General features: G+C 44.9%; 40 protein-coding genes. 18 read left to right on the top strand and 22 right to left on the bottom strand.

The features are described 5' to 3' along the window. A partial coding sequence (locus A37S_RS26775) for a helix-turn-helix domain-containing protein (RefSeq protein WP_084163963.1) occupies positions 1 to 159 on the bottom strand: 159 nt, incomplete at its 3' end. Positions 160 to 385: 226 nt separating this feature from the next. Between A37S_RS26775 and A37S_RS0118620 the strand changes: the two genes are divergently transcribed. Next, positions 386 to 1723, top strand: coding sequence for a pseudouridine synthase (locus A37S_RS0118620; protein WP_028298301.1), 1338 nt, complete (start codon positions 386 to 388; stop codon positions 1721 to 1723). A gap of 61 nt (positions 1724 to 1784) precedes the next feature. On the opposite strand, the gene A37S_RS0118615 is transcribed toward A37S_RS0118620, so the two are convergent. From A37S_RS0118615 to lacZ, 13 genes are all read right to left on the bottom strand, one after another. After that, a complete protein-coding gene (locus tag A37S_RS0118615; protein ID WP_028298300.1) occupies positions 1785 to 3695 on the bottom strand; it encodes an amidophosphoribosyltransferase in 1911 nt (636 codons plus the stop codon). Between the two features lie 401 nt (positions 3696 to 4096). Beyond that, positions 4097 to 5413, bottom strand: coding sequence for an ammonium transporter (locus A37S_RS0118610; RefSeq protein ID WP_028298299.1), 1317 nt, complete (start codon positions 5411 to 5413; stop codon positions 4097 to 4099). Positions 5414 to 5710: 297 nt separating this feature from the next. Beyond that, positions 5711 to 7261: a RagB/SusD family nutrient uptake outer membrane protein gene (locus tag A37S_RS0118605; protein WP_036603166.1), complete on the bottom strand. Its 1551-nt coding sequence runs from the start codon at positions 7259 to 7261 to the stop codon at positions 5711 to 5713. Positions 7262 to 7276: 15 nt separating this feature from the next. After that, entirely contained in the window at positions 7277 to 10294 is a 3018-nt protein-coding gene (locus tag A37S_RS0118600; RefSeq protein ID WP_028298297.1) for a SusC/RagA family TonB-linked outer membrane protein, read from the bottom strand. A gap of 821 nt (positions 10295 to 11115) precedes the next feature. Then, on the bottom strand, positions 11116 to 12594 hold the full coding sequence (locus A37S_RS0118595) for an NADH-quinone oxidoreductase subunit N (protein WP_036603163.1): 1479 nt from the start codon (positions 12592 to 12594) through the stop codon (positions 11116 to 11118). A gap of 15 nt (positions 12595 to 12609) precedes the next feature. Beyond that, positions 12610 to 14205 carry a complex I subunit 4 family protein gene (locus A37S_RS0118590; RefSeq protein ID WP_342663612.1) on the bottom strand — a complete coding sequence of 532 codons (1596 nt, stop codon included), beginning with the start codon at positions 14203 to 14205 and terminating at the stop codon, positions 12610 to 12612. Positions 14206 to 14214: 9 nt separating this feature from the next. Then, the gene (gene nuoL, locus A37S_RS0118585; protein WP_028298294.1) at positions 14215 to 16227 is read right to left on the bottom strand and encodes an NADH-quinone oxidoreductase subunit L; all 2013 of its coding nucleotides are present in this window, start codon (positions 16225 to 16227) and stop codon (positions 14215 to 14217) included. After that, positions 16227 to 16532 carry an NADH-quinone oxidoreductase subunit NuoK gene (gene nuoK, locus A37S_RS0118580; RefSeq protein WP_028298293.1) on the bottom strand — a complete coding sequence of 102 codons (306 nt, stop codon included), beginning with the start codon at positions 16530 to 16532 and terminating at the stop codon, positions 16227 to 16229. The genes nuoL and nuoK overlap by 1 nt, the downstream gene beginning before the upstream one ends. Continuing rightward, positions 16529 to 17068 (bottom strand): NADH-quinone oxidoreductase subunit J family protein, encoded by a 540-nt coding sequence (locus A37S_RS0118575; RefSeq protein ID WP_028298292.1) that lies wholly within the window; start codon positions 17066 to 17068, stop codon positions 16529 to 16531. Before A37S_RS0118575 ends, nuoK begins: the two co-directional genes overlap by 4 nt. Before the next feature lie 2 nt (positions 17069 to 17070). Next, entirely contained in the window at positions 17071 to 17631 is a 561-nt protein-coding gene (locus tag A37S_RS0118570; RefSeq protein WP_028298291.1) for a 4Fe-4S binding protein, read from the bottom strand. 46 nt (positions 17632 to 17677) lie between these two features. Next, a complete protein-coding gene (nuoH, locus tag A37S_RS0118565) occupies positions 17678 to 18751 on the bottom strand; it encodes an NADH-quinone oxidoreductase subunit NuoH (RefSeq protein ID WP_028298290.1) in 1074 nt (357 codons plus the stop codon). A 117-nt stretch (positions 18752 to 18868) separates the two neighbouring features. After that, positions 18869 to 21214: a glycoside hydrolase family 95 protein gene (locus tag A37S_RS25265; protein ID WP_051293290.1), complete on the bottom strand. Its 2346-nt coding sequence runs from the start codon at positions 21212 to 21214 to the stop codon at positions 18869 to 18871. Positions 21215 to 21236: 22 nt separating this feature from the next. Next, a complete protein-coding gene (lacZ, locus tag A37S_RS0118555; protein ID WP_211229822.1) occupies positions 21237 to 24434 on the bottom strand; it encodes a beta-galactosidase, LacZ type in 3198 nt (1065 codons plus the stop codon). 217 nt (positions 24435 to 24651) lie between these two features. On the opposite strand from lacZ, the gene A37S_RS0118550 reads away from it, so the two are divergent. Continuing rightward, positions 24652 to 24999 carry a hypothetical protein gene (locus tag A37S_RS0118550; RefSeq protein WP_028298288.1) on the top strand — a complete coding sequence of 116 codons (348 nt, stop codon included), beginning with the start codon at positions 24652 to 24654 and terminating at the stop codon, positions 24997 to 24999. Between the two features lie 62 nt (positions 25000 to 25061). Continuing rightward, positions 25062 to 27128 carry a TonB-dependent receptor gene (locus A37S_RS0118545; protein ID WP_051293289.1) on the top strand — a complete coding sequence of 689 codons (2067 nt, stop codon included), beginning with the start codon at positions 25062 to 25064 and terminating at the stop codon, positions 27126 to 27128. On the opposite strand, the gene A37S_RS0118540 is transcribed toward A37S_RS0118545, so the two are convergent. Further along, complete coding sequence (locus tag A37S_RS0118540; protein ID WP_028298286.1) at positions 27121 to 27543, bottom strand: hypothetical protein; 423 nt, start codon at positions 27541 to 27543, stop codon at positions 27121 to 27123. The two genes, A37S_RS0118545 and A37S_RS0118540, sit on opposite strands and share 8 nt — an antisense overlap. A 255-nt stretch (positions 27544 to 27798) precedes the next feature. Here A37S_RS0118540 and A37S_RS0118535 point away from each other — a divergent pair, with 255 nt between their 5' ends. Next, positions 27799 to 28047, top strand: coding sequence for a hypothetical protein (locus A37S_RS0118535; protein ID WP_028298285.1), 249 nt, complete (start codon positions 27799 to 27801; stop codon positions 28045 to 28047). Further along, complete coding sequence (locus A37S_RS0118530) at positions 28029 to 28430, top strand: type II toxin-antitoxin system VapC family toxin (protein ID WP_036603157.1); 402 nt, start codon at positions 28029 to 28031, stop codon at positions 28428 to 28430. The genes A37S_RS0118535 and A37S_RS0118530 overlap by 19 nt, the downstream gene beginning before the upstream one ends. Positions 28431 to 28717: 287 nt before the next feature. On the opposite strand, the gene A37S_RS0118525 is transcribed toward A37S_RS0118530, so the two are convergent. Beyond that, a complete protein-coding gene (locus A37S_RS0118525; protein WP_245586425.1) occupies positions 28718 to 29893 on the bottom strand; it encodes a galactokinase in 1176 nt (391 codons plus the stop codon). A 112-nt stretch (positions 29894 to 30005) separates the two neighbouring features. Between A37S_RS0118525 and A37S_RS0118520 the strand changes: the two genes are divergently transcribed. Further along, the gene (locus A37S_RS0118520; protein ID WP_028298282.1) at positions 30006 to 30704 is read left to right on the top strand and encodes an NUDIX hydrolase; all 699 of its coding nucleotides are present in this window, start codon (positions 30006 to 30008) and stop codon (positions 30702 to 30704) included. A gap of 10 nt (positions 30705 to 30714) precedes the next feature. Here the strand turns inward: A37S_RS0118520 and A37S_RS0118515 are convergent, their stop codons facing one another. Further along, the gene (locus A37S_RS0118515) at positions 30715 to 32610 is read right to left on the bottom strand and encodes a CocE/NonD family hydrolase (RefSeq protein WP_036603153.1); all 1896 of its coding nucleotides are present in this window, start codon (positions 32608 to 32610) and stop codon (positions 30715 to 30717) included. A gap of 115 nt (positions 32611 to 32725) precedes the next feature. After that, positions 32726 to 35221, bottom strand: a complete 2496-nt coding sequence (locus tag A37S_RS0118510) for a M14 family metallopeptidase (RefSeq protein WP_211229821.1) — start codon at positions 35219 to 35221, stop codon at positions 32726 to 32728. A 223-nt stretch (positions 35222 to 35444) separates the two neighbouring features. Between A37S_RS0118510 and A37S_RS0118505 the strand changes: the two genes are divergently transcribed. From A37S_RS0118505 to A37S_RS0118460, 9 genes are all read left to right on the top strand, one after another. Continuing rightward, the gene (locus A37S_RS0118505) at positions 35445 to 35699 is read left to right on the top strand and encodes a hypothetical protein (RefSeq protein ID WP_028298279.1); all 255 of its coding nucleotides are present in this window, start codon (positions 35445 to 35447) and stop codon (positions 35697 to 35699) included. 90 nt (positions 35700 to 35789) lie between these two features. Then, entirely contained in the window at positions 35790 to 36209 is a 420-nt protein-coding gene (locus tag A37S_RS0118500; protein ID WP_028298278.1) for an HYC_CC_PP family protein, read from the top strand. Positions 36210 to 36485: 276 nt separating this feature from the next. Next, entirely contained in the window at positions 36486 to 36827 is a 342-nt protein-coding gene (locus tag A37S_RS0118490) for a heavy-metal-associated domain-containing protein (protein WP_028298277.1), read from the top strand. 52 nt (positions 36828 to 36879) lie between these two features. Next, entirely contained in the window at positions 36880 to 38178 is a 1299-nt protein-coding gene (locus A37S_RS0118485; RefSeq protein WP_028298276.1) for an efflux RND transporter permease subunit, read from the top strand. Further along, positions 38175 to 40112: an efflux RND transporter permease subunit gene (locus A37S_RS0118480; protein ID WP_028298275.1), complete on the top strand. Its 1938-nt coding sequence runs from the start codon at positions 38175 to 38177 to the stop codon at positions 40110 to 40112. The genes A37S_RS0118485 and A37S_RS0118480 overlap by 4 nt, the downstream gene beginning before the upstream one ends. Next, positions 40075 to 41475, top strand: a complete 1401-nt coding sequence (locus A37S_RS0118475; protein WP_245586424.1) for a TolC family protein — start codon at positions 40075 to 40077, stop codon at positions 41473 to 41475. The genes A37S_RS0118480 and A37S_RS0118475 overlap by 38 nt, the downstream gene beginning before the upstream one ends. After that, positions 41453 to 42670 carry an efflux RND transporter periplasmic adaptor subunit gene (locus tag A37S_RS0118470; protein WP_028298273.1) on the top strand — a complete coding sequence of 406 codons (1218 nt, stop codon included), beginning with the start codon at positions 41453 to 41455 and terminating at the stop codon, positions 42668 to 42670. The genes A37S_RS0118475 and A37S_RS0118470 overlap by 23 nt, the downstream gene beginning before the upstream one ends. A gap of 12 nt (positions 42671 to 42682) precedes the next feature. Next, a complete protein-coding gene (locus tag A37S_RS0118465; RefSeq protein ID WP_028298272.1) occupies positions 42683 to 43864 on the top strand; it encodes an efflux RND transporter periplasmic adaptor subunit in 1182 nt (393 codons plus the stop codon). Positions 43865 to 43875: 11 nt separating this feature from the next. After that, positions 43876 to 44424: a DUF3347 domain-containing protein gene (locus A37S_RS0118460; RefSeq protein WP_028298271.1), complete on the top strand. Its 549-nt coding sequence runs from the start codon at positions 43876 to 43878 to the stop codon at positions 44422 to 44424. 195 nt (positions 44425 to 44619) lie between these two features. Here the strand turns inward: A37S_RS0118460 and A37S_RS0118455 are convergent, their stop codons facing one another. From A37S_RS0118455 to A37S_RS25260, 4 genes are all read right to left on the bottom strand, one after another. Then, positions 44620 to 44976 carry a helix-turn-helix domain-containing protein gene (locus A37S_RS0118455; protein ID WP_028298270.1) on the bottom strand — a complete coding sequence of 119 codons (357 nt, stop codon included), beginning with the start codon at positions 44974 to 44976 and terminating at the stop codon, positions 44620 to 44622. Positions 44977 to 44978: 2 nt separating this feature from the next. Continuing rightward, positions 44979 to 45287: a type II toxin-antitoxin system HigB family toxin gene (locus A37S_RS0118450; protein ID WP_028298269.1), complete on the bottom strand. Its 309-nt coding sequence runs from the start codon at positions 45285 to 45287 to the stop codon at positions 44979 to 44981. A 214-nt stretch (positions 45288 to 45501) separates the two neighbouring features. Further along, positions 45502 to 46779, bottom strand: coding sequence for a citrate synthase (locus A37S_RS0118445; RefSeq protein WP_028298268.1), 1278 nt, complete (start codon positions 46777 to 46779; stop codon positions 45502 to 45504). A gap of 119 nt (positions 46780 to 46898) precedes the next feature. Beyond that, positions 46899 to 47426: a DUF3347 domain-containing protein gene (locus A37S_RS25260; RefSeq protein WP_169719530.1), complete on the bottom strand. Its 528-nt coding sequence runs from the start codon at positions 47424 to 47426 to the stop codon at positions 46899 to 46901. Between the two features lie 170 nt (positions 47427 to 47596). Between A37S_RS25260 and A37S_RS0118435 the strand changes: the two genes are divergently transcribed. The 3 genes from A37S_RS0118435 to A37S_RS25255 all read left to right on the top strand — a co-directional run. Beyond that, positions 47597 to 47962, top strand: coding sequence for a BlaI/MecI/CopY family transcriptional regulator (locus A37S_RS0118435; protein WP_028298267.1), 366 nt, complete (start codon positions 47597 to 47599; stop codon positions 47960 to 47962). 2 nt (positions 47963 to 47964) lie between these two features. Next, complete coding sequence (locus A37S_RS0118430) at positions 47965 to 49665, top strand: M56 family metallopeptidase (RefSeq protein WP_028298266.1); 1701 nt, start codon at positions 47965 to 47967, stop codon at positions 49663 to 49665. Between the two features lie 495 nt (positions 49666 to 50160). After that, the coding region (locus A37S_RS25255) for a transposase (RefSeq protein ID WP_036603146.1) at positions 50161 to 50382 on the top strand (222 nt) is incomplete at its 3' end.

Below are 50382 nucleotides of genomic sequence, written 5' to 3'. Positions count from 1 at the left end.
CTTGTAGACCCCTTTGGGATTACTGTTGCGCTTAACCTCCCGGCTGACTACCGATTTGTCCCTGCCGATGATAACGGCGATCTCCGAGATCTTCTTTCCGCTCGCTCTGTAAGCCTGGATTTCGTACCTTTGTTCCAGGGTTAAATGTGATTTTTCCATTCGCAATTCAAAAGTCGTTTTTTTCCCTTAAACATGCCAATTGGGGGTACCCCCAATTGGCATGTTTATTTCAACCTTTGTTGCATTTCTTAATTGAACTTACGGTAAATACCAAGTTTTATACGTAAAATATATGTCTCAAAAAACGATCGTTTTCTGCTCGTATCCGCTTTAAATCAATATTTTTTTACGTACCTTTGTACTCTTATTTTCATTGAAAAAAATTATGCCATTTAACAACAAAAGGAACAGTCGTGACGACAAATCCGGCAAATCAAGGCCCTCTTCCTACCCCAAAAGGAACAGTGGTGACCGTAATTTCGAAGACCGAAAAGGAAATTATTCCGAAAACAACAGCCCCCGCCCTTACAATAGAGATCGAGATGAACGTCCCTCGCGCGACGACAGATCGTCCAATGTAGACAGACGAGGCGACAGAAATAGAGAAGAAAGATCCGGAAATAGACCTGCCCCATATAACAATAGACCCTATCAAGAAGACAGGCGTCCATTCAATGGTGACAGAAAGAGATATTCGGACGATTCCACCAGAAGCGATAGAACGACAGATAATAGGAAAACATCCTACGGTGACCGTGACCGCTACAATAGAAACGATCGCCCCTTTAACAAAGGTGACAGGCCGTATAATAGCAGGGAGGAGCGCCCATACAAAAATGACCGGCCGTCCGACAGGGATAATTCCAGGCCTCCCTATAGGGAAAAGTCGGAAAATCGCTTTGACGACAGAAAGAGACGCCCTTCTTATAATGACAGAGAAGGCGGTTCCCGTCCGAGAAAGGGCAATGGGGCATCAAGGCGCTATGAAGTGGAGCCAAAAGACGATGGACTCATCCGCCTTAACCGATACATAGCCAATTCTGGTGTATGCTCTCGCCGAAAGGCCGATGAACTGATTGCGGCAGGAGTGATAATGGTCAACAATGAAGTAGTAACCGAACTGGGAGTAAAAGTTGACCCCTCAAAGGACGAAATCCGTTATAATGGCGAACGTCTTAAAAGGGAAAAGATGGTGTACGTATTGCTCAATAAGCCCAAGGATTTTATTACCACTACCGATGATCCCCAAGAGCGTCGTACGGTAATGCAACTTGTAGAAAAAGCTTCCGATGAGCGTATCTACCCTGTTGGACGGCTGGACAGAAATACCACCGGGCTGTTGCTGATGACCAATGACGGCAATCTGGCCGAAAAACTGTCACACCCTAGGAACAACATTACCAAAATCTATCAAGTAGAGCTCAATAAAGGCCTTACTCAAGGAGATTTCAACAAACTGGAATTCGGCATAGAACTAGAAGATGGATTTATCAAGCCAGACGATCTTAGCTACGTTCAAGGAGGTAGCAAAAGGGAGGTCGGTATCCAGATACACAGTGGGAAGAATCGTATCGTACGTCGCATGTTTGAATCCCTGGGCTATGATGTCATTAAACTAGATCGCGTAGTCTACGGTTCTCTTACCAAAAAAGACCTGCCACGTGGTCGTTGGAGATACCTAGAAGAAAGGGAGATAATTCAATTGAAGCATCTTATCAATTAAACAAAAAAAGGATGGGAAAACCCATCCTTTTTTTATTAATCGCATCCCTAGGATGCATTTTTTATGCAGAATAATATGCTCTGATATTCTTGCCTTCTACCCAGTTCATAAAGGCTCTGTTGACCACCTTATTTCCACCAGGAGTAGGATAATCACCGGAAAAATACCAATCGCCTTTGTTCTTTGGACATGCAATATGCAAATCTTCCAATTTTTGATAGACGACCTCTACCTTTGCATTGATGCCTAAGGGCGTCACAATGCGCGCTATTTCTTCTGAAATTTCGTCATCCGTAAAAGGAGCATATATGGCCTTCACGTGGTTTTCTACCAGCTCCTTATCCATATCTTGTGATTCCAAGCATTTTTGGTAAACTTCATCAATGATATACGTCATACCATTCCTCCTCAAGAGAGATACAGCAGCTTCAAAAGCAACAAATTCTCCCATACGGGACATGTCTATGCCATAGCAATCGGGATAGCGTATCTGCGGTGCTGAAGAAACAATGATGATCTTTACCGGATTTAGTCTATCCAATATCTTTAGGATGCTTTGCTTTAAGGTGGTTCCACGCACAATGGAGTCATCCAATGCGACTATCGTATCGCGAAAGGGCTTCACCACACCATATGTCGTATCATACACGTGTGCTACCATATCCTGGCGGTCGGCGTCCTGAGTGATAAAAGTACGAAGTTTAGCATCCTTAATGCTGAGTTTCTCAAACCTAGGAGATATGCTGAGCATCTCATCCAGCTCCTCGTCGGAAATTTTATCTGCACGCTTCAATAGGGTATCCTTTTGGAGTTTCCGCACATAGGCGTTCACGCCTTCTTCCATACCATAAAAGGCAACCTCTGCGGTATTGGGAATAAAGGAAAACACGGTATCCCTAATGTTGTAATTGACAGACTCTAGCACACGAGGCACAAGTAAGCGCCCCAAATGCTTCCGCTCCTGATAGATCTCGGCATCGCTACCCCTTGAAAAATAAATACGTTCGAAAGAACAGGCTTTTAACGGAGCGGGTTCCTTGAAACGCTCTTCCGTAATAGTTCCGTCCTTTTTTATGATAAGTGCATGCCCTGGCTGTATCTCCTTAATGCTTTCAAAGGGCACGTTAAATGCCGTCTGTATAGCCGGCCTTTCAGAGGTTGCTACCAATACTTCATCATCCGCATAATAATATGCAGGCCTTATCCCTGCGGGATCGCGCATCACGAAAGCGTCACCGTGACCAAATATACCGCTAATGGTGTAGCCGCCATCCCAAGTTTTGGCAGAGCGCCTTAAAATCTTAGCTACGTCTAGATTCTTAGCTATCAATGCACTGATTTCCACGTTGGAATAGCCTTGTTGCTTGAAATGATCAAAGAGCACTTGATTCTCGGTATCCAGAAAGTGTCCTATCTTTTCAAGCACTGTCACGGTATCCGCCTGTTCCTTGGGATGTTGCCCCAATTCGAACAGCTGCTCCAGTAATTCGTCAACATTCGTCATGTTGAAGTTCCCGGCAATCACCAAGTTACGGCTCATCCAATTGTTTTGCCTAAGAAACGGATGACAGTTTTCAATGCTATTCTTGCCGTGCGTACCGTAACGCAAATGGCCGAGCAACACTTCGCCGGTAAAACTGAGGTTTTCCTTAAGCCAGTGTGGGTCTTGGAATCGATCTGGGTATTCTTCTTGGGCAGCGGCAAACTTGCGCTGCACATATTCAAAAATCTCCGAGACCGCTTTCGCCCCCATGGCCCTATATCTGCTGATATAGCGGTTACCTGGCTTCACATCAAACTTTATGGTCGCAATACCGGCGCCATCTTGCCCTCTATTGTGCTGCTTTTCCATTAAGAGGTAGAGCTTGTTGATGCCGTAAAGGGATGTGCCATATTTTTCCTGGTAGTAGGATAATGGCTTCAGCAATCGAATGAATGCGATGCCGCACTCGTGTTTAATTGAATCGCTCATAGTAGGATTTGAGCAGGCAAAATTACACAATAAAATCAATAAGTATTATGCATTTATAAAATGAAAAAAATAAGTGCGTAAAAAATGAAGATGAGCTTACAAATGAGGTGTTTATCTATCCCTCAACACGAAAGCTATTTTTTCTTGTGGACAATCCATAAACCGTGTACATCTACCTTGAGCTTTGTTAACATCTGTCAAGATTTTTTTGATCTAAAAATGAGAAGAGGGAACAAATATCATCGCATGCGCAGCGGTAAATGAAACACCAAGGCAATAAAAAAAATGAAGGCCCCAGAACTGGGGCCTTCCATCAGAACAAAAACTAAGCTAACAACGCCTGATGTTTTATTATTCCCTTGAGATCGTCACGACCTTACCGGAATAGCTGTTTGGGTTGATTAAAGACTTTCTCCATGCTGGGACAAATCGAGCCCCATCTCTTCTTCTTCCGGACTTACTCTCAATTTACTGATCGTATCGGTCACCTTACAAATGATAAAGGCCATGACAAGGGTGAATATCACCGCTCCTATTAAGCCCAGTACCTGCGCAAAGAACAATGATGTCTCTCCAAAAATAAGCCCATTCGTATCTATGTCGGGGTTTATCTTGGTAGAGGCAAATACCCCTGTCAATATCATACCTATCATTCCCCCCACACCGTGGCTGGGGAATACGTCAAGCGTGTCATCCACATTGGAGCGAGTAGCTCTCCATTCTACCAACAGGTTACAGATAACCGAAGTGACTACACCTATAATGAGCGAGTGCGGTATGCTGACGAAACCTGCGGCTGGCGTAATGGCCACCAGTCCCACTACTACACCAATAGAAACGCCCATAGCAGTCGGTTTTTTCCCCCTGGCAGCGTCAAAGAATATCCATGCCAATGCCGCAGCAGCAGATGCGGTAGTCGTAGTGGCCAAGGCCGATGCAGCCAATTCATTGGCACCGAATGCCGAACCGGCATTAAAACCAAACCAACCAAACCACAGCAGCCCCATGCCGATCAATACATAGGTTACCCTGGCAGGATTATGATTGCGATCGTTTCCGTTCTTCAAGTAGATAGCAGAAACAAATGCCGTAACGCCCGCAGACATATGCACTACGGTGCCTCCCGCAAAATCAAGAACGCCCATATTTGCCAAAAGCCCGTCCGGATGCCAGGTAGCATGTGCCAAAGGAGCATATATCAAGATAAAGAACAAACAAACAAAAAGAATATAACTCGTAAAACGAATACGCTCTGCAAATGCGCCGGTGAATAGTGCCGGTGTTATAATGGCAAACTTCAATTGGTACATGGCAAAGAGCGCAAAGGGAATAGTAGGGGCTCCGGGCCAATTAGGCCCTCCCAATACGCCATCAAACATAAAGTAGGTAGCGGGATTTCCTATCACGCCTCCAATAGATTCTCCGAAAACCAAGCTAAAACCAAAAACCACCCATATAACGGCTACCAAGCACATGCAAATAAAACTTTGCAGCATGGTAGAGATGACATTTTTCCTCTTCACCATGCCCCCATAGAAAAATGCTAAGCCAGGGGTCATGATTAACACCAAAGCCGTAGAAGTGAGCATCCACGCAACATCAGCAGGATCGTACTCCACCGAGTTTACATCATTTAAAGGGATTGACGGAAAAATAAGCGCCAAAACCACCAATATTAACAGAAAAACAAAAGGAATAGTAGATTTTTTCGACTCCATGTTTAGATTTTACCTATATTTTCGCCAAATATATACAAGAATTGTCAATATTTTAAAAAAAATTGAAATTTACACCCAAAGGATTTAACACAAGTCTGTATTTTAAGCAAAAACACATCAAAAAAACCTGATTTGCAACCCTTAATGTTTACCATGATTTCGGATAGCGACACTGGAAGCACAGAAAGAAGAAACACACTCGAATTTGTAACGCTATTGACATATTCATGAATGGAAATGGAAAGGTTATTTTCCGGAAGCGATATAGCTCCGGAAAATAACTTTTGTCTTTTACTTTTAATAGCCTGGGTTTTGTTCCAAATTTGGATTAACAGCCAATTGCTGGCTCGGTATGGGATATACTAGAAGATGAGGATCTGAACGGGTGGTTCTTACCTGTCCCGGCTCCAAGAACTTACCAAAACGTATCAGGTCCTGCCTTCTCCATCCTTCCCAATATAACTCCCGACCACGCTCATCGATCAAATCGTCTAAAGTAAGCGTGGAGAATGCCGCAGCACCACGATTGGTTCTGATGGCATTTACTAGAGCCAAAGCTTCGGCTGGTGAGCCTGTACCACCACGTAATATGGCTTCGGCCTTCATCAGCAAAACATCGGCATACCGAAAGACCACCCAATCGTTGTTACGCTGTCCGGGAGGCACACCATAGTCGAAAGCATATTTCATTACCCTGATGCCAGCGGTTTCCAGGGTGATGCCCGATGTCCTGATGGAAATCTCGCGGGTAAACACCAAAGGTTGGGTGGGTGGATTTCTGGCCATCAGCGCTTGTCCGGTGTTCATATTGTACTGTTGTCCAGCGAAGAAGCCCACGTTCTTCCTTCTATCGGGATTGCGCATGGTGTCCGCGGGGTACTGGTAGTAAATGCCCAAGCGCTCGTCCCCTTCATCAAACAAATCGTAGTAGTTGGAGAGCGTTGCCCAACCATTCCAACCACCTGGCACCATATGATAATGAGCAACTGTATTCCATGTTCGGTCTATGTTACCTCCCCTCACGCCAGTTTCGTTGTATAAAGTAAAGATGTTTTCTTGGGACGCCGAATGATTGTGCGGTGCGAAATTATCGAAGTATCTGCCGGGAGACGAGATGGTATATCTGTTGCTAGCGGTAATCTGATTGGCCAACTCGATCACTTGGCTCATATCAGCCGCCTCAAAAGTGGGAACCTGCCTGTTGAGAAATACACCCTTGTTCAGATATAGCTTCATCAACAGTGTCCTGGCTGCATTTTGATTAGCCACATAGGCCGCACCACTGCTTGGCAGGTCATTCATGATGGCATTCAGTTCGCTGGCGATAAAATCTATGGCCTCTTGAGCTTGGAGCGTGATGGGGTCCAAGCGAAAATCATCCAAGTCTTCCCGGTAAGGCACTACGCCCCATAAGTTCAACACATCATACATGCTGAGTGCCCTGATAAACCGAGCTTCAGCGGCTTGTTGTGCCGAAGGATTGTTGCGCAATACGTTGGAGGCCTGGAATTGCACGGTAGACAGGTTGTTGAACGTTCCGTTCATGTACCCATTATCAGCATTCCAAGTATGAAGGTGTATGGCCCGGTGCAATCCATTGTCATCCCAGTCGCCTCCACGGGTGGGTGCTATGGCCGCATCGGTGGAAATTTCTTCCAATACCCATCGCTGTTCCTGTTGGTAGGGCGTATTTAGCGCCAGATAAGCGCCGATCAACAAATCTGAAGTATTCACCGTCGAGACTCCTTGTTCCAATTCGCTCCTAAGCTGTTCGTTCAAGTTGGTACAGGAGAATGACAATCCGGCGATAACCAATAATATGGTATTATATAATCTAAGATAGTTCATGATTCCAAATTTTTACTACAGTGAAAAATTAATGCCTAAAAGAAAGGTCCTAGCGGGCGGATAAGGGAGGTACTCAATACCCAGAGAAGGGATACCATTGTTCGCGCCATCTGTGTTGACTTCCGGATCAAAACCGTTGTAGCCCGTAAGGATAAACAAATTCTGGCCCGTAAGGGATACATTCATGTTTTTAATGCCACCACCGATGTTGCCTACGCTATACCTCAATGTCAGGTTTGACATTTTCAGGAAATCCCCCTTTTCAAGGTACCTATTGGAAGGTGCAGCCGAATTGGATGTTGACTCAGTTGCCTGCGGATCAAAGAACACGTGACCAATATTCCGGTTCGACAGGTTATTTACTCCCAATACCGTGGCCATGGTATTGTTGAAAATATAATGCCCAAATGCTCCGTGCATATTGGCTGTGGCACTCAGTCGCTTATAAGCAACATCGGTGGTGATACCCAACAAGTATTTAGGGTTTGGACTGCCTAAGTAAAACTTGTTTTGTGCGGGATCTACGTCCATACCCACCGTACCATCGAGTGCTCTGTACATGCTGGTTCCCGTTGTCGGGTCAATACCTTCAAATTGGGCCAAATACCATACATTAAGCGGTTGGTCGCTTACCATCCGTTGCCCCAAAACTCCCGAAAATCCTTGCCCCCGTAGTTCTGCGGTTTCATAAAACCCGGGCAGACCACTTACACTGTTCTTGAGATAGGTGGCATTTGCCCCTAGGTTCCAACTCCAATCTTCTTTCTGGATGATATTGCCCGAAAGTGCTAATTCCACCCCTTCATTAATGATTTCTCCATCTAGGTTCACCCATATCCGACCACTAGGCGCTGGTTGGGCAATGGTCCGCTCAAACAGGGCATCCGTCGTTGTTTTGCGGAAATAATCGATTGAACCAGACAACCTACTTTGAAACAAGCCGAAATCAATGCCCGCATTGATGGTGGAAGAGCTTTCCCACCTCAAATCTGGGTTGCCGTAGTTAGCCTGTGCGATACTCTGTGCACTGAATACGTAACGGTCTTTGGACGCGCCCGAAGGGAATTCCTGGTTGCCCGTTTGCCCCCACCCCAAGCGTAGCTTAAGATTGCTGATATGCTCACTGCCCTTTAGAAACGATTCATTGGAAACGTTCCATGCAAATGCAAGGGAGGGAAAATTGGCATATCGGTTGTTTTCCCCAAATTTTGTAGAACCGTCTCTTCTTACCGTACCGGTAAACAAATACTTGTCTTGATAGTTAAGGGTTGCCCTGGCGAAGTACGATTGAAGCTCATTGGTTGGTGTTCTAAAGGAATTGATACCTCTGTTGTTGGCAATGGAATACTGCAGATAATTAAAATAGTCTATGTCTCCCATATCGGAAAAGCCACTTCCACTTGCCGAATTCCACCTGGTATCAAAACTAAGGTATTCATAGCCCACAACGGCGTTCAAGTTTAGCGAGGAGGCGATCTCTTTGTCAAACGAGAGCGTATGCGTAAGCTGGTGGTTGGTTTCCGTATCGTTGCCGACAAAAGCGGAACCATTGTTCACGTCATTCGGATTGATCATACCGGCAATAAAGCGGCCCGTCCGTCGCCCTGCTTGATGCGTCAGGCTGTACATGAGCTTATACTCCAGAAAGTCGGTTATCTTGTAGGATGGAGCGATGCTAGCGATGAGCGTATTCACCACCGCATTGTCTCTATACGCTTCCAAGGATGTAAGCGGGTTTCTTAGGTCGGGTGTTTGAAACGTCAACCTGCCTTCGCTATCTCTCAATGGAAGCGTGGGGTTCCATTGCAGCGCCTGGGAAATCACATTGCCCGTAAAGCCCACTCCAACATCTATGGGTGCAATATTTTCATCTGTTTGTGTAGCCAATAGGTTGAAATCCAAGCCTAATTTCTTGCTCTCCAGAAACCTGAAATTGCTGTTGACATTGGCTGTATATTTTTTGAGACGGGAGGTCTCAATAATTCCATTCTGATCTAAGTACCCTGCCGAAATCCGATAGCGACCATCCTGATTGCCGCCAGTAACATCCACAGAGTAGTTCTGCGTAACGGCAGACCGGGTGATGGCATCAAACGCATATACGTCTCCACCGAAATCGGTGGCATCACCCTCCAGCCCATAGGCCTGTAAGGTCTGCCTAAACTCAGCTGCGCTCAACACCTCAGGTCTTTTCAGCAGGTTGGAAAATCCCGTCGAGGCCATCACGTTCAATGTCGGGCTGCCCGCCTGGCCACGCTTAGTGGTAATGAGCACCACACCATTGGCCCCCCGGGAACCGTATATGGCCGTAGCGGAGGCATCTTTCAAGATGTCCATACTAGCGATATCATTGGGGTTGAGGTAATTGAGCGGATTACCGCCATCTGACCCATATCCTCCGGCACCACCGGGGCGTGCGGAAGTCCCCGACAAGGGAACACCATCCACCACAAACAGGGGATTGTTCCCTGCACGGATGGAGGAATTTCCCCTGATCCTCACGGTAGTGGAACCACCAGGCTGACCGGTATTGTTGATGACCATCACGCCTGCTGTTCGGCCCTGGATGAGCTGATCAGGTGCTACAATGACCCCTTGATTGAAATCTTTTGCCTGCAAAGACGCTACAGACCCCGTAACATCCTGCCTTCGGGATACCCCATATCCGATGACTACCACCTCATTGAGGCTTTCGCTATCAGGTTGCAGGGTAAAATCCAACACCTCTTGACTACCCGAAATCGTGACGGTACTTTCGGCAGTCTGATGTCCCACAAAAGAAACCGATACGGTATACCTTCCATTGGGAATATTGGTGAAAGAATAAATTCCCTCTTGGTTGGTTCCCGCTTTCCTATTTAATTCTTTGATATGTACGGATGCACCTACCATTACTTCATTATTGTTGTCTACTATGCGTCCCCGAATTCCTCCGGATTGTGCATAGACATTAGCGGATAAGAGCAACAAAAACACAAATATTCCTCCCTTATCTGGCCGCAGATACTCTCCTAATAGCCTGGTTATTTTCATAATTTTACTGGTTAATCTTGGTTTTACTTAAGTTCTTTTTGGATACCTTATTTATCGTACAAGGTGCATCATGAGCCTCATATTTTTTCGATACTTTGCTAAACTTTGGCAAAGAAAATCTACGATAAGCGACACTTTGTAGGTGCCAGCTTATCACGATAGTGATCCATCATGTTGCCATAACCTATCTGCTGTAGCTTACGCCATTTTAGTAGGTATCGCATAAAGTTGATTTGTATTGCTCTATATCGTTACTAAGCCTCCTTTCTTCAAAAAATGTATTCTTAAATATTTCAAATCATCCATAATCTACCCTTTAAAAACGTACAAATCGGCAAAATCCAGATATACGCTGCCTTGCCACAACATAGAAGATCAATCATTATTAAAATCACTTAAACTATATGCTACAAGTAGCCTATCATTGCTCTGTTGAAGGTTTCACGCAATTGCTTAACACATCATTGACGATTGCGTTTTCAATTCCTCCATAATCTTGCTTCGCTCCCTTTGCTAAATGGGATTCTCTAAATTTTCACTAATTGCCCAGCTAACTTTTGTCAGTCGCGGGCTTACGGATGTTATTTATGGCTTATAATGGTATCAAAAGTACGTCAATGGATACATAATTCCAAATTCTTTTTAGCGTTTTAGTATCCAATCGTATTCTTTCTCTTCATTAGGTAATCATCTCAAACTCACGCAGTATCTTGCACCCTTTAATTGATGCCATCGCTTACAAAATGGTATATGTGTACTCAAAGAAGAATGGTTCCAAACAGTATAAACGAAACAGTTTTATAACCTGTTTATGGGGGGAGTCAATAAAAGAAAGAGGGAAATATCCCAATGAACAACAGCGTTAGCGCCAATATTATACTAAATAAAGACACCAATCGCCAATTGCCCCCTCTGTTAATGGCATTTCCTTCTTTGAGAAACAAATAAAGAGGAATTTTGAAATAGAAAAACAAAGCCACTACAGTGGCCAATGCTCCAGTTATCAATAGCAAGAGTATCGTTAAATCGCCACTGGACTGATAAGCCGTAAATGTCCCCGCAAAGATGAACAGTTTGGCTGCAAAGCCCGCCGTGGGAGGCAACCCAGTCAAGGACACCATCGCTACTGCAAAGCCTACTCCCCACAGCGCGTGCACCTTACCTAGACCTCTCAGTTGCTTGATGTTTATGATACCATGGTCTTCTTCTAAATGCCCTATCAAGGAGAAAACCCCCATATTGGTCAGTAGATAGACCAAGAGATAGAAGAATATGGCGCTATACCCCTGCAAAGGATCCGCAACGACCAGCATCATCACAAAACCCGTATGCCCGATGGACGAATAAGCCATCAGTCTTTTCAAGTTCTGTTGCCTTAACGCAGCAAAATTTCCCACGAGCATAGTTGCAATACTTATCACTATCAAGCCATAGCGCAAGTACTCCCACAACTCCCCCCCCACGGCTATATACACCTGTAATAAGCGCAACAAAAATGTAAAAGCCGCCAATTTGGGAGCCGTAGAAATAAAGCCCACTACGGCTGCGGGAGCACCTTGATAAATATCTGGACTCCAAAAGTGAAACGGAACGAAAGAAAGCTTGAATCCTAGCCCTACAAAAATCATGGATATGGACAAGGCCAACATAGGCCGCTGCATCAGACCTAAAGCAAACCCTTCCATGTTTTGCAAGGACAAACTGCCGGTAAGGCCATAAAGCAAGCTCATGCCATACAGCATGAAAGCCGAGCATACCGTGCCAAACACCACATACTTTACCGCTGCTTCGCTCTGCTTGCGATCCCTCGCCAAATAACCTACCAAGATATAGGACGCCACAGATATCATCTCTATAGCCACATATACCAATAGCCAATTATTGGCCATGATCCAGATATGAAGACCTAATAATAGGACGAGCAGGATACTAATCAAATCGTTTATACCTTTTTCGTGTGCGGTAAAGAACTTGCTAAGGTGGACAAGGACAATAAAAAAGAGAGCCGCAAAAATCAACAGGAGCTTCATCTTTGCCAAACCGCCTTCTAGGTACAACATATCGCCAAATAAATAAAACCCAGGCTCTAATGCCAACTGCTTCCAACTAAAATAGGCTGACACCAGCAAACCCAAAACAGCTATCAAGCTGGTTATCGCGTTTTTCCTGGCAAGGAAAAGGCCGCTAAAAATGCTTAGCAGGAAAGTAATCACCAAAGTCACCTCCGGTTGTAAAAAAGCCAAGCCAGAAACAATACCATCCAACAAATCACCCAACTGAAAAAGACCGTCTTGCACCATCGCTATTCCTCTTTTTTAATTGTAGTTATTTATCAGATTTACCAATGAAAGCACCGAAGCGTTCAACTTATCGAATACCAGTGAAGGACAGATTCCTAACCATAGCGACAGCAACAGCAAAGGCCAAAAGGCCAGCAGTTCGCGCTTACTTGGTTCGGTCAACGCCTGCTCCCAAGCCAGTCCACCACGCAGACGCGTACGGCCAAAAAACATGCGTTGCAATGTCCACAACAAATAGGCCGCTCCCAACAAGATTCCCAACGTGCCTGCTACGGCCATCCAATGTGGTATGAATCCATTAAGATTCTCCGAGTTGAAGGCCCCAATAATGCTGAAGGCCTCGGCGATAAAGGCAGAAAAGCCCGGAAGCCCCAAAGAGGCAAAAAAGGTAATTGCTACCATTACGGTAAATTGGGGCATGATAGAAGCTAGACCACGGAAGCTGTAAATCATGCGATCGTGCACCCGATCATATAGCATACCCACCAAAAAGAACAGCGCCACAGACAACAATCCGTGACTGATCATCTGAAACATGGCCCCGCTGATGCCCTCCGGACTAGCCGATGCAGCGCCTAGCAGTACAAAGCCCATGTGGGATACCGATGAATAGGCCACCAGCTTCTTCAGATCTTCTTGTGCCAAGGCATTCAATGCACCGTAAATAATGGAAACCACGCCTATAAAGCCGAGGTACCAAGCACACTGTGATACCATATCGGGGAAAATACTATAGCAAACGCGAAAGAATCCATAGCCTCCCACCTTGAGCAAAATACCCGCAAGCACGATAGAAATAGGCGTGGGTGCCTCCACGTGTGCGTCGGGCAACCATGTATGGAGCGGCACAATGGGTAGTTTAATGGCAAATGCGATGAACAGCACTACAAACGCGATCAAACGTGCAGATACTCCCCACAAGTCGGAGGACGATGCCATTGAGAACAGACTATCTCTTCCATAATTGTCGGGATTCATCATGTGCAGCATATTGAACGTGTGTGCCCCCGTATCTGGGTCCGTGACCGAGAAATAAAGTCCCACCATGACCAAGAGCATGAATACCGAACCAAATAAAGTATAAAGAAAGAACTTGATGGCGGCATATTCCCTTCGCACACCACCCCATATCCCTATCAAAAAATACAGAGGTAAGAGCATCAACTCATAGAAAACGTAAAACAAGAGGAAGTCAAGTGCTGTAAATACGCCCATGACGGAAGTATTTAGCAAAAGCAACAGGGCAAAAAAGCCTTTCAGCTGCTTTTCTAGTCGCCAAGACGACAACACTGCTACGGCCATTACTAGGGATGTCAATAATAGGAAAGGCATGGAAAAACCATCTATTCCAAGAAAGTAATCTGCCTCTAATTTCCCCAAACTTCCCAAATCCATTCTGATCCACGGCAGTTTTTCCACAAACTGATAGCTGGCTGGATCGGCTACGCCTGCCAGAGCTCCATCAAAGCTTACGTATACATAAATAGCCAGCACCAGTTGTACCAAACTGGCTACTAGCGCAATATATTTGTAAGCATTGCTTAAAGACTGTGGAATAAACAAAACCAAAGCCGCAGCAATCAAGGGAATAAAAACCAATAAGGTCAACATCGTCAAATACTATATAAAATTAGCGTATATTATCATTAACAAGAATACAATCAGCATACCGAGCAAGTAACGCTGTACTTTACCTTTACGTCCATTGCGCAGTAGCATGCCTATTCCTTGTGCCAGGTTACCTACCCCGTTTACCGCACCGTCAAGTACATAACGGTCCACCCACGCAGCCAAGCGACCAGATAGCTCAACTAGGTTGGCTACCAAGAGCACCAAACCGTCTATTATTTTCACATCGAAACGGTAAAGAGCGCCCGAGACAAAAAGCAAGGGCTTAACAACACCCTTTTCATACAACCGGTTTAAGCCATACTGATGGTAGGACCAATCATAGAGCATACCAGATCCTTTCAATGGGTATTTACCTTTGGCATACCATCTCCAAGCCAAAAAAATCAACACGATACTCACGCTATTGATAGCCGCTGGGATCACCGTATGGTATATATTTACTCTTTGCAGCAAGTCGGTACGCTCCAGCCCATTCAACAACCAAGTATCTTCAAAAACCAAGGGGTTATAGGAAAACACGAAAAACAAACAGCATCCAGCCAGAAGGACCATGGGCCACCTCATTAGTACGGGCGCTTCATGATAATGTATCGCCTTACCGATTGACAGCGATAGGCGATTTTGCCCGTAAAAGATCTTAAAGAGCCAACGAGCAATATAAAATGCCGTCATTCCGCTTGCTATCATGAGTAGCAAAGGGATAAAAACCCAAAAACCAGCCTGATAATTGGCCCATTCAAATGCAAATATTAAAAGGGCATCTTTGGATAGATACCCAGCCGTCAAGGGAAGTCCCGCCAATGCCGCTGCTCCAATCAAGCTGAGCACGAAAGTTGAAGGCATCGTCTTACGCAATCCACCCATCAACCCGATATCCTGTGGGTCTATCTGTAGCTTATGTTTCTCCTTCTGATGCTGTATTTCATGAATAACTGCTCCAGCACATAAAAACAGGAGGCACTTGAAGAAGGCATGCGTCACCAAATGAAAAATAGCTGTCCCTATCTGGCCAATGCCTATAGCCACCATCATAAATCCCAGTTGAGAAATAGTTGAAAAAGCCAATACCCTTTTAATATCACGCTGGGTCAGGGCTATACTTGCTGCCACAAAAGCCGTTATGGAACCTACCGTAGCAATCGTCATAAGCACCGTATCATTGAATAAAGGCGATACGCGCGCCAGCAGGAAGACCCCAGCTGCTACCATGGTAGCGGCATGTATCAAGGAAGAAACGGCCGTTGGCCCTTCCATGGCATCTGGCAGCCAGATATGCAAAGGAAATTGAGCAGATTTGGCCATTGCTGCCAGAAAGAAAGCCAATCCAGCCCAAGTGAGGTACGAGGCATCTGCACCACCTTCCTTCGCAATCAGGCCATCATGGCCAAACAACTGTGCCAAATCCCAAGTACCAAATTCGCTGAATAATATTGCCAAGCCTATCAGGAAGCCCAAATCGCCAAGTCTATTGATAAGAAAAGCCTTTTTATTGGCCTTGATGGCGGCATCTCGCTCATACCAAAAACCAATGAGCAAGTACGATGCAAACCCTACCAGTTCCCAGCACATGTAAAGCAAAAAAAGACTATCTGCCACTACCAGTCCCAACATGGCAAAACAGAAAAGACTAAGATACATCCAATAGCGCCTTAGCCCTGTATCGCCTTTCATGTAGGAAAAAGAATAGATATGGACAGGCAAGGCAACAAGGGGCACCAACACCAGCATGACAAGACTCAAGTTGTTGACCAAGATACCAACAGTTACGGTGTTCGTACCTATGGTAAACCAGTCATACCGCACGTGTAGCAATTCCCTATTCCAAGCCGATATGGCCAAAAACAGAGACAACAGCAATGATATAGCAATGGCGACGGTAGATACCACACCGCTCTTTTGCCTTTTGCCACCTAGAGCATAGGTCAAAAAAGCCAAAAATGGTGCAATGACGGCAATCAATGCAAGCACCAACATGACCTTATGTGTGATAAACTGCTCCATTAATCTTTCAAACTATCAAAATCAGTAGGATCTACACTCTTAAAGTGGCGGTATACCTGTAACACGATACCCAAAGCTACTGCAACCGAAGCTGCTGCCAACACGATGACAAAGAGGGCAAAAACTTGCCCTCCAAAGAGCACTTTGTCGTATCGTCCAAACGCTACCAGGTTTAGCACAGATGCATTGATCATCAACTCTACTCCCACCAGCACCATAATGGTATTTTTTTTTGTAAGTGTGGCATAAAGCCCTATAGCAAACAAAAGCGCGCTCACGATAAGAAAGTGGTCGAGAGGAATCATGATTTCCCTCCTTTCCTAGCCATATGGGCTGCCCCCATTAATGCCATCATCAAGAATACCGATACCAGCTCAAAAGGTAGCAGATACCGTGTCATGGTATTTACCCCCAAATAATGAACAGTATTGTCCGTTGTCGTGATTATTCTATTTTCCTGTTCGGCATCTCGTATCCATTGCGGTGGCGCGCTTGCAAACTGTAAAAAAGTATAACCCATGATGGTGCCTAGCAAAATGACAACTAACAATGCAGGCCAGCGAGGCAAACCAAACGTCCCTTCCTTCACATCATTGAGCAAGGTTTTATTAGACAACATAAAGGCAAAGAGCATCAGCACAAGCACACCTCCCACATAAATAATCACTTGAGCAAGAGCCACAAAATCGGCCAGGGCAAAAACATAAAGGCCCGCTAAGGCGAAAAGAGTTAAAAAGAAAAGAAAAAGAGAGCGAACGATGTTGCGCATGGCTACCAAAAGAGCAGCAGAACCTACGGCAATAAAAGCCAAGAAATAAAATACAAAGAGCTCTATAGCCATAGCTATTTCTTCTTAGCCGCCTCCTTTTCGGCCTGAAAACTCGTCCATTCTTTCCTACGCTGCTGTACCTCGGCATCGCTCATGTTCGAAAACTCATAAGTCAGCGCCGTCAAAGACTGAAAACTGCGATCGTAGTTGTCAGTCATGACGATGCATTCAGTAGGACAAACAACCGTACATAAACCACAGTACATGCATTTGCCCATGTCGATATCGAATTTGGCCGGGTAGAGCCGTTTCACGCTGCCATCTGAGGTTTTTCCTATTGGCTCCGGCGACTTGATTGCCTCAATGGTAATACAATCTACGGGACAGGCCTTAGCACACAGGTCGCAAACAATGCAATCGTCTATTTCCACATCCAATTGATAGCGCGCCACTTCTGGTATAGGCATCTTCTCCCTAGGGTATTGTACCGTAGTTATTCCCTCTTGCTTATCAAAATAGTCTTCATCTCTAATGTTCAAGGAGTTGCGCGATTTGCGCGCACCAAAAAGATGACCAAGGGTTATACCCAGTCCCTTCCATGCCGTTACAAACGCTTTTAAACTTTTTCTGAACATCTTTAATATCTTTTTATGTAAAGATCTTACGTCTTTACTATTTTACTTATATCATTACCCATAAGCGCCATATACCCGAGATAACCATACACGCAAAAGCTAATGGGGTCAACACTTTCCAGCATAAGGCCATCAGCTGATCTACCCGTAGACGCGGCAGCGTCCAGCGAATTACGATCTGTATGCTCACCAAGAACAAGGTTTTGCTCAATACCCAGAAAATACCCCATCCCATTCCCGTAGTCCAGTCTGCCAAGCGCAAGGTGCCTATATTGGGTAGTAGGCTGTTCCATCCGCCCAAAAACAGTACCACTGCTATCATGGCCACCAAAAACATCATACAGTATTCCGCCAAGAAGAAAAAGGCAAAACGCAAGCCCGTATATTCCGTATGATAGCCCGCCACCAATTCAGATTCTGCCTCCGGAATATCAAAGGGAGCCCTATTGCATTCTGCAAGTGACGACAGAAAATAAATGACAAAAGCAAGCAATAGATGAGGCGCCTGAAATACATTCCAAGCTAAAAAACCTCCCACATCCCCCACTTCCCAAAGCCCCAGAAATTTGGCAGAAGAAGTGGTCAGCACACCTTGTTGAGCCGTTATCTCCTGCAAGTTAAGCGACTGGGTAATCATGACAACCGAAATAAGCGAAATACCTGCAGGAATCTCGTAAGACACAATCTGCGCTACTGAGCGCATAGCCCCCAACAAGGCAAACTTATTATTGGAACCCCAGCCAGCCATCAGCACACCTACAGCTTCGACTGAAATAATAGAAATGACATAAAACAGGCCAATATTCAACGATGAAGGGCTCAATTCCGGAGCCCATGGCATGGCAACCATTCCGAGGTATACAGACACAAAAATCAATACTGGAGCTACCGAAAACAGCACTTTATCTGCCCTCGATGGCATGATAAATTCCTTTTGAACCAATTTGAGAATATCTGCCACCGTTTGCAAAAGTCCGAACTTTCCTGTTTCCATAGGCCCCAGCCTATCCTGCACAAAACCAGCAATCTTGCGCTCGGAATAGACGGCATAAAGCGTAAAGAAAGCCATAAAAATGAACAGACCAATGCCGACAGCGATATATGTAATGATAAATATCAAAATGCGCGCAAATTAAGCTATGAAATAGCTGCAAACTTAAGGATTAAGGATGACAAATCAGAAAGCTAATTTTAGTTATTTTGAATGATTCTATTGAACACTAAAACAATAGATTATCTAGGGCCGGAAATATATCGGCTGATCCTTGACAATCGTCAGGATTTTCTCTGTTCCATTGCTCCATAAGCTTAACTGGCCATCTTTTGCTGCCACTATCTTGGCTTCAAGCAGTTCCCCATCTTTCCATTTCAAATCTACGGTGTAGCCACCTCTAGCCCTCAATCCAATTACACTTCCCTCTTGCCACGCATCGGGCAAGGCAGGAAGAAGCCTCATGCTGTTGTCATGCGACTGCAGCAACATTTCCGCTACGCCGGCCGTAGCACCCATATTACCGTCCAACTGAAAAGGCGGATGTGCATCCAATAGATTGGAATAGGAGCCTGAACCGACAAGATCAGCAGGTCTCAAAATCATCTTGTATAATTGATAAGCCCTATTTCCATTCAACAAACGGGCCCAAAAATTGATTTTCCAGGCGAGGGACCAACCGGTTGCCTCATCTCCGCGCGCATCAAGGCTCACCCTAGCGGCATCGGCCCATTTTGGCGTATTGATCGGATCTATTTGCCTGCCCGGATACAAGCCAAATAAATGAGAAACATGCCGATGTTTGTTATTGGCGTCATCCACATCTTCCTTCCATTCCTGTAACTGCCCCCATCTGCCTATTTGAGGTTTCAATATCTTATCTCGTATTAGAAGGGCACTGTCGGCAAAATATTGATCTCCAAGTACAGCCGCTGCTTCAACGCAATTATTTAGAATGTCCCACGCGATCTGATGATCCATGGAAGCCCCGGCCGAAACACCCCCATGTTCGGGAGAATAGGAAGGGCTCGATATCAGATTGCCATGTTCGTCGGCCGTCAAATAATCCATCCAAAACAAAGCAGCTTCCTTCATAATGGGATAAGCTTCATTGCGCAAATAGGCCGTATCTAGGCTATAAGCATAATGCTCCCATAAATGTTGGCTCAACCACGCTGCCCCTCCAGGAAAAAATCCCCACGACAATCCCCAATTGACGCCAGTATACCCAAAAGCATTGTTCATCGTATTGACAATCCAGCCCCGGGCATTGAAATAATCCTGTGCAGACTGTTTCCCAGGCGGCAGCAAACTGCCAATATAGGCAAACAAAGGTTCGTGGCATTCGGCCAAATTCGTACTCTCCGCTGGCCAATAGAGCATCTGCTCATTGATATTGGTGTGATAATCCGCTGCCCAAGGCGGATTAACGCTATTGTTCCATTTTCCTTGCAAATGCATGGGCATGGTGTTTGGACGAGAGGCCGATATCATGAGATAACGCCCGTACTGGAAGTATAATTCTTCCAAGCCCACATCTTCCTGCCCAGAAAAATACAGGCGCTGCCTTTCATCCGTCGGGATATCGTCCCGATGCTGCCCAGCTAAATGAAATTGAACACGGTCAAATAACTGCCTATAGTCCGCCCGATGCTCGTTCCATAGTTGCTGTAACGCAAAAGACTTTGCTTCATCCAGACGTGAAGCTACTATCTGGGCATAATCATTGCCCTTATAAGATGGATATTGCATCACATAGGACGTAGCCGTCGTTTGTATCAACACCAGCTCTTTTGCGCCTCTTATGTTCACCTTGCCATCCGAATAGCTCACCATTCCATCGGTCTGCACCTCGTAGGCCATTTGAAAGGCCATCCCGTTATTGGGCACCTTTCCCTCAAAAACATAACGACCATCTGCAAAGCTTTCTTTCACTTTATGCTGTGGACTAGAAAAAGAAACTTCGTAATCCTCCGCTTTGGTACTTTGAAAACTGTAGACCATCACGCCTTTTGGATAACTGCCAAAAAACCGCCGTTCGTACTTATTTTTTCCAATACTGTAGGACACCTGAGCCGTGGCATTGCTGATATCGAGCACACGTTTATAGTCTTTAACTTCCTGCTTGCCATGTCCCAATTTAACCCATAGATCTCCCATAGGCTGCTGAGCACCATAATCGCCCCATTCGGTACTATCGCCGTTGATGTGTGCTGGAGCAGGTCCCAACATATGCTGTCCTACAACGGCGTGAGCCTCTTTGAGTCGACCTGTACGGATCAACTCCCGTACATGGGCCAAATGCTTCCAAGCGTTGGGCCTATTGCCGAAATTGTACAATGGATTGGCATCTGGCCCTCCAGACCACAGCGACCCTTCCGTAAACTGAATTTGCTCAACAGCGATGCCGCCGAAGACCATGGCTCCCATATAGCCGTTGCCTATAGGCAAGGCCTCCTTCATCCAGTCCTTCGCAGGCTGCGCATACCAGAGTTGCAATGGATTTTCCTGAGCATGAGCAGTGTGCACGGCCGCACATAAAGAAAAAACAATTATCGGGATAATAAGGCAATGCCATTTATTATTCTTCATCGGATTTCAGACCTTTCATGGTCTACTTTACAAATCTAATCAAATAGCTATAACTAAAGTCCTTAAAAGGTATACGGTATTTCTCCATCGGCTGCGCCCCCCAACTGTCTATCCCTTGCACGCCTAACTGCTGCAAGTCCAGATGCATGTATATTTTTTCACCTTCTTCCAGTTCACCAGAGTGATACTGTTTTTTATCCACTTCTGGATCCAAGGCATCCAGGCTATAGGGCAAAGCTGAAAACTGGAGCAGGCTGTCAAGCTGTACAAACTCTAAGCCCCTCCCCTTTGCATTTCGCAAACTCACCCACCGCACATCTGTTTTATTTCCACTTTCTTGGGGGCGTGCATAGGGGAAATATTGTTCCGCCAGTGTTTGGTTGTATAGCCCCACTTCTGATGCATATTTGCGATCCCAATAGTTTTCCCATGGTCCGCGGCCGTAATAAGTGATGCTTGACAGCTCTTTGTTCAACTGCATATCATTGCCTGCTCGCATCATAAGCGGATAGTCGCCCTTTATCGCTCGGAAAGCATTGTCCACTTGAATCTGCCCATCGGCATAGATCGTAAACATTTGTTTAGTGGCAGCATCACCATTTAGTATCGTCGACTCCATGGTGACGATAACTTTTCCGTTTTCTTCCTGTACATCCGTATTGGTCACCTTTGCTTGTTCATAGGCATTCCGCCACATACGCAACTTGCGGTTATAACCGGCACCGATATCGTTATCCGTAGGTGCGCGCCAAAAGGACGGATGCGGGCCGTTCTCTAACAACGTCATCCCATCCTGTTTCAAGGAAACTAAAAGACCTTTTTCCAGATCAAAATTGACCGTAAAGCCCCTCCCGGTCACGGACATATGGCGACCATCGTTTGTCACTCTTAAACTTCCCTTACTTGCCTTGGCCGCCGCTGGCAACCCTTCAGTCGAAGATAAGGCAAATTGCTCATAAGCCTGTATATAACCTATGGGCAGGAATGGTTCTTCTCGCTTTAAAAGGTAACGTACGTTAAGAAAATATTCCTTTCCTTCGGCCTCTCTAAGTTTTTTTATAACCAAGGAGTAATCCTTGCTGGTTCTTGGAGCCACGTCAAGTTGATCTACGGCTCCCCTCTCTACTACCTTGCCATTTTCCAGTAGCTCCCATTCCAACCTAAAATTATCCAAATCGCGGAAGAAATAGCTATTTTCAACGGTCAGCAAGCCATTGTGATAAGTAGACTTGATGTACTGGTGCACTTTCTTCAATTCTACTGCCATAGGTGTCAACTCCCTATGGGCAGTCACCACCCCTTTCACAGAAAAATTATTGTCACTGATATTCTGGTCTACTGGTCCTTCCAATGGAAAATCACCACCATAAGCCATAATGCGCTTGCCGTTCTTTATAGTATCCAATGCCTGATCGATCCATTCCCATACATAACCGCCTTGTAGCGAGGGGTTGTTCTCGATAACATCCCAATAATCCTTGAAATTGCCTAAACTATTGCCCATAATATGTGCATACTCACTCATGATCATGGCTTTCTTTTGCGGTCTTCCGGAAAAACGTAACAGGGATTCTGGACCAGGATATTGCGGCACGTACATATCGGTATTATAGCCCGATGCGCGCTCATATTGAACCGGACGGTCGTCGTGCTGCTTGAGCCAGTCATATGCTTCGTACATATTGACTCCATCACCTGCCTCGTTGCCCAACGACCAAATGAGTACCGATGTATGATTTTTGTCGCGTTCGTACATGCGTAAAATCCGAGAGAGGTGGGTCTCTCGCCAAAGTGGGTCGTTGGCCAGCGTAAATTCTAAGTCATAGTAGCGGCCGTGTGACTCAATATTCGCTTCGTCTATGACGTATAGGCCATATTCATCGCACAATTGCAGCCAGTAGGGATCTGGTGGATAGTGCGAGTGGCGCACGGCATTCACATTGAGCTTCTTCATCATCTCCATATCCTTGCGCATATCCTCTTTGGTAAGCGTATGTCCCGTATGGGCATTATGTTCATGCCTGTTCACCCCTTTGAAGAACACGCGCTTGCCATTAACCAATACATTGGCACCATCAATTTCTATGCTGCGGAAGCCAACCTTCGTGGGAACGACCTCTATTGTTTGGCCATATTTGTCCTTCAAGGTAAGGATGAGCGTATAGAGATATGGGATTTCCGCAGACCACTGCTTGACCTGGGGCACATCTAGCTGTCCAAAATCAATCTCTTTCTTATACCTTCCCAACACCGTTTGGATTCCTTCGGATGACTTGCTGAGCACGAGCTTGCCTGTGGCATCCAAGAGTTGAATATCTACCGAAAAGGTATCTGGCCTACTGGTCAATGTGTTTTTATCGATCTTGTAACTTTGCACCAAAGCCTTTAGGTTCAAGGTACCTGTTTGGTAATTATCCTTTAGGCCAGCGTTCACCTTAAAATCGCGTATATCCAACTGGGGAGTAGCATATAGGTACACATCACGCTCTATGCCCGATATCCGCCACATGTCCTGGCATTCGAGGTAGCTACCTGCACTCCAACGGTACACTTGCAGTGCCACTAGGTTTTCGCCGGGCTCCACGTACTTGGTAATATCAAACTCGGCCGCCAGCTTACTGTCCGTACTGTACCCCACCTTTTTGCCGTTTACCCATATATAAAAAGCCGATTTGACCGCCCCTAAATGAATGAATACCTGCTTTCCGTTCCAGTCTTCGGGCAAATTGAAAGTGCGTCTGTAAGAGCCGACAGGATTATTCTCTGCGGGAATATCGTACGGTGGGTTCAATTTGCTTCCCGTTATTTTCCTACCGGTAAATTCATAAGGATGATTAACATAGATAGGCAGACCATAGCCATTGGTTTCCCAATTGGCAGGAACCCGGAAGTTGTCCCACTTGCTATCATCAAAATCAGCAGCAAAAAAATCCATTGGTCTTTTGTTGGGATCCTGCACCCAATGGAACTTCCATGTACCGTTGAGGGATATAAAATTATCGGATATTTCTTTGTTGCCCTCCTTTGCTTTGTCCAAGCTCTCAAAGGCAAAACCCTGCGCCCGCATGGGCATGCGATTGAGCGATACTACCTCTGGGTCCAACAGTTCATCTGGGAGGCGATTGTCGAGCGTCTGTGCATGTACAATGCCCAAAATGGCCAGGCTAAAAACAAATACTTTCTTAAAACGAGTCAAATCTATCATGATTGGTACTTTCATTGCTATTCAAGGATAATGTTTCTGACGCTGATTTTCAAATCGCAGGCAAACGCAACCGTTTGCGTAATCTCACTTCCATTCAATAATGCGAAAATTTGTTATATCCAAAAAGAAATCCCTGCAATTTCCTATCTTTAAGCACACATTTTTCCATTCATGGAAATTGTCGGCCGCGACATCAACCTTGCGGCCAAACGATTGAATTAAGGGACAGCTTATGAAACGTACCTGTTTGGACTGTGGAAAGCCCCTGATTGGCAGGGCTGACAAAAAATTTTGCGATGATAGCTGCAGGAGCAACTATAACAACAGATTAAATAATGCGAACAATAATTATGTCAAGGAAGTAAATGCCATACTTAAAAAGAATAGGAAAATATTGGAACAGGCCAATATAGACGGAAAAACAAAAATAGAACGCGAAAAGCTGATAAAGGCGGGATTCAACTTTCAATATTTCACCAATATCCTAGAAACAGAGAAAGGCAACCGCTATTTTTTCTGCTACGAGCATGGATATATGGAGCTCTCACGGACGTATGTGTTATTAGTTATAAGAAAGTAAAGGCAAACCATCTTTCCTAACCACTGTTAGCAAGATTTAGCATACCTTAAACGATTACATTTATGCCCAAAGCTACTATTACGTTTATACTGTATTCATTTTTTCACTTGTATAGTTGTATCGCTCAGGACAAAACAGATAGTTTATACAAATTACCTGCTGCAGAGGTAAAAGCATATATCAACAAACAACCTTTCCTCCAATTGACCACTTCCGCCGGCACAATAGACCATCAGCTTCTAAGGCAACAAATGGGCACGACACTATTGCCTGCCTTCAACAATATTCCTGGAATACGTATGGAAGAACGCTCGCCTGGCAGCTATAGGTTGTCTATCCGGGGAAGTTTGTTACGCTCCCCATTTGGTGTGCGCAACGTAAAAATTTACTACGACGATATACCTCTTACAGATGCCGGGGGCAATACCTATCTAAATTTACTCGATGCAAACGCAATAGGTGAAGCGACTATATTAAAGGGGCCAGATGGCAGCATTTTTGGTGCAAATACAGGTGGAGTGGCCCTATTGCAATCTGGCACGGAAGCCGGAGAAAACATTCAATTTGATGCTAAAGCAGGCTCTTATGGTCTTTTTCAGCAATACCTGTCGCTGCGGTCCAATAAGCATAGAGGCTACCAAATGCACTTCAAGCAAGCTTATCAGCGTTCTGACGGCTATCGCGAAAACTCAAACATGCAAAGATTTTTTCTACAAAACGCCCATCAATGGGAATACAAGGAAAACCATCACCTGCGCCTTTCTGCATTTTACAGCGACATGGACTACCGCACGCCGGGAGGACTTACGCTGCAGCAATACGAAGAAAATCCGAGCATGGCCAGACCGGCAACTGCCGTCATGCCCGGCTCGTCCGAGCAAAAGGCAGGCATATATAATAAAACTATTTGGAGTGGCTTGGTACACGAGTTTCCGGTGACAAGCAACTTAACACACTTTGCCTCGATATTTGGTTCCTACACAGACTTCAAGAATCCATTCATTACCAATTTTGAAAAACGTTTTGAGACGAACTATGGCTTTAGAACCTACCTTGCCTATCGTCATCACAGATCGGATGACCTGAATTGGAACAGTTTCGGCGGAGTAGAATGGCAAAATGGGAGGCATACTATTTTAAACTATGACAACGAAGGCGGTATACAGGCAGCGGAACAAGCTGGCGATGCAATAAAAAACAACACTTATTTCTATTTCCTCAGCAGTCAGTTGACCTGGAGGCAACGCTTGAACGTAGAAGGCGCCGTGAGCCTCAACTATTACGGCTATGCCTATCGAGGATTGTTTCCCTTTGCCGAAGAGGATTATAGTACTGTACGATTCACCCCCAACTGGATGCCAAGATTGGCTGCTTCCCTCCTAGTTACGCCTTATTTTAGCTGGCGTGCATCCATCAGTAAAGGCTATTCACCAGCCACTACTGCCGAAGTTCGATCATCTGACAACATCATCAACACCGCTTTGAGACCGGAAATAGGCTGGAATTATGAAACTGGTTGGCGTTGGTTACATCCCCGCGGCACATTTCAATCCGATGTATCGGTCTATTACTACAAAATGACAGATGCCATAGTACGCCGATTAAGAGAAAGTGGGGCAGAATATTTTGTGAATGCAGGAGGCACTAAGCAATGGGGCATGGAAGCCGCCTTAAAGAGCGTTTTACTACGCCGCCCAAACGCGAAGTCCTTACAATTGCTACAAATAAACAACAATGTAACTGCCAGTTTCTTTCACTTCTCGGATTATATAAGCGGTGACAACGATTTTTCCGGCAATCGGCTCACTGGTGTGCCAGTCACCGCTCTTGTCAATAATATGAATGCCCAATTTGGCAAAGGCATCTCCCTTTTTGTACAACACGAATATGCCTCCAACATACCGCTCAACGATGCCAGCAATATATATGCCGCTCCGTACAACCTGCTGCAGGCCAAGCTTTCCTGGCAAAAGGCCTGGACAAAAAAAATGTCCATCACCCTATATACGGGCGTGGACAACATATTGGATCAGACCTATAGCTTGGGCAATGACATCAATGCCTTTGGACAACGCTACTTCAACGCGGCCATGCCTCGTAACTATTACATTGGCTTGAGGCTCAATTGACTTTTTCCGTACTCAAGACCACCGATGAGCCATCTTCTACCTGCGTAATATAAGGAGTCAGCTCCCACCCTATCGCTTCCTTATAGGCTTTTCCTATTTCGCTGATGATTCTTTCGGTGGCTTCTTTCCTGATCAAATTGATGGTGCAGCCTCCAAAACCGCCTCCCATCATGCGCGAACCCAAAATATCAGGATACTGTTTGGCCTGCTCCACCAAGAAGTCGAGCTCTTTACAACTCACCTCATATTCCTTGCTTAGCCCTTCATGTGTGGCATACATCTTCTGCCCCGGAGCCACTAAACTTCCTTTTGCCAGGTGCTCACATGCCTGCAACAACCTTTCCTTCTCTTCCACTACATAACGGCACCTTCGGTATACCAACCCATCTTTGGGCTTGACACATTCATCCAACATGGACAAATCATATATCGCGAAGCCATTCTCTTTACAAAATGGACTTTATTATTGAACCCCTTAAAGGCATTTTGATTGTAAAACCGAAAAAGCTATACTCGACAAATAACCCCTAGCGTAATAATCAAAATGATATTCTCATATTTGTAATTAGAGTAACAATAAAGATTTTTAATTCCACAGGGCACTCGTTGGGTTGTCGGTTTTTTGATTTAGTCAAAAATTGGTATCTTTGATAATAGAAAAAGAAAGGTTATGCACGAAGTGGTTATAAAATATAAAAACCGGAAAACGTTGAAAGCGTTGACCGCTTTGGGCGAATACTTGGGCTTTACCATTGCTGATCCCGAAAGAACAGAGAAAAAAGAGGTCTATCATATCAATGGTATCCCTATTGAAAGTGGGGATCCAAAAATTGATATGCAGGACTTAACTGCTATTTTCACAGATGAGGATATTAATGCGAAAACCTTACGAGAATCGGCATGGCAACGCAAAAGGTAATTTGTGATACCGATGTCATCATTGAGTTCTTCGATCAGAAAAAAGCCCGCCATTCGCAAACTGTTGCTTCATTAGAAGAAATTGGAATAGACAACATCTTGATTTCGGCGATCAGTAAAATGGAACTGATTAAAGGCACTCTTCATAAGGAGCATAACCAACAGGTTGCAAAGAAATTAAAAAGATTGGACACCATTCTTTTGAGTCCTGAAATAACCATCCTAACAATCGAACTATTAAACACATATCATCTTAGCCATGGATTGGCAATTCCCGATGCTTTGATAGCCGCTACCGCTCTTGAAACCAGGCTTAAATTATTCACCTATAATGTGCGGGATTTTAAGTTTATAAAAGGTCTGAACCTATACAGTTCCAAATAATCTTTATCATCTCAATTCATTTTTTCAGTTTCACCGTTTTATTGCCCCTGCACCTCGTACCATCTTCCCGTCCTGTGCTACTAGACGGGCCTTGATGGTCTGGTGGATACTGTTTCCCCAATCCATATGAAACTCCCCCCAAAGGATAAATTGATCAACCCTATTTTCTAAAAGAGAAATTTCTAGCCAATCTTCGCCATAATGTAAAAATCAAACAATAAACCTGTTAGAACAGGAATACATAGTGATTCGTTCTAGCACCTTGTACTACAATTAGATTTTACCTATCAATTGACCCGCTCGGTTTGCGTGACCACTGATGAGCCGTCTTCTACCTGCGTAATGTAAGGCGTTAGCTCCCACCCTATCACTTCCTTATAGGCTTTTCCTATTTCGCTGATAATTCTTTCGGTAGCTTCTTTCCTGATCAAATTGATGGTGCAGCCACCAAAACCGCCTCCCATCATGCGAGAACCCAAAATATCAGGATACTGTTTAGCCTGCTCCACCAAGAAGTCGAGCTCTTTACAACTCACCTCATATTCCTTGCTTAGCCCATCATGTGTGGCATACATCTTCTGCCCCAGAGCCACTAAATCGCCTTTTTCCAAGTGCTCACAAGCTTGCAATAACCTTTCCTTCTCTTCCACTACATAACGGCACCTTCGGTATACCAACCCATCTTTGGGCTTGACACATTCATCCAACATGGACAAATCAACGTCACGCAAACTCTGTACGGCTGGGTAGGCTTCTTTGACCCAAGCTACGCCTTGTTCGCATTGGGCTCTCCGCTCGTTATAAGCCGATGAGGATAGCGAATGCTTCACATTGCTATTTAGCAATACGATATCCACTCCCTCCAGTTGAAAAGGCACGTATTCATAGGACAAACTACGGCAATCCAAACGGATGGCATGATCCTTTTTGCCGAAGACCGAAGCAAATTGATCCATGATACCACACATTACCTTCGCGTAGCTATGCTCCGCCTTTTGGGCCATCTGCACTAGTTCCATCTTTTCGAACGAGGTATCAAACAAAGTTTGCAAGGCCAATGCCGTTGCACATTCCAAGGCTGCTGATGAGGACAAGCCCGAACCGATGGGCACATCGCCATCAAATGCGATATTGAAACCCGACAAAGGTGCCTGCCTTGCCTGAAACTGGGCTACGACACCCAATAGGTAGTTGGCCCAAGAGACTGTGGATGGAGCGACGTCGTCCAGAGAAACCTCATACGACTCATCAAACTCCTTGGAGTATAATCGGACTTTATATTCATCGTTCCGTCCTATTGCCACTAAGATACTCTTATCAATGGCCGCAGGCAATACAAAACCCTCGTTATAATCGATATGCTCCCCTATGATATTGATTCTACCTGGGGAACGTACTATATAGCTTGGCTCTACCCCATATCTATTTTCAAAAACAACACTAATATCCTTTTGATCCATCATTATCTTATTCTGAAAGCTAATTACGACATATTTTTTTAATTGTCAAAAAAACTCTTATTATATTAAGCCTACATTATATATTTTTACAACCTTTCACAAAAAGATAACATAAATGAGCATATATAGCGGTGCGCCACATTTCCTAGTAGCAGTAGACAATATCATTTTCGGTTTTGACGGAGAGAAGTTGAAGATATTGCTGGTGCATCGCCATATAGAACCGGAAAAAGGAAAATGGAGTTTAATGGGCGGCTTCATTGGACAGAATGAACGTCCAGATACTGCCGCATTACGTGTAGTAAGGGAGTTAACGGGAATAAGTGATATCTACATGGAACATTTCGAAGTTTTCGGCGAACCTCAAAGAGATCCCATAGAAAGAACCATTAGCATTGCCTATTTTACGCTTATTGACATCAACAAATACCAACACCAAATAAATCACGCCTATAGTGCCGCTTGGTTTCCATTGGCAGATGCTCCACAATTGATATTTGACCACGATGAGATGGTCAAAAGTGCCCTGCAAAAGCTCCGGTACAAAGCTGCTCTGCACCCTGTACTATTCGAATTATTGCCAGAGAAGTTTACCATTCCGCAAATTACTATTCTCTATGAAGAGGTATATGGCATTCAACTGGATAAGCGGAATTTTGCACGTAAGCTGCTCTCGCTAGAATTGCTTATAAAATTGAACGAAAAGGAAAAAGAAAGCTCCAAAAAAGGAGCTTTCTATTATCGTCTGAATGAGAAAAATTATAAGGAAAAATTTGGTGCAATGACCAAATTTATTCCTTTTCCTTATGTATAGAGCTGATTAATCAATTCGTTTCTACCATGCGCACTTTTAAGTGCGAAGGATGTTGTGCATCGTGGAAAATGCGATGACTTGCTTTTTGAAAATCCGATTCGTCAGCCTGATAAATATTGACAAAACGCTGCGGATTGATATCTACCAAAGGAAACCAAGTACTTTGTACCTGCACCATGATCTTGTGCCCCTTTTTAAAACAATGAGCAGCATCCTGCATATCAAAGCCCACTTCTTCTACTTTGTTCGGCACCATGGCTTCCGGCTCTGAAAAGCTTTTCCTAAACTTGGCCCGCATTACCTCACCGCGTATCAATAATTGGAATCCACCCATTTGAGTATTTCTGTTAATAGGCGAATTGTTGGGTGCATCATCGGGATAAACATCTATCAGCTTTACAACATAGTCTGCATCGGTGCCAGAAGTGGCGACAAATAAGTTGGCCCACACATCCCCCGATATCGTTACATCCTCCTCTAGCGGATCGGACTCATAGACGAGCACATCGGGCCTACGTGCCGCAAATCGCTGGTCTTCGTACATGTAATCGCTCCCTCTCAAAATACGGATCTCGCTGGTATACGGCACCGGATTTTTAGGATCGCTCTCATATTCGTCAAAAGAGTCCTTTTCTACGGGCACATCAAAAGAAAGCTTGCCATTGGCCTGCAGGTAAATGTTCTTCTCTACCGATTCCTGAGGCGGCCAAGCGCCGTATTTCTTCCATTGGTTGGAGCCCGTTTCAAAAATAGTAGCCTTAGCCAATTGAGCATCTTCACCTTCAAGCAAGTACTGATCGAAAAAGCGCTTTTCTATCTGCTCGCGGTAATAAGGTGCAGTTTCTTTCTCAAAAACGATATTGCCCAAGTAATTGCCCAATCCACGGGTCCAGCTACCGTGTATCCAAGGCCCCACCACCAAGTGGTTTGGGGACTTTGGGCTGTTATCTTCTATACCCGCAAACGTCTTGAACGGTCCATAAAGATCTTCCTGGTCAAACCATCCGCCCACCGTCAATACAGCCGGCTTGATGTCTTTCAAATGTGGGACAACCGCCCTCTCCTGCCAAAACTCATTATAGGATTCATTGTCCATCATCTGATTCCAGATCGCATTCTCCCCCTTGAAATAACGTTCGTTGGCATTTTTCAACGGCCCAAGTTTCTTATAAAAATCATAGCCATCGGGTGTACCGTATGGAATGGTATTCCTGGAGCTTTCGGTAGTTGGTTCTGGTCTTGGAGCACCGTAATATGAAAGAAAGGCAAAAGTTCCCATCAGGAAAAAAGCCCCGTTATGATGGCGATCATCTCCCATAAACCAGTCGGTGACCGGTGCCTGTGGCGATACGGCTTTCACTGCCGGGTGGGCATCAATGGCCGTCATCGTGGCGTAGAACCCAGGAGCAGAAATGCCCCATGTACCCACTTTGCCATTATTGCCATCTATATGTTTCACCAACCAATCTACCGTGTCATAAGTGTCCGTAGTTTCATCAATCTCCTTTTTCTTCTTATTGGGTTTATATGGCCTAACGGCTACAAAGTCACCTTCGGACATATAGCGTCCACGTACATCCTGATACACAACAATATAATCACCCGTACTGAACAAGGGAGATGGTCCTACAAAGGGCTTATATTTATCAGTTCCATAAGGGGCTACGCTATAAGGAGTTCGACTCAGCAAAATGGGTGCCTTCTTGTCCAGATTTTTGGGGACATAAATGGAGGTAAAGAGCTTAACGCCATCGCGCATGGTTATCTGCTGCTCAATCTTGTTAAACCGGCTACGCATATAAGCCGTATCAATTCCTCCTGACAGCGCCGGTTGAGCAATGCTCAGCGAGGAAAAGAATGAAAAATAGCACATAATGAAAGGTAATTTAAATAGCAATGTACGCATCTAGATAAAAATTAAATTTATAAATGTCAATGAGTGTACGACAAAAATCCGTTAAACCCCATTTGGTTTGTTTTGTCGCCCTAAGTTCTTCCTACAACTTGTCACATAGCCGGCATCAGTCCACCAAGAACAAAGCATTAGCCAACAGCAGTTTGCCTTGCTCCCAGAAATTCCTGAAAATGGGGTCGTCCACCATATAGACGACCTGCCCGCGGCCTACTTCTTCCACACCCAAGGCTAATGAGGAGTTTATGGTATTTTTCACATTAACACCCACAAAACCAGATCGGTGAGCGGACATGTTTTTTATCACACCGGCATTTACCCCGTCTTTGAGGTAGGCATAGTGACTGGCATTATTTTTCAGCACGTAGAACTTGTCGCCGATACCAAAGGATAATGGATAGCTCGCATCCAATTTCACCTCAAAGACGGCACCCGCGACTCCATTAGAAATACTTTTCCGCTCGCGAAGTTGATAATCGGTCAACAGATTTGCCTTTTGCAAGGAGTCGGCCAGTTTCTTAGCCTTCTTTTCTTCCTCCTCGTCGTAAAACTTTTTCAAGCCGAAGCCTTCTTTATTGGCAAAGAAATCCATGGCCGAGCCGATGGCAATCACTTTTTTGCCCGTTCTTACCCAATCCCTGATCTTTGCGCTGCCCGTACTGCCCCAAGCACCGTAATTGCCAGATGGCAAGATCAATATATCATACATAGCAAGATCTGCCTGCAAGAATTGATCGCGTTCCAAGACAGTGAGTGGGTAATCGAGCTCCGATTCCAAAAAGAACCACAGCTCGCCAAAATTGACCGATGCAACACCACTGCCGGTAAGTAAGGCTATGCGAGGAGCCTTGATGGAATGGACATCGGGCGAGCCAAAATCCTTGCCTTTGTCCACGAAGCCAGATTGCGTAGCCGTCAACTCCACGTGAAATTGATCGGCCGCACGTTGTACTTTTTGATGAAAATCGGGCAATCCCTCGTTTCCCGCCTGCATGATGATCAGCGTACCTGCCGGATATTCCTTTTCGCCAAAAGTAAATGCATAATGGGCAGAGCGCACCCTGATCTTATCGCGGAGCAAAGCCGTTAGAAATTGTACATGGTTGAAGGCATGCCAAGGCACAAGATAAGCCATAGGTTTTCCTTCTATTGCACTAGAAGCAGCCTTTTTACTACTAGCTTGAACATTTGTACCTTCTAATCTCCTGTCCAAGGCATAGGCCTCTAATCCATAAGCATATGGAAGTGCCCAGCTGGTGATGTCATAGGTGATACTATCGTTAAGTTTGGGCTCGGGCTCGAAGAGCACCTGTGCCAATACCGATTTAGGCTGATAGGCGCTCACTACGATATCACCGCCTTCCGTGGCAAAGCCTTTTTGCTGACCTGACTGGTAATGATAGCCCTGTAGCCCAGACTTGACACCCGACGACTCATAACGGATACCGTTTTTGTCCAATAACGCTTTCAAACGCTCCAGTCTTTCAGGCGTTTTACCCGCTTTCACCACAAAAGATTTATACTTTCCTTTGGGCTGACTGCTATTTTCCTTGTAGAATTTTTCAAATTCGTCCAACAATTCATCAGCATGCTGACTACTGATTTCCAATGTAGACATACCGGTAGTAAAATGGTGGGCTATCCGATCTTTCAGCGTGAGCGTGTCTTTCAGGGCATTCAGCACGCCTATCCCTGCCCTACCCGACCCACCTTGCTCATAGGTCATACCGATGGCGCCATTGTACATGGGCCAAGTATCGCCATAGCTAGGATAGAGCAAATCAAAGCGTTCCTTCGTAAAGTAAAGCCAATTGTTCTTATCGAAATATTTGGCATTATTGCGGCCTATCACTTCCTGAAACGAACGCTGGAATGCCGTGAGCTGCTCATGTAGCGGTTCTGCTCCCGGAGCGAAGTAATAAGGCTCGTTCACGCCCTGTTCATGAAAATCGACATGCACATGTGGCAGCCACTGTCCTATCAGCTTCATACGCGCTATGGACTCCTTTTGCGTTTGCCATGCCCAGTCTCTATTGAGGTCAAAAAGGTAATGATTGGGTCTACCTCCGGGCCATGGCTCGTTATGCTCCACGGACTGCGGATCCGGTTGCATATGTTTGTTCATCTTTTGGTTGTACCAGTTCACGTAGCGATCGTGACCATCTGGATTGAGGCAGGGATCCAATACGACCAATGATTTGGATAACCATTCCTTGGATTCCTTATTTTGCGGGTTTACAAGCTCCCAAAGTGTCTGCATGGTTGCCTCTGAAGATACTGCCTCGTTGCCATGCACATTATAGCTCAGCCACAAGATAGGGACACGTGTATTAGCGCCACCTGATAAAATACCGGCTCGTGCCAAATTATCCTTCCGAATGTCTTCCATTTGAGAAATGTGCTGGGCACTTGAAACAAAGGCCACCAGCAGTGGACGCAATTCATTGGTTTCTCCATAATACTGAAGTTTCACTGTTTGCGGATTTTGCGTGGCAACGTGTTCATAATAGGCTACTATGCGATGATGGGGAGTAAATCGAGTTCCCAATTCGTAGCCGAGAAACTCAGCAGGACTCTTGGTTTGGGCAAAAGAATAAATTGCCATTAGAAATGACAATAAAAGGAATAAGTATATTTTCTTCACTAGCAATAAATTTATGATAATCAAACATAGTAAAAACTTCCATCATTGAAAACTATTCACAATATTTTTACCTAAGTTTCATTTCTCGACGCAATAACTATCACAAGTAAAAATCGCTCTTCAAATCTCCGAATCATTTGGCATTCTTATTGTTAATCTGTAACTTGCACCAACTTTGTTTGACATGGACATTACCGCTATTGAAATCTTAAAATTGCTTCGCTCCTGGTCCAGCGCCTCGCTGTCCCGTATCAATGAGGAGATCAACGTCTCACTGTACGATCTGGACAATGCCATCAATGACCTGCAAGAACAAGGCTTCGTCGATTTGATTGGCATTAGTAAGGACGCGGACATATCCAATCCTTTATTGCATATTAATGGGATTGGTTTGGCCTATCTAGATACGGTAGAGGGTAATGTAGACGCGGTGATCTAGTCCATTCGGATTTTGATGCCGAAAATTATATAACACAAAACCCAAATTGTATAACATGTTTTTATCTTTACATCCATAGTTTTGTGATTGATGAAAAGACTGTTGGTTTCCATATTGACCACCATTTATCTATGTACGGCATCGGGCTTTAGCGTCTATGCCCATTTCTGCATGGATCGACTAGTGGAAGCCAGTTTCTCCTTAGCACATCCCAAACAACAGGACGATGCTTGCCCGTTCTGCGGCATGGAGAACACCACGGACAGCGTCAAGGCTAAAGATTGCTGCTCAAAGGAACTCACCCAAATCAAGACCAAAATTCACCAGAATGAAAGTGGCATCAGCATCAAATGGGATGGCCTAGAATACCCCGCTATTCTTCAGGCATTGAACTTCTTCTGGAATACATATACTGAACAACAAATTGAAGGGGATATTCCCCTTGTGCACGGCCCTCCAATGGCCGTCATTAGACCCATTATTATTTCCGTACAGTCCTTCCTGATATAGAAACCTTTCTCCTATCCTTAGTCTGAAGTATGGGCTAAAAGCGATGGGGACTAAGGATTTCCCAATGAAAACACAAGTTCAACACTTTGGTACATGACGAAATTTATGTGTATCAAAAAACGCGTCATTGCGAGACCTAAAGGGCGAAGCCTGCCTGACGGCAGTCAGGCAATCTGCGTTATTGTTTGCCAGATTGCTTCGTTTCTCGCAATGACGGCAAACAAGAAAAAAGTCATGTACTTAGGTTCAACACTTAAAACTTAACACATAAAAACAATGAAATCACCACTCTTAAAATCAGTTTTAATAGCTGCCCTGGTATTTGCAGGGAGCAATTTATTGGCACAGGAAAAGACAAGCACCTTTAAGGTGTATGGCAATTGCGGAATGTGCAAAAAACGCATCGAAAAGACGGCCAATGTAGAAGGCGTTAGCAAGGCCGAATGGAATAAAGACACCAAAATATTGACCTTGGTATACGACGAGAAAAAAACCGATGCCAAGACCGTTCAGCAAAAGATAGCCGCAGTAGGACACGACACGGAGCTCGCCGTAGCTCCAGACAGCACTTATAGCAAGCTTCCAGGATGTTGCTTGTACGAGCGGAAAAGCAAATAAGATTGGGAAGTATACCTCCTCACAACACACAACTGGCAACTCACAACTAAATATGGTACACCGCATTATAGATTGGTCCCTGCGCAATAGATTTATCGTATTGTTCCTCAGTTTGGGGCTATTCGCTATAGGCGTATATTCCGTCAGGAAAAACCCCATAGACGCCATACCAGACTTATCGGAAAATCAAGTTATTGTGTTCACCGAATGGATGGGGCGTTCGCCTCAGCTCATAGAAGACCAAGTCACCTATCCCCTGGTGACCAATCTGCAAGGGCTCCCCAATATCAAATATGTACGGGCAAATTCCATGTTCGGCATGAGCTTTATCTATGTCATCTTTGATGATGACATAGATATCTATTGGGCACGGGAAAGGGTGCTCGAAAGACTAAGTACGCTGACAGGTTCATTGCCAGATGGGGTACGCCCTACTTTGGGGCCAGACGGGACTGGTGTGGGACATGTGCTTTGGTATACCTTGGAAGCACCTCAAATGGACTTGGGCGAGCAACGCGCCCTGCAGGACTGGTACGTTAAGTTTGCCCTGCAGAACGTAAAAGGGGTAAGCGAAATTGCCTCATTCGGAGGCTTTCAGAAACAATATCAGGTAAACATCGATCCTAATAAGCTGATTTACTACAAGCTGAGAATCAACGATGTCATCAACGCTATCCGTGCCAACAACAACGAAACCGGAGGCAGAAAGTTCGAAGCCAGCGATATAGGCTATATCATCAAGACCAATGGCTACCTCCAGTCCAGAGAGGAATTGGAAAAAATGGCCATAGGCAATCAGGATGGTTATCCCATACGCGTTTCAGACATTGGCTTTGTACAGATGACGGGCGAATCCCGCTTGGGTATATTCGACCAGGATGGCGAGGGCGAACGTGTCGGCGGCATTGTGGTAATGCGTTATGGGGAGAATGCCGCCCAAGTGACCGAAGCCGTCAAGCAGAAAATGGTGGAAATCTCCAAGGGACTTCCCGAAGGTGTCCATTTTGATATTATATACGATCGCGGCGAACTGATTCAGGAATCGGTCGATTCCATTAAGCACACCCTCATAGAGGAAATGATCGTCGTATCGCTCATCGTCATTGTTTTTCTTTTCCATTGGCGTAGCGCATTGAGCATCATTATTCAAATTCCCATCACCATTGCCCTTAGCTTCATCTTGCTCAATGCCTTTGATATATCATCCAACATCATGTCATTGACGGGCATTGCATTGGCTATCGGGGTCATTGTAGACAACGGCATCATCATGAGCGAAAATGCCTATAAGCACCTAGCAGAACGCTATGCAGAAAAAACAGGCGCAACTAAAACGAACGAAAAGATATGAAGTGGCTAAAGAAACTATTCAAAAAAGAACCAGACTGGATCAGTGAAGAAGAACGACTGTCCATTATCTCAAAGAGCAGCAAGCAAGTGAGTCGGGGCGTATTCTTTGCCACCATTATCATTATCACTTCCTTCCTACCCGTATTCATGCTTGGCGGGCAAGAAGGCAAGCTCTTCCATCCTTTAGCTTATACCAAAACATTTATCATGATGATAGATGCCTTGCTGGTCATTACCTTGGCCCCCGTCCTCATTTCCTTTTTTATGAAAGGAAAATTCAGGCCAGATCACGCCAATCCAGTCAATCGCTTTCTGGAAAAAGTCTATACGCCCATCATCCACAAAGTACTAAAGTGGCGAAAAACTACCTTGGCCATCAACATCATAGCTCTGCTGATCGCCATTCCGCTCTTGAAGCGATTGGGCACCGAATTTATGCCCCCTTTGGACGAACAAAGTATCCTGTTCATGCCCGTCACCCTGCCAGACATCAGCAACAACGAGATCAAAAGGATACTGCAAGTACAGGATAAGATGATCAAGACCATGCCCGAGGTCGATAAGGTACTGGGCAAGGCGGGAAGGGCCAGCACGGCTACAGACAACGCCCCCATGAGCATGATAGAAACCATTATCATGCTCAAGCCCAAAAGCCAGTGGCGCACAGGGTATACCAAAGAAGATATCATCAACGAGCTGGACCGCAAGCTACAGATCCCGGGCGTGGTAAACGGATGGACACAACCCATCATCAATCGGATCAATATGCTCGCTACAGGAATCCGAACGGATGTAGGTGTCAAAGTCTACGGACAAGAGCTAGACAGTATCGCCAGCGTATCGGAGCGTGTGCGTAACCTGCTGGAAGGCACCCCTGGTATTGAGGATCTCTATGTCGATCCGGTAACGGGCGGGAAATACCTCGAAATAGACATCAACAGGGAAGCTTTGGCGCGATACGGATTGCAGGTAAACGACATCAACCAACTGGTGGAGTCGGCCATTGGCGGAGCTCCTATTGGCCAGACCATAGAAGGAAGGCGTCGTTTCAGCATCAATGTACGCCTTGCACAGAACTTCAGGCAAAGCATAAGCCAATTGGAACGCCTTCCCATTTTCAGCCCCAGTTTTGGCGAAATCCCGCTCAAGGAAGTGGCCCAGGTACGCTATGGCGCCGGACCGCCTATGATCACTTCCGAAAATGCCTTGCTACGCGGAGCAGTCATGTTCAATGTGCGCGATCGCGACCTGGGAAGTACCGTGCAGGAAGCCATGGAAAAACTCAATAGCCGAGAGGGCCTGCTGCCCGCTGGTTATTTTCTGGAATGGAGCGGTCAATACGAAAATCTCATCAGCGGGCAGAAAACCCTTATGTGGATAGCACCAATCGTACTGCTTGTCATTTTCTTTTCGCTCTATTTTGCCTTTCATTCCGTACGCGAGGCTTTCTTGAGCCTGATTACCATTCCTTTTGCACTGGTGGGGGGAGCATACATGATCTACCTATGGGGTATCCATCTTTCGGTAGCGGTAGCAGTAGGCTTCATTGCCCTCTTTGGCTTGGCGGTAGAGACAGGCATAGTGATGGTCATCTACCTCAATGATGCCATGCACCAGCTGGTGAAGGAGAAAGGAAACAGCGCCGAGACGCTCACCAAGGAGGATTTGCGGCGAGCCGTCATTCACGGCGCGGCAAAACGCCTGAGACCGAAGCTGATGACGGTATGCGTCTCGCTTTTTGGTTTGTTGCCCGTGCTATGGGCCACCGGAGTAGGTACCGATGTGATGCGCCCCATTGTACTCCCCATGATAGGTGGCGTACTCACCTCATCTACCCATATCCTACTGGTAACACCGCTCATTTTCCTCATGACCAAAGAATATGAATTGCGCAAATATGGAAAAATTGAAATCTACGACGCCCAACATCATTAACAAAACGCAAATGGACATAACCAAGGCACATCCGCTAATTCCTTGCGACTTGATAATATCGTCCTCCAGCTGGCGGACAAAGGTGCAAAGCCGACTCCTTTGCGCCCTTGCGCCTTTGCGAGGTCTTTCCACGTACATCATCTATCTTCTATTATTCCCGTTTCAGCTTTACGGTCAAGCTCCTGTAACAAGTCTAGACAGTATTCTCTCCGAGATAGAACAGCACCACGCCACACTGAAAGCCTATGAACTAAAGGCCAAATCATATGCTTACAGTGCCGAAAGTGCCAGCTCTTGGATGGCTCCTATGGTGGGCGGAGGCACTTTCATGACGCCCTATCCCGGCCAATCGGTCATGGATGGCAGGGACAAGGGATCCATTATGTTCCAACTAGAGCAGTCCATCCCGAATCCGGCCAAGCAAAAGGCCAAGCAGCGTTATATCCACTCGCAAGGCGACATCGAACTTGCCGAGCGCCTGGTCATTCTCAACGACCTAAAGGCCCAAGCAAAGACAATTTATTACAATTGGATTATCGCGGAGCAAAGGATAAACCTACTGCAAGAAAATGACATCTTGATGCGCAAGATGAAACAAGTGGAAGAGGTGCGGTATACCTATAGCAAAACCTTATTGGCCAATGTATTCAAGGCCGAGGCCCGCATAGCCGAAAACCAAAACATGCTGGATATGCAGAAAGCCGAGATAGCAAAGTCACGGGCATGGCTCAACGCCCTGATGAATAGGCCCGGCAACAGTCCGCTAAACATCGACAGCAGCCAAGTCCCCCGCTTTGTCCCGGCCACTTCACTGGACACCTTGGCACTGGCCGACAAGCGAAAAGACATCTCGCGGATGAATGCCGAGATCGAAAGCATGAAGATGGGCATAGATGCCATGAAAAGCGAGTCCAAACCAGAATTCAAAATCCGGTTTGACCATATGAGCCCCCTCGGTTCCATGATGCCACAGGCTTATAGTGCCATGGCCATGGTCTCCATTCCCATTGCCCCGTGGAGTAGCAAGATGTACAAAAGTGAAGCCAAGGCCATGGAGATGAACAGCCTGGCCATGCAAGAACAGCGCAAGGCCATGCTGGTGGAAAGCCAAGGCATGCTCTATGGGATGCAAGCCGAAATACGCAATATGGAAAAACGTATCCTTAATATGAAAGAAAAAATCATTCCCGCATTGCAAAGGGCTTTTGACGCCAATTTCCAAGCTTACAGCGAGAACAGGCAAGAATTGCCCGCCATCCTTTCCGATTGGGAAGCGCTCAATATGATGAAAGACAATGTGCTGGACGAGAAACAAAAATTGTATCAAATGATCGTAAGCTATGAAAAAGAACTCTATCGCTAGGTTGATGCTGATTTGCTTTATTGGCCTAATATTGTCTGCCTGCAAACCCGATGCCCATCACGGACAGTCGGCATCCCATGAGCATTTGGATGATACCTTATCTCATGAACTAGCCCATCTTCTGGGATCTGTAAATAGCTATGTAGTAAGCGATATGCCTATCGTTTCAGCACGATACGGTATAAAAACCGTACCTATCGAAATCGCAGGCCGCATTACCTACGATGACAGGGGGTTTACCTCCGTCAGCAGCCGTATAGCAGGCCGCATAGAGCGCATCCATGTGCAGTACAACTATCAACCTGTCAAGAAGGGCATGCCACTTTTGGAAATCTACGCTCCAGAACTGGTTACCGCCCAACGCGAGCTATTGCTGCTCTTGGGGCAAGCCCAGCAGGAACATCTCGTAGAAAGGGCCAAGCAGAAGCTCTTCCTTCTGGGTATGTCACAAAACCAAATAGCACAACTGATAAAAACCAAAAAGGTTTCTTATAACATTGTCCTATATAGCCCTACTACCGGCTATATCAAGGAAAAGACACAGGCCGCCACTCCCAACATGGCCTCAAGTGCTCTGCGTGGCACAGAAAACAGCGGAAGCACCATGGACGAGATGATCTCCAACTCTTCTATGAGCACGGCAGCGATATTACCGCAAACACAGCCAACATCACTCCTATTGCGCGAAGGGCAATACCTAGCAGCAGGGCAGAACATGTTCGAAATCTATACCAATACACGTTTGGTGGCAGCTTTTGTCATCTCAAGAGAACTCTCGCAACGTTTGAGCAAAGGACAGCCGCTACTGTTCCATACAGAAACAGAACCCTCTAAAACTTATATGGGAACCATAGGCCTGATTGCCCCGAAATACACCGAGGGAATCAATTTTGCGCTGTTTAAAGTCTATCTGGGAAAAGCCCCCTTGGAGATAGGACAATTGGTAAAAGGTACGCTGGCCCTATCGACTGATGAAGGATGGTGGCTACCAAGAGAAGCTTTATTGGACTTAGGTGCAGAACAAGCCGTGTTCAAAAAGGAAGGCAAGGGCTTTGCCGCAAAAAAAGTCAAGGTCCTGTTTACCACCGACGATTGGGTACAAATAAAGGATGATATCTCCGACTGGCAAATAGCTACCAATGCCCAATACTTAGTCGATAGCGAAAGCTTTGTTGATTTTAAAAACAAGTCTTGATACTAAAAAGAAATGAATAGGAAAAAGTTCATCATACAAAGTACTTACTTATTGCTGGGAACCGTACTCGCATCCTGCCAAAACGACAAAAAAGAAGATGCGACTACCAGCGCAAGGAAATATACCTGTCCCATGCACCCACAAATCGTTAGGGATGCACCAGGTACATGCCCCATATGTGGTATGGACCTCGTGCCGTTCGAAAAAGGGACACCAGATAAGACGCTTACTCTCAGTCGGAATCAACAAGCTTTGGCGAATATCAGCATCGTCACGGTGGGCAGCGGCCAGGTAATGGGTTACAAGCGCTTAAGTGGAAGGCTCAGGAGCAATCCAGAGCACATCAAGTATATCAGCAGTCGCAATACGGGTCGCATCGAAAAGCTTTATACCAAAGAAGTCGGCAGGCAAATAAGCAAAGGGTCGGTCTTGTATCAGATCTATTCGGAGGATCTACTGGTCTTGCAGAACGACTTGCTGATGACCTACAAGCAAGCTTCCGCATTACAGAACGATGAGCGTTTCAGGCAGGTCTATCTGGCTGCCAGACAAAAACTCCTACACTATGGCCAGTCTGAGAAGCAAATAGACCAAGTATTGCAGCAAGACACCGTACATCCATATACCACCTATTATTCGCCTATCTCGGGTACCATTTCGAAGATAGAAATAAGCGAAGGACAATATGTGGAAGAAGGAACGGCCTTGATGGAAATAGAAAACTATGCTTCCCTATGGGTGGAAGCAGATATTTATCCGCATGAGCTGTCTACTGTCAAGGGAAAAAAACAACTCACGGTAGAATTGCCAGATGGTCAGGTGCAACAGGTAATGGCCGAATTTGTAGATCCTGCACTGGCAGACAACGCACAAACCATTCGCATCAGAGGAAGGATAGACAATAGCCAGCAGCTATGGCAGGCTGGCATGATGGTCAACGTCCTACTTCCAACGTCGTCCGCTATTGAGGCGTTGACCATCCCCACAAATGCTGTGATACGAGACGGAGAGCGATCCATCATATGGACCGCCCTAGAAGACAGCAAATTCGAACCTCGGGAAGTGCAGTTGGGACTAGACAATGGAGATCAGGTGGAAGTGCGTTCGGGACTAACCGAAGGGGAGAAAATTGTAGCTACCGGAGCGTATCTCCTCTATAGCGAGTATATATTGAAAAAAGGAAGTGATATCTAAAATAGACAAACATGTATAATTTTAAGAACACCTATATTATCGTAATATGCTTCTTGGCATTTATCTCCTGCCAAGGAAAGACAGAGAATAACCATGAAAGCGAACAACAGATAACATCGCCAACGACAAGGACAGAAAAAGAGACCACCGTTCTTTTTGATGATGACCGACTAAATGACATATTGTCACAATATTTCATCTTGCGCGATGCCTTGACAGAAAATGATATACAACAAGCTCGAATCGCTGCACTACTATTGCAAGAAGCATCCAAGAATTATCCTCAAATGACAAATTTCCATCAAAAAAGCGTTTCGTTGATTGGCAAGGATAACATAGATGATCAAAGAATTATTTTTCATGACTTAAGTAAAGAGCTTGTTCGTCTCCTGCAAGAACAGAAATTGACTCCCATACAAGGCGCCTTGTATATCGCGCATTGTCCCATGGCATTTGATGATGCAGGCGCATATTGGATTTCTACGGGCAAGACTATCGTAAACCCCTATTTTGGCGAGGAAATGCTCAACTGTGGCAACATTACTAGAACTATTAAGTAAACTTCTTCAGACAGAAAAACAAAAACCGTTCGCCTGACAACACACAAAAAAAAACTGGCACGATATCTGTTTATAAAGTATCAGGTTTAGGTTGATTATAAAAACATACGTTTTTTCCCCGCTCCCCAAAGCGGGGATTTTTTTTGCTTGTTATTCCTCAAAAAGGGCGACACTCAGTACCATCGAATTCGAGGTTCATATCAAAAACACCTCCGCCGGGATACCAAGTTTCTGGTGCAACAACTTAGCAACACGCAACGTTATCGGCTTTTTATTGTTCAACAAAGCAGAGACATAGCCTTTACTGCCCAACCAAGGTATCAAATCCTTGTTTTGCAAACCTTGCTCCTGCATTTTTAGCTTGACAGCTTCAACCGGATCTGGCATGGGAATACGATGATGCTCATCCTCATACTGCTTGATGAGCAACAGTGCAACCTGCAGACGTTCGCCCATTTTTGAATCTGGCGATTCTCTAGCATCAAATTGTTCATCTACCCAGTCGAGCATGGCATCGTATTCCGCCTCGGTCTTTATGATTTTTAGCTCCATGACTATCCTTTAAAACTAATTGTCTTTACATCGATTTTATCGTATTCCTTATGCGTTCCAAACCATTTGATTTGAATAGCCTTGTAGGTAAACACCATACGTATAACCAAACGAAAATGATTGCCCATTATGTTCAACACGACCCTATCATCACCCACTAGACTTGCACTCGGATACCTGCTTTTCAGTTCCTGAAAGTTTTTGAAATCACTATTCAGAAATTCGTAATACCATTCCAATAGTGCATTCCTTGCATCAGGATAACGCACACAGTATTTCAATAACGTCCTTCTGGTAATGATATTAAACATTATGCACTCGTACCGAATTGCTTAGTACAAATATCTTGGTTTTCCAATGGAAAACCAAACGGATTGAATTATTGACCTGTTAGATACCAAAGATACAATTGAACAATAAGACGGAAGCTATAAATAAATGGAAACAAAAAAGGCTGTCTCCTACGTGTGCTTACAACAAACATAGGAGACTGCCTCTTTAAATATAGTCTTTTTCCAGCAAGATCTATTTCTCTGGATAATGGCGCAAGGTTTCACCTACGTAGATCTGTCTTGGTCTGCCTATAGGTTCTTTATTGCTACGCATCTCCTTCCATTGTGCTATCCAGCCAGGCAATCTGCCCAAGGCAAACAATACGGTAAACATATCGGTAGGGAAGCCCAGTGCACGATAGATGATGCCCGAGTAGAAATCCACATTGGGATATAACTTGCGATCTACAAAATAAGGGTCTTTCAAAGCCGTTTCTTCCAATTGCTTGGCTATATTCAAAACAGGATCGTCCACACCCAAGCTATTCAATATATCATCGCAAGCTTTTTTGATGATTTTGGCCCGAGGATCGAAGTTCTTGTACACCCGGTGCCCAAAGCCCATCAATCGGAAAGGATCGTTTTTGTCCTTCGCCTTATTGAGCCATTTCTCGGAGTCTCCCCCATCTTCCTTGATACGCTCCAACATCTCTATCACTGCCTGATTGGCTCCACCATGAAGAGGTCCCCACAAGGCACTGATACCGGCAGAAATAGAAGCAAAGAGATTGGCGTTGGAAGAACCTACGATACGTACGGTAGAAGTAGAGCAATTTTGCTCATGATCGGCATGCAGAATGAGCAATTTGTTCATGGCCGAAACCACTACCGGATCGATGGTTACCTCTTCGGTCAATTGACCAAAAGTCATATGCAGGTAGTTGGTAACGTAATCATATTTATTTTTCGGATATATGACAGGATGACCAAGGGATTTCTTGTAGATCCATGAAACGATGGTAGGAAACTTGGCCAACAATTTAATGATGGTCAAATTATCATCTTCCTCGGAAGCATTGGGATCCAACGATTCTGGATAAAATGCGGACAATGCACCTACCAATTGCGACAATTGCCCCATAGGGTGCGAGTTAGTTGGAAAGCCCTCGAAAAATTTCTTCATATCCTCGTGGATAAGGGTATGTCTGCTCAATTTATGTTGAAAAGCGTGCAGCTCATCGGCTGAAGGTAAATTGCCATATATAAGCAAGTAAGCTACTTCTATAAAAGACGACTTTTCAGCTAACTCCTCAATAGGATATCCCCTATAACGCAATATACCCTCTTCACCATCCAAAAACGTAATAGCACTTTTCGCGGCCCCGGTATTTTTAAAGCCTGGATCCAAGGTCACATATCCAGTTTCTGTTCTCAACTTAGAAATATCAATAGCCTTTTCATCTTCTGTCCCCGTGATTACCGGAAAATCAAAACTCTTGTCACCTATGGTCAACGATACTTTTTCTGACATAATATATATTTGGTTTATAACAAAACTATAAAAATTTGATTAAATACTAAATCTTTGCTCCTCAATTTGATCGACTTTATGATTTCTTAACTATTTAATTATCAAAACAAGCCTATTAATTATTCAATTTCCTTAATCACTTTACCACAAGTTAACATTTCATCTCCATAATAGGGATTTCTAATCTCACTACTCGTACTTAGCCAGTCTCCCCCTTTGTTTTCATCATACATAGGACAGTGTTGTAAATAGATGGTTCCACTGGCCTTGGGAGCATGTTCAAAAACACCTATAATATCGTGACTCACCGCTTTGAAAGCAGCACGTTGTGCTGCCAAATCATGATTGTTTGCTATTTCTTGCGCTAACATACTGGTATTTTCGCACCCCTCATAATTGGACAGCATAGAAGCCAGTTTATCCGCCTCATCAGAAGCCTTCACTGCATCCGATTCCACCAACGCATCTTTTACCCGCATGTAACTAGACAATATAAGTGCAGCACTATCATCGTCAAAGACTACCCCATCACTAGCGAGGTTGGTTGTGTCGGCAGCCTTATCCGCATTACCCCCTTGCCCACCACCACATGAAGCTATGGCTAGCAACATAATTATTCCAGAAAAGAATACGATTCCACTTCTCATAAGTTTACTTTTTTTTAGTCCATTCATTTCGCTTCAAAAACGAGCGTCTAATATACGTTTATTATTTTAAGCCAAAACCAATTGGGGCATATTCCAATATTTTTTGGAAAATATTTTACATATCTACGATTTTTACATATTTTTACGCAAAACACATAGTTATTTTTTTTATGAAGAAATTGACGGCACAAGAGGAACAAGCCATGCAGGCGATCTGGAAGAGTAAAGGTGGCTTTATCAGTGAGTTGAAAGCGGAAATGGACGCTGACGAAATCCCCTACACCACGTTAGCCTCTACCATCAAAAACCTACAGCGCAAAGGCTATATCAAGGGCGTCAAGTATGCCAATGCCTACCGTTACGAACCGCTTATTGAAGAAGAGGAATATAAAAAGACGTTCATGAGCGGGTTTGTAAATAATTATTTCAAAAATTCCTACAAGGAATTGGTCAGCTTTTTTGCCAAGGAGGAAAAATTGAGCACAGATGACCTGAAGGACATCATTCACATGATCGAAAACGAAAAAGACCATTAGCCATGCCCGAATTGTTCGTTTATCTGTTACAGGTCAATCTAGGTATTGCCTTATTCTACATGGCGTATCGGCTATTCTTACGTCGATTGACCTTTTATACCCTCAATAGGTATTTCTTGCTTTTGGGACTTGTTTTCTCCGTGGTCTATCCCTTGGTCAAACACATGATCTCCTGGCTAAGGCCTACCGCGGTGCAACAGGCAGATTGGGCAAAATATATCCCTGATTGGGAGCAGTTAAATGAAAAGACAAAACAACTATTCACTGGTTGGGACGTGGCATTGCTTGCTTTTTGGTGCGTAGTCCTATTTTTCTTTATGCGTTTTCTCATTAGACTGCACGGTCTGTGGCGCATACACAAAAGTTCCATGCCTGGCATATTCCAGCAATTCCATTTTAGACAGGTACTATTGAATATCAATCCCTTCTCTTTCTGGCGTTACATATACCTCAATTCCACCAAGCACGAACCGCTCGAACTCAAAAACATCTTGGTACATGAACAGGTGCATACCGAGCAACTGCATACCGCAGATGTACTGTTGGGAGAACTAATCAGCATCGTTTTTTGGTTCAATCCCTTCAGTTGGCTGTTCCGTATGGCCATCAAGGAAAACCTCGAATTTATCACGGACAGGGAAGTACTACTGCAAGGTGCGGATAAGCGCACTTATCAATATAGCCTACTCAAGGTATTGAATACGGCAGACCAACCACTTTTGGCCAATAATTTCAACCTGCGGAACCTCAAAAGGCGCATCATGATGATGAACAGGCAACGGTCCAATAAGGCAAAACTTACGAACTATATCATCATCACGCCAGTTATCGTCCTGTTCATACTGACCTTTACCATCAGCAAAGCCTATGAAAAGGGAATGGAAGGAGAAATTATTGGTTTAATAAAACAGTCGGTTCCTACAGCCGTTGCCCCGACCCTTGACAAGGAAATACCGGCCGAGGACACGATTATAATAAGACCCAAAAAAAAGTCGATGGAGGTGAAGAGGGATACCCTTCCCGTGCTAAATCTACACTTACATAGCGATAAGGATCCAGTGGTTTATTTGAACGGTGAATATATAGGCACTGGCTCCAAGCACCTCGAAGATATGGATCCTTCGGAAATACAATCCATCAATGTACTGAAAGGAAGCAGCGCCATAAAAGTATATGGGCCTAAGGCATATCAAGGCGCTATAGAGATCACTACCAAAAAGCAACGAATACTGGCAGATAGCTCAAGTACCACGAAGCCAGACACTGCCAAAATACGCTTAAGGCAATTGACATATACGCCGCAGAAGCCTATTGACGCTAGCCTCAAAATTGAACGCATTACATATTCGGAAGAAGGACCTTTATTCGTAATTGATGACGTAGTGCAAGAAAAAGAATATTTCAGGAACATCAACCCTAACGACATCCTCAGTATTGACGTATTAAAGGATAGTCCCGCCGTGGCTCGATATGGGGAAAAGGGCAAAAACGGAGTAGTGTCCATCAAGCTAAGGAAAGAGGATGACAAAGCAAATACGGCCATTTTCCAAGATACGCTAGGGAAAAGAAAACTGATCATACACGGTTCCGCCACTTATACGGAAACGGAAGACAAGCGCAACAAGGCGAAACCGAATCTAGACACGTTGAAAAGCATTGTTGTAATGGGCTATAAGCTTAATCGCGTCGATAGCCTTCCCTAGAGGCACCCTATACCCTATCGCGCAAAAACTTCGCTGAAAGCGGAGGGGAAATAAAGTGTCTTGTATACTTGGCTCCCTTGCGCGGAGCCGAAGGACCATGCCAAAGCAAACAAACCTAGTTTGACTTCCCTCTCGCTGTTGACCACTAACAACCCATAACTATTATACCCCGACGCCCTTATTTTCCATAACTGGCAAGCAACACTAATACTTGCTTTAAGCAAATACTTACTCATTTCTGCACCATCCTCACCTATTTTTTACGGTCATCCCATAAATGTAAAGACAACAAAATGAGCCAATATCCCTTCATCTAAACCAAAATAAAAGGAAATAGCATTCAAATTTGCCAAAAAAACCATCTGATTAATGAAAACACGACAAATCACAAAAGAAATAAGCCAACAAAGCACTAAATACTTTTAAAAAAAGTTCTGATTCTCCGTAAACACGCCTAATATTTTTAGTATATTAGCACATCAAGAAGAATAGACGATGAACATATTCAGTTTTACAGCGCATTTTGGTACGGAGGAGGATTGCCGTTTGCATTTCAAGGAGCAACGGGACAAGGAGGGTGTTGTCTGCAAGCGATGCGGGGGCACCTCTCATTATTGGTTACAGGGCAAATGGAGTTACGAATGCAAAAGTTGCCGTTTCCGTACCTCTTTGCGCAGCGGTACGATCATGGAGAGTTCCAAGCTGCCGTTTCTGGTG

Source organism: Olivibacter sitiensis DSM 17696 (genome assembly GCF_000427965.1).
Lineage (GTDB): Bacteria > Bacteroidota > Bacteroidia > Sphingobacteriales > Sphingobacteriaceae > Olivibacter > Olivibacter sitiensis.
This window is presented reverse-complemented; position numbering and strand designations above follow the sequence as displayed.

What these genes read in the sequence shown, in the direction of transcription:
- A37S_RS0118520 (WP_028298282.1), top strand. Translation starts at nt 30,006, where the DNA reads ATGAGCATATATAGCGGTGCGCCACATTTCCTAGTAGCAGTAGACAAT.
- A37S_RS0118525 (WP_245586425.1), bottom strand. Translation starts at nt 29,893, where the DNA reads ATGATGGATCAAAAGGATATTAGTGTTGTTTTTGAAAATAGATATGGG.
- A37S_RS0118510 (WP_211229821.1), bottom strand. Translation starts at nt 35,221, where the DNA reads ATGGCAATTTATTCTTTTGCCCAAACCAAGAGTCCTGCTGAGTTTCTC.
- A37S_RS0118515 (WP_036603153.1), bottom strand. Translation starts at nt 32,610, where the DNA reads ATGCGTACATTGCTATTTAAATTACCTTTCATTATGTGCTATTTTTCA.
- A37S_RS0118530 (WP_036603157.1), top strand. Translation starts at nt 28,029, where the DNA reads ATGGCAACGCAAAAGGTAATTTGTGATACCGATGTCATCATTGAGTTC.
- A37S_RS0118605 (WP_036603166.1), bottom strand. Translation starts at nt 7,261, where the DNA reads ATGAACTATCTTAGATTATATAATACCATATTATTGGTTATCGCCGGA.
- lacZ (WP_211229822.1), bottom strand. Translation starts at nt 24,434, where the DNA reads ATGAAAGTACCAATCATGATAGATTTGACTCGTTTTAAGAAAGTATTT.
- A37S_RS0118575 (WP_028298292.1), bottom strand. Translation starts at nt 17,068, where the DNA reads ATGGCTATAGAGCTCTTTGTATTTTATTTCTTGGCTTTTATTGCCGTA.
- A37S_RS25265 (WP_051293290.1), bottom strand. Translation starts at nt 21,214, where the DNA reads ATGAAGAATAATAAATGGCATTGCCTTATTATCCCGATAATTGTTTTT.
- A37S_RS0118595 (WP_036603163.1), bottom strand. Translation starts at nt 12,594, where the DNA reads ATGGTGCAAGACGGTCTTTTTCAGTTGGGTGATTTGTTGGATGGTATT.
- A37S_RS0118435 (WP_028298267.1), top strand. Translation starts at nt 47,597, where the DNA reads ATGAAGAAATTGACGGCACAAGAGGAACAAGCCATGCAGGCGATCTGG.
- A37S_RS0118590 (WP_342663612.1), bottom strand. Translation starts at nt 14,205, where the DNA reads ATGTTGACCTTATTGGTTTTTATTCCCTTGATTGCTGCGGCTTTGGTT.
- A37S_RS0118475 (WP_245586424.1), top strand. Translation starts at nt 40,075, where the DNA reads ATGGAAAAATTGAAATCTACGACGCCCAACATCATTAACAAAACGCAA.
- A37S_RS0118480 (WP_028298275.1), top strand. Translation starts at nt 38,175, where the DNA reads ATGAAGTGGCTAAAGAAACTATTCAAAAAAGAACCAGACTGGATCAGT.
- A37S_RS0118455 (WP_028298270.1), bottom strand. Translation starts at nt 44,976, where the DNA reads ATGGAGCTAAAAATCATAAAGACCGAGGCGGAATACGATGCCATGCTC.
- A37S_RS25260 (WP_169719530.1), bottom strand. Translation starts at nt 47,426, where the DNA reads ATGAGAAGTGGAATCGTATTCTTTTCTGGAATAATTATGTTGCTAGCC.
- A37S_RS0118460 (WP_028298271.1), top strand. Translation starts at nt 43,876, where the DNA reads ATGTATAATTTTAAGAACACCTATATTATCGTAATATGCTTCTTGGCA.
- A37S_RS0118470 (WP_028298273.1), top strand. Translation starts at nt 41,453, where the DNA reads ATGAAAAAGAACTCTATCGCTAGGTTGATGCTGATTTGCTTTATTGGC.
- A37S_RS0118540 (WP_028298286.1), bottom strand. Translation starts at nt 27,543, where the DNA reads ATGTTGGATGAATGTGTCAAGCCCAAAGATGGGTTGGTATACCGAAGG.
- A37S_RS0118535 (WP_028298285.1), top strand. Translation starts at nt 27,799, where the DNA reads ATGCACGAAGTGGTTATAAAATATAAAAACCGGAAAACGTTGAAAGCG.
- A37S_RS0118600 (WP_028298297.1), bottom strand. Translation starts at nt 10,294, where the DNA reads ATGAAAATAACCAGGCTATTAGGAGAGTATCTGCGGCCAGATAAGGGA.
- A37S_RS0118550 (WP_028298288.1), top strand. Translation starts at nt 24,652, where the DNA reads ATGAAACGTACCTGTTTGGACTGTGGAAAGCCCCTGATTGGCAGGGCT.
- A37S_RS0118545 (WP_051293289.1), top strand. Translation starts at nt 25,062, where the DNA reads ATGCCCAAAGCTACTATTACGTTTATACTGTATTCATTTTTTCACTTG.
- A37S_RS0118610 (WP_028298299.1), bottom strand. Translation starts at nt 5,413, where the DNA reads ATGGAGTCGAAAAAATCTACTATTCCTTTTGTTTTTCTGTTAATATTG.
- A37S_RS0118450 (WP_028298269.1), bottom strand. Translation starts at nt 45,287, where the DNA reads ATGTTTAATATCATTACCAGAAGGACGTTATTGAAATACTGTGTGCGT.
- A37S_RS0118445 (WP_028298268.1), bottom strand. Translation starts at nt 46,779, where the DNA reads ATGTCAGAAAAAGTATCGTTGACCATAGGTGACAAGAGTTTTGATTTT.
- nuoK (WP_028298293.1), bottom strand. Translation starts at nt 16,532, where the DNA reads ATGATTCCTCTCGACCACTTTCTTATCGTGAGCGCGCTTTTGTTTGCT.
- A37S_RS0118430 (WP_028298266.1), top strand. Translation starts at nt 47,965, where the DNA reads ATGCCCGAATTGTTCGTTTATCTGTTACAGGTCAATCTAGGTATTGCC.
- A37S_RS0118490 (WP_028298277.1), top strand. Translation starts at nt 36,486, where the DNA reads ATGAAATCACCACTCTTAAAATCAGTTTTAATAGCTGCCCTGGTATTT.
- A37S_RS0118615 (WP_028298300.1), bottom strand. Translation starts at nt 3,695, where the DNA reads ATGAGCGATTCAATTAAACACGAGTGCGGCATCGCATTCATTCGATTG.
- A37S_RS0118505 (WP_028298279.1), top strand. Translation starts at nt 35,445, where the DNA reads ATGGACATTACCGCTATTGAAATCTTAAAATTGCTTCGCTCCTGGTCC.
- A37S_RS0118570 (WP_028298291.1), bottom strand. Translation starts at nt 17,631, where the DNA reads ATGTTCAGAAAAAGTTTAAAAGCGTTTGTAACGGCATGGAAGGGACTG.
- A37S_RS0118620 (WP_028298301.1), top strand. Translation starts at nt 386, where the DNA reads ATGCCATTTAACAACAAAAGGAACAGTCGTGACGACAAATCCGGCAAA.
- A37S_RS0118500 (WP_028298278.1), top strand. Translation starts at nt 35,790, where the DNA reads ATGAAAAGACTGTTGGTTTCCATATTGACCACCATTTATCTATGTACG.
- A37S_RS0118485 (WP_028298276.1), top strand. Translation starts at nt 36,880, where the DNA reads ATGGTACACCGCATTATAGATTGGTCCCTGCGCAATAGATTTATCGTA.
- A37S_RS0118465 (WP_028298272.1), top strand. Translation starts at nt 42,683, where the DNA reads ATGAATAGGAAAAAGTTCATCATACAAAGTACTTACTTATTGCTGGGA.
- nuoL (WP_028298294.1), bottom strand. Translation starts at nt 16,227, where the DNA reads ATGGAGCAGTTTATCACACATAAGGTCATGTTGGTGCTTGCATTGATT.